The organism is Aquabacterium sp. OR-4 (assembly GCF_025290835.2).
GTDB lineage: Bacteria > Pseudomonadota > Gammaproteobacteria > Burkholderiales > Burkholderiaceae_C > Pseudaquabacterium.
The window spans coordinates 56,710-111,920 of the sequence record NZ_JAOCQD020000002.1 but is presented as its reverse complement, the minus strand read 5'-3'; the positions used below and the strand labels follow the sequence as shown (position 1 = coordinate 111,920).

The following is a 55,211-nucleotide window of genomic DNA, read 5'->3' as shown; positions in this document are numbered from 1 at the left end:
CGTCCTCTGTTCGCATCGAAGGTCTGGCAAGCATATGGACGCCGCATCCGACCGGGTCAGGGGCCCGGGTGCTATCTCACGCCGCTGACTGATGCTTCTGGCTCGGATTTGGATCGGCGCCGACAGCACAAAAGACCCCTCTGGCCAGATCCTGGCGTCATCAATGCCGCGTACCCGCCATGCGATCGGCAATCTGGGCGTTGTAGGTCACCATGGCGCCTAGTGCAGTGCGCCGCTCTGTTCTGTACTTATTCCGGTGCGGTGACCAGGGCGGCCTTGGCCCGGGTCACCTTGGCCAGGATGTCGGTCGCGCGGGCCGTCCAGATGAACGGCTTGGGATCGATGTTGTGATGGGCCACGTACAGGTCGATGGCCAGCTCCAGTTCGGCAACGCTGGCGAAGCTGTCACGCCGGATGCGCTTGTCGGTGATGTCGCGGAAGAAGCGTTCGACCATGTTCAGCCACGAAGCGCTGGTCGGCGTGAAGTGCATGACGAACCGCGGATGACGCGCCAGCCATTTCTGCACCTCGGGGTGGCTGTGGGTGGCGTAGTTGTCCACGATCAGGTGAAGGCCCAGGTGCTTGGGCGTGCGGCGGTCGATCAGCCGCAAGAACTTCAGCCACTCGGTATGCCGGTGGCGCGGCTGGCACATCGAGATCACCTTGCCGTCCACCGTGTTGAGCGCGGCAAACAGCGTGGTCGTGCCGTGGCGCTTGTAGTCGTGGGTCACGGTGCCGGCACGCCCGCGCTTCATCGGCAGACCCGGCTGTGTACGGTTGAGCGCCTGGATCTGGCTCTTCTCGTCGCAGCTGAGCACCAGGGCGTGCTCGGGCGGGTTCATGTACAGGCCGACGACGTCGAGCAACTTGTCCTCGAACCGTGGATCACGCGAGAGCTTGAACGTGCGGCTCAGGTGCGGCTTCAGGCCGTTGCTCTGCCAAACCCGACGCACGGTGGTGGCTCCCACACCCAGGTGCGCGGCCAAGGTGCGGGTGCTCCAGTGCGTGGCGTCGACCGGCTTGTCGTGCAGCGTGGCCTGCACGATGCGCGACTCCATCTCAGCGGTGATCGTGGCCGGACGGCCGCTGCGTGGGGCGTCCTTGCGCAGCGCGTCGATGCCACCGCTGAGGAAGCGCTCGCGCCACATGGCGACCTGGCGCCGATCCAGTCCTGCATCGACAGCGATGTCCTTGTTCTGCCGGCCCTCGGCGGCCAGCAGCACGACCAGCGCACGCTGCTGCAACCGGGCCTCCACCGTTCGGCGCTTGGCCAGCACACGGAGCTCGCGCTCGGTGTCTGCGTCCAGTTCAATCGTCTTGGCAACCCGCACTGTTCCAGCCTCCTGGAACGTCTGAGTATGCCGGCGCAAATAAGTTCTATAAATTCACGCGCACTACACTAGAAAGGCCTCAAACGTCGGGAACTGGTCCACTTCCTGGCCAGCAATCCACAGCACGGCGCCACCCAGAGTTGGCGCACCATCAAGCACGGCGACGAAGAGGTCAAGGTCGTGCTCGGAGCCGCCGATCACCACGACGTCCTTGGACGCCAGCCCATGCGCATCGAGGACCGACAAGGCGTCTGGCCGGTCGGTCAGCGACTGGGCGCGACCGGCGATCAGCTCAGCTGTGCCGAACAGGTCGGAATCCACGTGAAGGGCGGGCCAGCCATCCGCAAGACACAGGAAGTCTCGGACCTGCTTCGGCAGCGGGCGTCCCAGTGCGCGTTCGGCTTCATCCACCCGTCGCGATGAGGCCGCCACCCGCGGCAGCGACCATCGAAGCATGCGATCCGTGTCATGTGCGCTGGCCACCTGCTTCCAATGAGCGATTCGGGCGATGTCGGCAATCACGGTGGCGCTCATCATGGCTTCTCCAGGGTGAATTCTGTCGGCTTGTACCCGATCGGGTACCTGTTGGCCTGGCCGCCCAGGCTTGAGTTGACTTTAGGTGTCAAGTCTAGCCATTGGTAAGGCTGTGCGACGCCTGTCCACGTCGTGTCAGGCACATGTCCGGCATGGCCTTGGTAGCTCTGTCCTGCGGCGACCAAGCGCGCCCGTTCCTTTGCGGCGTCCAGCGATGCATCGGTGGGTCGGACTTCGACAGGTAGTCTGCCGCCAGCGCTTCGTTGCAGACCCGACAAAGAGTGGTGGTCGCACACTCAGATCGAAACGGCCATCTCCAGCGCAATCTTGGCCCGATTGATACTGCCGTCCTCCGCGGGTTGATCCTTCAATTCATCCAGTGCGTACATCAGTGCGACTCGTTTGCCGACGGTGTAAAGAGCTACATCGGCGGGATCGTTCACATAGATTCCAGCTGAAACCAGTGTTCCGTCATCAGTTGCAATATCGATCATGTCCGGTAACGTCGAGGCGTCAGCGCCGGCGGCATAGACATCCACGACTTGCCCTTTAACTTTCAAGGTGGCAATGGTTCCGTTCTTGACGTTGTTCCACCATTCGGTGCTTGCGAACAGACCATGCTTTCCTTTGAGACCGATCCGAGGACGGCTGCGATCCAAGGTCAGCTTATGTGCCTTCTCAATGGTTTGCGGCGTGAGTTCAAGTTCACGTGCCAGCGTGTAGGTGCGCTTCATGGTGAGTGGACTGTGTTCGGTGTCTATGAACATTAGTTGCCCCGGCGAACCGGCTTCGCGCTGACGATGTTGTCGTTGTAGATCTTAAGCGCGTCGCCGCGACCCAACTGGGTGGTCATCTGGCCGCTCTCGAACTTGAATCGTGCGTTCGTCTGGGTCCAGTTCGGTGCTTCGGGCGGCATTTCTGGAAATACGACTGCGGCCGGCTCGTTGGCTGCAACGCCGATTTGCTGCAACTGGGCCGAAGTGCCGGGCCGGGTAGCGATCCGGACAGTGATTCCCCGGTAGGCTTCAGCGTAGTCACGTACGGGCGACAACGAGGTTTCGCCCGTGCTGGGCAATTCCCCGGTGATTCTGAATTTCTCGAAGTCGCGTTCGCTCATCGATCGATAGTGGATCTCATTGCCCTTCCAGTCCAACTCACGCACGGGGCTGGTCGGATCAATCCTCGCCGCAGGATTGGTCTCGATTTCGGGCCGGGCGACCACACTCTGGCGGCCGGCCACTGGTGCCATGACTGACAGGACCACACCAGTCTGAGCCACGCCGATGTCATTGACGACCGTGTCAGGCGCCCCCGCCATGCGTGCCAGGCTTGCCAGTCCTGTCAGGACAGGGCCGCCCGCCGCCAGGCCGATGTCGGTCTGGAAGCTGAGCTGTTCAGGGCTTAGAGGAGGATTTGTCTTCCGCTCAAGCTGAGCCCTGGCGTCGTCGGATGCGGTGAACATGAAGTGTCGCGCCGCGCCTTGGTAGTCACCACTTTTGAGCGCGGTACCCATCTCCGTCCAGCGGTCGTAGGTTCCCACGGCTACCTTGCGATCGTTGACTGACTGAAAGTCGGACGCAACCGGGTTTGGACCCGCAGGGCCGGGCGCGAGCCCGGTGATTGACGCCTGCGGTTGCGTGAGGTCGTTGAAGCTGGTGCCATTCAGTGCCGATGAGGACACGCCAGGCACCCATTCCGGTCCCTGTGCGCGCGCTTTCGCCTGCGCAACCTTCTCCGCCGCCGCCTCACGCGCACGCTGCTCCAGCTCGGCCTTCACGGCCAGGCCGCTGCTGTTGCTGGCGATCAGGCGGCCGCCGGTGCGGGCGAGTGCGGCCAGGTCGGCGTCGGAGCGGTTGCCGAGGTCGGCCATCTGCAGCTCCTGGCCCACGCGCAGGATCGGGCTGCCCCACTGGTTGAGCTTCAGGCTGTTGTCGATGGCCATCTGCGCCAGGCCGGCGCGCCATTGGTCGCCGTAGTGGGCACGGGCGATGGCTTCCAGCGTCTGGCCGCGGCTGACCACGGTGGTGGCCGGGGCGCTGGGGGTGGCGGCCTCGGGCGGGGTGGCGGCCGGTGCATTGGCGGCGGCGTCTGCCTGCACCTGTGTGGCGGTGATGTCGCTGCCGCCGGCGTCGTCGGGCTGCGGCGCCTGGGGCTGTGCGGTGCGGGCCTGGGCTTGCGCTTGCTCCTGCGCGCGGCGCTGGGCCGTGATCTCGTCGGCCTCGCGGCTGGCGGCCTGGGCCGCGGCCATGCCGCTGGCCAGGCTTTGCGCCGCATCGAGCTGGCCGCGGCCAAGCGCCTGCACGGCGCGCAGCCCGGTCACCACCTCGCTGGCGGTGCTGATCTGGGCGGCCAAGCTGCTGTCCTTGCCCATGGCGCTGCCGGCCAGGCCCAACGTGCCGCTGAGCGCACCCAGCGCATCGCCGCCGCGCACTGCCGCACGCACCGCCACGGCCTGCTGCGCATAACCGCCCACGGTCTGCAGCGTGGCGATGGTGGACGAGGCCTGCGTGCCGCTGCCGAAGGCGCCGCCGGCCAGGCTGAGTGCCGCGCCGATGTCCTTGTTGGCGATGGCGTTGTAGGCCATGTTCAGCTTGCTGGCCGCGCTGGCCACGGCCTGGATGTTGGCCACCGTGCTGGCGCTGGCGCCCAAGCTGCCGGCAATGTTGGCCGCGCCGCCGGCCACGCTGGCCACCGCGCCCAGCACCGCACCCCAGCTCTTGTTCTTGATGCCCTGGTAGGCCATGTAGGCCGCGCGCACCACGTCGACGATGCGCACCGCCAGCTGCACCACCGGGATCGGGATGAAGCGGCAGATCATCAGCACCGCCGCAAACAGCTTGCTCTGCATCAGCTGCTTGAAGCCTTCCTTGACGGCCGAGATCACCGCCTTGGTGGTCTCCTTGACCGCCTGCACCACGGCCTTGACAGTGGTCTTGACGGCCTGCACACCTTGCTTGAAGCCTTCGCGCACGCGCTGGAAGTTCAGCGTCATCAGCCCGGTGGCCACCTTGAAGGTGGACTTCACGACGCTGACCGCACCCTTGACCACCGCCTTGACGATCTTCTTGAAGCCACCGGAGATGGCCTTGCGCAGCTTCTTGAACCAGCCGTATTCCACCTGCACGCTGCGGCCGTTGAGCATCACGGTGCCGTGGTCGTTGTCGGCCTTCATGTCGGCCAGCTGCTGGGCGCTCACGGCATCGCCATGCATCAGCTTGGCGAAGATCTCGCCTTCGTCGCCGGCCGAATCAACGGTGTTGATGCGGGCGTCGATGGCGTGGCCCAGCTCTTCCATCAGCAGGCGCTGGGCGGTGTCGGCATCGCCGTGCAGGGTTTCGCGGCTGATGTAGATGGTGTCTTCGGCCTGCACATAGGCGCCGCGGGCGGCGCCGTCGGCGGCCTGGGTGCCCGACAGGTCAGACAGCTGCTGGGCCGAGGCGATCTGGATCTTGGGCGCCCACGAGAAGTCACCGGCCAGGGCCTGCTGGCGCAGGGTTTCGGCCTTGGCGGCGTCGAACTTGTCACCGAAGGCCTGGCGCAGCGTGGTGTTGAACGCACCGGCATCGGACGCCGAGGCGGCAAAGCGCTGCTGCATGGCGCTGGAGACGCGGCTCAGGGCCAGGGCATCGGCCGCGGCAGCCTGCTGGGCCTGCAGCTTGGCTACCGTGCCTTGCAGGCGCTGGCGCAGGCGACCCAGACCACGCAGCCAGCCCATGCCGTGCACGCGGGTGGGGGTCAGGCTCAAGGCGGCCATTCGTGCGTCGCTGCCGGTCTGCGCGTGTTGCATGCGGCCTTGCATCAGCTGGCGCAGGCGGCCGGCCCAGCCCGATGACACCGCCGGTGCCGCGATGCTGACCGACATCGGCTTGCCTCTGTGCAGGGGATCGAAGCGCACCCAGGTGGGCACGCGGCGCAGCGTGGGCTCGGCCATCGGCCGCTCGGCCGGCAGGTCGGCGGTGGTCTGCGCCGTGGTGGCCGCTCGGGCCGCGTTGGCATTCGATTCGATCTGCATCGGGTTCTCCTGGGCAAGCGCCGTGTGCGGCGCGTTTCGGGTGTCGTGGATCAGTGCGTCGGCGCACCACTGCTCGGGGGCCGCGGCGGCGCAATGCGCAGCAGGGCTTGCAGCCTGTCCAGCGTTTGCGGCGCAGGGGTCGGGTCTTGCAGGGCCTGGCGCAGAAAGGTGTTGATCTCGTCGCGTGCAGCCAGCGCGCGATCGGCCACCGCATCGCTGCCGCTGCGGTACTCGCCGATCTGCACCAGGGTCTCGATGTCCTGCAGCTTCTGCAGCAGCTCGCGCAGCGTGCGCGCGGCCTGCGCATGTGCTTCGGGCACCACGCGCTGCATCACCCGGCTGCGGCTGGCCAGCACGTCGATGGCCGGGTAGTGGCCGCTGTCGGCCAGGCGCGGGCTGAGCAGGATGTGGCCGTCCAGCGTGGCGCGCGCTTCTTCAAAGATCGGGTCACCGGCGCTGTCGTCGTCGACCAGCACGGTGAAGAAGGCGGTGATCGCGCCACGGTCTGACCAGCCGGCGCGCTCGAACAGGCGCGGCAGGGCATTGAACACCGAGGGCGGGTAGCCCCGCCGCGTGGGCGGCTCGCCCGCGGCCAGGCCGATTTCGCGCAGCGCGCGGGCGTAGCGCGTGACCGAGTCCATCAGCAGCAGCACCGACTGGCCCTGGGCGCGAAAGTACTCGGCACAGGCCATGGCCACCTCGGGCGCCTTGGCGCGCTCGGCCGACGAGCGGTCTGAGGTGGCCACCACCACGATGCTGCGCGGGCCCAGGCCGAGGTGGCGAATCTCCTCGAGAAACTCGCCCACCTCGCGGCCGCGCTCGCCCACCAGGGCCAGCACCACCACATCGCAGGCGCTGCCCTGGGCAATCATCGACAGCAGGGTGCTCTTGCCGGTGCCGGCCGGCGCAAAGATGCCCAGACGCTGGCCCACGCCGCAGGTGAGCAGGGCGTCGATGGCGCGCACGCCGGTGGCCAGTGGCTGGGTCACTGCGCGCCGGCACAGCGCATCGGGCGGGCTGGCCTTGATCGGACAGGGCTGGGCATCGTCGAGCCTGGCGCCGGGGGTGAGCGGCCGGCCAAAGCCGTCGAGCACCTGGCCCAGCAGGCCGGGGCCCACCTGCACCTGCGCGCCATGGCCCAGCGGTGCCACCTGGGTTCGGTTGGAGACGCCATCAAGCTCGCCCAGCGGCAACACCAGCAGGTGCTCGCCTTCGAGCCCGATGACCTCGCCTTGCAGCTGCCAGGGCGCGGCGGTGCCGGCTTCGGCGCCGGGATGGCTGAACTGGCACATGTCGCCCACCCGGGCCTGCAGGCCGGTGACCTGGATCACGCTGCCCAGTGCCCGCACCACACGGCCGCGCCGCTCGGGCGCCGGCCATTGCGTGGCGGCGCGCTGCAGTGCCGCGGCCCAATCGGGTTGCGGTGCGTTCATGCCGCGCCGTCCGGCGTGGCGGCCTTCAATGCCGCGTCCAGGCTGGCCTGCAGCGTCGACAGGCGCAGGCTCAGGCGGCCGTCGATGGCGGTTTCGTCGGTCTCGAGCACGCAGTCGCCGGGCTGCAGGGTGTCGTCGATCAGCACATCACCGGCACGCGGGCTGGCGCCATCGGCTGCCCAGCGGGCCAGCAGCGCCTGGGCCGCCGGCCCGTCGGCCGCGGCCACCACCAGGCGCAGGCGCCGCGCATGCACGGCCTGCTCGATCAGCGCGGCAGCCAGCAGCTCGAAACGATCGGCCTGCGGCAACTGCCTGACCAGGTGCTGCAGGGCCTGCATCACCACGCCCACCAGCGTGGGCCGCAGGTCATCCAGCTGGGCATGGCGGCGGGCCTGGCGCTCGGCCAGCTGCCGCGCCCACTCGGCACGGCCGGCGGCCAGGCCGGCGGCGTGGCCAGCGGCGTGGCCAGCCTGCTCGGCGGCCAGCCGCACGGCCTGCAAGCGGGCCTGCACCTCTTGCTGGTGGGCGGCAAGGTCGGCCTGCAGGCGGTCGGCGGTGAGCAATTGCTCGAGCGCGGCACGCGGCACCACGCGGCCGCGGCTGCGGCTCAGCGTGGTGGGGTTCAGCCAGGGCAGGCCAGCCTGGCCGGCGGCGTTGGTGGGTGGGTTCATGACAGCGCGGTCGGCGGGCTGCCGGCGGCAGCGGTCGGGTAGGGCGGGGATGGCGGGGATGGCGGGGATGGCGGGGCGCCTGGCGGGGCGGCTGTGGCCGAGGTGGCTTCGGCATCGGAGGCCAGATCGGCCAGCATCACGCCGGCCACTTTCAGGCAGGTGTGCAGCCAGCGCAGGGCCTGCACATCCAGCGGCAGCGGTGGCGTGGCGCGCAGCGAATGCGGCCACACCAGGCGCATGCGCGCCGACACCGCCTCACCCAGATCGCCCAGGCCCGCCAGGGCCATGGCCAGGCAGAAGCCCTGCCAGCTGTCGGGCTGGCGCGCCGCGGCCTGTGCCATGTGGCGCACGCCGCGCGCATGTGGCGGCACCTCGACGCTCAGGTGCAGCTGGCACCAGCGCAGCGTGCTGCGCCGGATGTCGGTGCCGAGCACCCGGTCCCAGTGGCGAATGGCCTCACCATGCACCGCGGCGCGCAACTCGGGCAGCAGGTTCAGCGCCCCGGCCACCGAGAGCTGGCGCTGCAGTGCTGCGGCGTCCTGCAGGGCCCAGGCCGGCACCTGGTCGACCGGCACGCGCTGGCCGGCCGGGGCGCCGGCTTCGGCCAGCAGCGCGCGGGCCACGGCCAGCGCGGCGGGGCCGGCATCGGCGCCCCAGCCGGCGGTCACCGGCACGCCGCTGGCCTGGGTCAGGGCGTCCAGCCACGAGGCGTGAACGCGCGCCTGCGGCCAGGCTGCAAACTGAAAACGCTGGGCAATCTCGTCAGCCCAGCCTGCCGCGCCGGCGGCTTCGGCGGCCAGGCGCTCAGGCATGGGGCTGGCGCAGCTCGCGCGGCGTGGCGTGGGCGGTGCCGGCACCTGCGCCTGAAGCTGCACCTGCGCCGGTGTTGCGGAAGCCCGAGGGCGCGATGCTGTCGCGCGCCGCCGGTCGGCCCAGGCGGGCCTGGCGCTCGGGCAGGCTGCCTGCACCACGGCGGCTGAAGGCCCACACCGCGGCCAGTGCGGCCAGCAGCAGGCCGAAGCGCCACCACAGGCCGGCCACGCTGCCGGCCGGCACCGGCACACCGAGAAAGCGGCTGCCGTCGAGTGGCAGCGCGGCGCCGCCGGCGCCCACCGCGGCCGTGCTGCCGCGCGGGCCCTGCGTGGCAAACAGGGTCACGGCCACGCGGTCGATGCTGAGGCCTTCGACACCGCGCACCACCAGGTCCTTCACCGCCGGCACGGCCGAGGCCAGGTCATCGCCGGCGCGGTGCTTGATGAACACCGAGGCCGACGAGGGCTTCAGCTCGGTGGCCAGGGGATCGTTGGCCGGCAGCACGATGTGCACGCGCGCCACCAGTACGCCATCGATCTTGGACAGGGTTTGCGCCAGCGCCTGCTCGGTGCCGTAGACGAAGCGCACGCGCTCTTCGGCCGGCGTGCTGATCAGCTGGTTGCGGCCGAACAGCTCGCCCAGCGTGGGGTGCTTGGCCTCGGGCTGGGCATTGGCCTTGAGCAGGCCGATGGCGCGCGCCAGGTCGCTCTTGTCGGCCCACACGCTGTAGCCGGCATCGGGGTCGCTGCGCTTCTCGGCATCGAGCCCGCCTTGCAGCAGGGTGTAGAGCGCGTCGTTGGCCTCGGCTTCGCTGAGGCGGGTGTAGACCGAGGTCTTGCAGGCGCCCAGCGCCAGCAGCGCCAGCGCCGCCAGCGCCAGACGCAGGCCGCGCGTGGCGCGTGGTGCCAGCGCCGCGCTCATCCGCGTGCGGTGAGCGTCTGCACGCCCTGGGTCAGCGACTGGGTGGTCTTGGCCGCCAGCTCGATGCCCACCGCCGCCTGCGCCACCTTGAGCTGCGAGCGCAGCATGCCCAGCGCAAACTCGGCGGGCGAGCTGTCGGCCGACGGCAGCGTGGACAGCACCACGCGTTCGATGTCGAAATCCAGTGCGCTGAGCGGCTGGCCGGCCAGCTTGGCCATGTTGTCGGCCGCGGTGGCCGTGCTGGCCGCGGTGCCCCCGGTCGTGGCTGACGAACTGGCGGCCGCCGTGGCGGCTGGTGCAGCCGCCTGGCTTTCGGCCGGGCCCAGGCACAGCGCGCGGAACTGCTCGGCACAACCGGGTGCCAGCGCGCGTGGTGCGGCCAGCGGGGCCTCGGCACCGGTCGGCGTCACCTGGGGGATGGGCACGGCGCTCGGGCCCAGGCTGGCGATCTGGCTGATGCTCATGGCGGGAGTCTCGGGTTCGGTGGGGTCAGGGCTGGCCGAGCCGGGTGTAGCGATGACGGCGTTCGGCCATCGGTGCCGCGGCGGTCTCGGCCGGAGAATTCAGGATGTCGTCGCGCACCGAGCTGGCGATGGCCAGCGCATCGGCATCGGTGTGCGGGCCGGCGCTTTCGAGCACGGCCTGCAGCAGCACGCGGCCGCGCGGGTCGCCACGGCGGTGGCGGTGGATGGCCAGCATCACGCGCGCCATGTCGTGCACGGCATCGCGTTGCAGGGCCAGCTCGAGGGTCTGGATGGCGGCGGCCTCGTCGCCCGCGCGCGATTGCGCCACGGCCAGCGACACCAGCGCATTCGGGTCGCCCTCGCGCAGCAGCACCAGCTGCTCGAAGATCGACACCGCCTTGTCGTGCGCCGCCACATCGCTGCACAGGGCACCGATCTGGGCCATCAGCTTGAGCGGCTCGCGGGGCAGGTCGGGTTGCATGGGGAAATCGGGTGAACGGCGAGCCGGGTTCGCGCCGATCGGCGGAACCCGTCTCGCGGACCGGGTCGAATTACTTCGACGCGACCTGGCTGTGCGCCTGGAACGCCTTGTCGATGATCGACGAGGCCTTTTGCTCCACGCTGGTGGCGATGCTGACCTGCAGCTGGGCTTCCATCAGCGCCTTGGAGTAGGCGGCGGTGTCGCCGGTGTTGACGCTCTTCAGGGCGGTCAGGGCGGCTTCGGCGGCAGACCAGGCGGTGCCGCTGTTGGAAATCAGGGAGGTATAGGTGTCCATGTTGACTCCGGTAGGTTTGAGAACTGTTGACGAACGAGGGCGGGCGCAGCCGGCGGTGCCGCTGCGGCCTACCCTGGGGATCCCGCCGCTGCCGAGTTGCAGACGGCGTGGAACTCTCGAACCAGCGCCGCACAGGTGGTCGCGCATTGCACGGCCGCCAGGTGGCGCTGGTAGAGCGCGGGGGCCGACGACTCGCGCAATGCCTGCGTGGCAGTGCCCTGGTAGTCGGCCAGTTGTTGCAGCAGCTGGTCGCGCAGCTCGCCGCTGGGGTCGTCGGTGAGGGCCAGGCCGACGGGGTTGTTGCCGAGGTAGCGCATGGTGGTTTGGGCGGCTTGCACAGGGGCGGGCAGCGCCGCTCAGCGCACGGCAGGCTGGCCCGGGTGGGCCATGGCCGCCAGCGTGGCCGTGCCGGCCAGGGCCGCCGTGGTGCGCGTGCTGGTGGTCTGGGTGGTCTGGGTGGCCTGGGGGGAGCCGGGCGCGGTGCCGTTGCGCTGGCCCGCGCCGTGCGTGGCCACCGTGCTGCCTGGCAAGGCCGGCACGGCCTGGCGCACCGTGACCGCCAGCGACTGCACGCCGGGCACGCTGGCCACCAGCTGGTTCAGGCGCGTTGCAGCCGCGGCGTCGGGCACCGGCACGTCGCACGCAAAGCGGCCGTCACCCAGGTGGCGGGCGCCACAGGTGTAGCCACCCAGCCGCGCCAGCCGGGTGAGCGACTCGGCCATCTGCTGAACGTCATGCACCTGCAGGGCCAGGGCCGGTGTCACGCGCTGCAAGGCCTGCTCGAGGTCTTGGCGCATCGCGGCGTCGGCCACCAGGCCGCGCACGGCGGGGGGCTGGCCATCCGCTCGCACCAGCTGCAACTGGGCACCGCGGGCGTTGAAGCCGGCCAGCACCTGGGCCGGCAGGGTGGCCGGTGGCGCAGCCAGGGTGGCCGCCGGCTGGGCCAGGGCCCGCAGGCCAGGCAGGCTGGTGGTGCTCAAGGCGGTGCCGGCCACGGCCATCACGGCGGCGGCCGCCACACCCAACAGCGCCACCGATCTGGCCGCGCCGCGACGCTGTTGGGTCGCGGGCATCGAACCGCGGGCCAGATCGGCCGCCAGCAGTTCGGCGGGCAGGCGCCGGCTGCGGCGCAGCAGCTCCACCTGCAGCTCGGCGCAGCCCACGCGCAGCCGCAGCTGAGGTAGCTCGAAGCGGTGCGGCCCCAGCGGCAGCGGGCCATCCGGGTGCAGCAGGGTGCCGGTGCACAGGTGCACGCCCGCGGCCAGCGCTTCAACCACCAGCTGGCCGTCGCACTCGATCAGGCGCAGGCTGTGGTCGGGCACGCCGTCGTCCATCAGCACCAGGTCGCAGCTGCCATCGCTGCCCACCCGCACGTCTTCGCCTGGCTGGCCCACATAGGCCGCACCGCCATGCAGGCCGCGGCGTACCGAGACCAGCACCCGGTAGCTCACGGCGGCCGGTGCGAACAGCATGCTGTCGGCATGCGGCTCGGCGGGGGCGGTGGGGTGGGCGGCAGGGCGGGACATGGGGCGCATGGGGGTTCGACGTGGGCCGAGAGGGTCAAAAACTTCGATGGTCGTCAGCATGCATGCCGCTCGGCTGGGGCGTCAACGTGGCGTGTTTCACGCGCCTGGTGGCCTGGTCTTGCAGCTCGATACGAATGTTTGGCGCCGAGATCAGGCCCACCCGGATGGCCATGGCATACGCGCGTGCCGCGTGGGCATGCGATGTTTTCAGGCGCATCGATTCGGCCAGACCGCTTTGACCCTGCCGCGCCATTGGGGCGTTATCGATGGGGGCCTGTCGGCGGCGACGGCGGCGGCAATGGGTCACTGTTTTCAGGCCGTCCGCGCGGGGCCCGGGTCGGCCTGCCGGTGTTGGCGGCGCAGTGGCGCTCCCTCAAACCGGGGGGTTCGGCTTGTGACCATCCCGAGCCGTTTGCAACCGCCGCTAGCGACTGGATACAAAACTCAGGCCCGTTGACGCCGGCATGCCGAGGCCGCTCGACACAATGCATTGGCTCACCCGGCCCGGCTGCTGCGGCATTGGCTTCGGAGTCTGTTGCGGTATCTGTGGCGGTGTCGGCTGCGTGCCGCGCACCCAGCCTGGATCCGGTGGTGGGCAACACAAGAACAAGCAGGAAGGGCGCGTTGCATGAGGATCAAGAAGCCGGCGTCGGCAGAGCGCAACGGGTCGCAGCACCGCGCACTGAACCAGCTCGACCAGGTGTCGCAGCTGCGCCATGGGCGGCTGCAGCGCGCGTTGGCGGCCTTGGCCGAACGCGAGCGCGTCTGGGCCGCCGCCATGGCCCGCCAGCAGCAGGATGAGCAGCTGCTGGCCGAGCAGAAGGCCCAGTGGCGCCAGCGCTGGCAGGCTTGGCGCGAGCAGGGTGGGGCCCTGGCCGTGGCCGCGCGCCTGCGCGGCCAGCGCGACGATCTGCAGGCGGTGGCCGAGCTGCTGGCGCAGCGCCATGCGGCCCTGCTGCAGCGCCAGGCCCAGCTGGCCCGTGAACGCGCCGACTGGACCCACCGCTGGCTCGCCGCCCAGGCGCTGGACAGCGAGCTGACGCGCCGCGGCGCGCAACTGCAACGCCAGGCCGATGCCGCCACCGAGCGCCGCCAGGACGAAGACGCCTTGCAGGCGCGCAACACCAGCAGCACCAGCAGCAGCGGCATCAGCAGCACCAGGCGTTGCGCACCGGGCCTCAGATCAGGCATCGGCCTGGCCGCTGACCTGGCACTGGCGGCCACGGGTGGGTCGGGCGCCCTGGGTCAGGCCGCGGGCGAACAGGTGGGCACATGCAGCGCCTGAGCCTGGGCGAGGCGGCGCTGGCCCTGCCCGCGGTCGACGCCCAGCCGCAGCCGGGCGCAGCACTGGGCGCTGCCGGCCTGCGGCAGGCCGAGGCCGCGCGCGCCTCGGCCGGGGCCCCGGCGGCCTGGCCCGATCTGCGGCGCGAGGCCGAGGTGCCGCGGCTGGCGCGCTGGCGTGCCGCCTGGGAGGCCGTGCCGGCCAACGCGCCACTGGTGGCCCAGCCGCGCAGCACGGCGCCCACGCCAGCGGGTGCCTGGCCGCTGCCGGCTGCGCTGCAGGCGCCCCAGCAGGCCCATCTCCAGGCCAATCTCCAAGTCGATCGCCAGGCCAATCACCAGGTCGATCACGAGGTCGACCGACAGGGCAACGAGCCGAGCCACCAGCACGACATTCAGCAGCTCAAGCAACAGGCCGCTCAGCCAGCCCTCGCAGCCGGCGCCATGCAGGCCACCGCCCTGCAGCCGCAGCCGCAGCCGCACAGCGTGCCGGCCGCGGCCGGCCAGGCGCCGGCGGCGCTTGAGGCCCGCCCGCTGGCCACGCTGCGCGGCGAGCATGCCAGCCGTCGTGCGCTGGCCGATGCCCATGGCCTGCCGGCCTGGGATGGCGCCGGGCCTCGGCACATGGCGCCTGAACTGGCCGGCCAGCCCGACCTGGCCACCGCCCAGGCCCAGGCCCAGGCCCAGGCCCAGGCCATGGCTCTTGCGGCCGGGCGTGCCCTGGCCGGCGAGCCGGCAGCCGGCAGCGCAGCCGCCGATGGCGCACCAGGCAGTGCGCAGACCGCAGCCAGCGTGCGCAGCGACGAGCTGCGCGAGCTGGTGCAAAGCTGCTGCGCGCGCCTGTGGGTGCAGGCCCCGGCGGCCGGTGCAGCGCAGGGCGTGATGCTGCAGCTGGACGGCTGGATGCGCGGCTGCAGCATCGAGCTGGTGCGTGGCCCGGGCGGCGTGTCGCTCACCTTGCGCGGCATGCCGGGCGAGCGCCGTGCCCGGCTGGCCGAGGGCCTGGCCGAGGTGGGCGAGGCCTTGGCGCAGTCGATGGGTTGCGCGGTGGTGCTGGCCGTGGACGATGCCGCCGGCGAGGGCGCGTGATGAGCCCGCTGGCACCTGCCCAAGACGCCGGCGCCGACGGCGCCACCTCCGACTGGCATTTCGAGTGGCTGGCGCCGCAGGCGGTGTTGCCGCATGCCGCGCTCACCGGCCGCATCGGCTGGCGCGGCATGAGTCTGGCCTTCGGGCTTGACGGCCTGGCCGGGCTGGACGGCCGCCTGTCGCCACCGGCCCTGGCCACCTTGCCCAAGCACCTGCAGGGCGTGGTGCTGGGGCACTTTGCCGAGCAGGTCTTGCGCGCCGTGCGGCGCCGGCTGGCTGCGGGCGTGGTGCTGCAGTCGATGCAGTGGTATCCCAAGGCCCAGCCCATGCCGGCCGGCTGGGCCTTTGGCGTGGGCGCGCCGGGGCTGGCGGCGCGCAGCATCGGTTGCCTGCAGGCGGTGGATGCGGCCGGTGAGCCCGACCCGCTGGCCCAGGCGCAATGGCTGGACGCCCTGGCGGCGGCCGGCGCCACCTTGCCACCCGAATACGCCACGTTGCTGGGCTGGCTGCAGCTGGGCTGGCTGCGCCTGTCGCCGCAGGAGTGGGACACCCTGGCCGAGGGCGACTGGGTCTGGCTGGACGAGGTGCCGATCACGCGCCACGGTGTGCGCGCGCAGTTCGTGCCTGAAGACTCGCGGCGTGCGCCCACGCCGCTGTGGCTGCGCCGCGATGCGATGGTGCCCGACGGCCCCGGCGAGGCACCCGCCGCACTGTGGGCGCCTGCGGCCTGTGCCGGGCGCGGCGGCGAAGCGGCGCATGCCCTGCCCGATGCCCAGGGCCTGTGCGCGCTGCCGCTGCGCAGCGCCGCGCTGGTGCTCGAGCGCCGCTGGCTGGGCCAGGCCGGCACCTCCGGCGCCCGGCCCGCGGCACTGCCGGCACCGCTGCCCGGCTCGCGCTGGGAGGTCTGGCGCGACGGCCGTCCCTGGTGCGAGGGCCGCCTGCAACTGCACGGCCGGCGCCTGGGCCTGCACATGACATGGGTGCCGCAAACGGCGGCGCCCCGGAAGACGGGTGATTCGAATGTTGGGCCAAGACCCCTTGCTGCTGATCCTGAGCCTGGGCCTGATCGGCATTGCGCCCTTTCTGGCGGTGATGGTGACCTCGTACGCCAAGCTGGTGGTGGTGTTCAGCCTGGTGCGCAATGCGCTGGGCCTGCAGCAGGTGCCGCCGAACATGGTGGTCAACGGCCTGGCGCTGGTGCTGTCGTTCTACGTGATGGCGCCGGTGGCCCACCAGATCAGCACGGGTCTGCCCACGCAGGCCGGGGCGCCGATCCGCAGCGAGCAGCTGATGCTTGCGGTGTCGCAGGCGCGTGAGCCGCTGCGCGGCTTTCTGGCCAAGCATGCCGACAAGCGCGAGAAGGAGTTCTTCACCCGCACCACGCGCAGCCTGTGGCCGCCCGAGCAGGCGGCGGCGGTCAAGCCCGACGACCTGCTGATCCTGGTGCCGGCCTTCACCGCCAGCGAGCTGACCGAGGCCTTCAAGATCGGCTTCCTGCTGTACCTGGGCTTCGTCATCGTCGACCTGGTGGTGGCCAATGTGCTCACCGCGCTGGGCATGATGATGTTCTCGCCCACGGTGATCTCCACGCCGCTGAAGCTGATGCTGTTCGTGATGGTGGACGGCTGGGCCAAGCTGATCCACGGCCTCGTGCTCACCTACCGCTGAACCGGGGCGCGCTGCATGGACACCGCCAGCCTCACCGCGTTTCTCAAGCAGGGCCTGATGCTGAGCCTGGTGCTGTCGCTGCCGGTGGTGATCGTCATCGCCGTGGTCGGCGTGGCGGTGGCCCTGGTGCAGGCCGTCACCCAGGTGCAGGAGCAGTCGGTGGGCTTTGGCATCAAGCTGATCGTGGGCGTGGGCCTGATCGCCAGCACCGCCTCCTGGGCCGGCGGCGAGCTGTACAACTTTGTCGACGCGATCTTCGCGGCGATTGCGCGCGGCTGAGCATGGCGCGGGCCGTGCCGGGGCGCTTGCAGCGATGAACCACGAGATCGCGGCCTCGGTGCTGCTGGCCGTGGCGGTGCTGGTGGCGCGGGTGGGCGTGGCGCTGTCGATGTTTCCGATGTTCGGCGGCAGCGCCTTGCCGGGCTCGGTGCGGGCCACCGTGGTGGCCGGCTTGTCGCTGTGCCTGCTGCCGGTGCTGGGCACCGAGGGCCTGCAGACCCTCGGCCGGCTCGATGGCATCGCGCTGGCGCTGCTGCTGGCCAAGGAGGTGGCGCTGGGCGTGGTGCTGGGCCTGGCCGGCAGCATGGTGTTCTGGGCCGTGCACGCGGCCGGCGCGGTGATCGAGAACCAGGCCGGGCTGAGCATGGCCGCCACCATCGACCCGCTGGCCGGCGAAGAAGACTCGATGCTGGGCGGCCTGCTGGTGCAGGTGCTCAGCGTGTTGTTCCTGGCCGCCGGCGGCCTGCTGTCGCTGCTGGCCGTGCTGTACGAGAGCTTTCGCGTGTGGCCGATCGCCACGCTGGGGCCCACGCTCGATCCGGCACTGTGGCTCAACGCCGCGCAGCAGATGATGCGCGCGCTGGGCGAGCTGGCGCTGCGCGTGGCCGCGCCCTTCGTGCTGCTGATGCTGATGGTGGAGTTCGGCCTCGGCCTGCTGGGGCGCTATGCGCCGCAGCTGCAGGTGTTCTTTCTGGCGCTGCCGGTCAAGGTGGCGCTGCTGGTGGTGCTGCTGATGCTTTATCTGGGCCTGATGGCCGACGGTGCCGCCAGCCTGCTGCTGCCCGACGTGGTGGGCGCGATGCGCCGCCTGTTCGTGCCGGAGCGCTGAGCCATGGCCGGTGATGCCCAGGGCGGTGCGCAGGAAAAGACCGAGCAGCCCACCCACAAGAAGCTGCGCGATGCGCGCCAGCGCGGTGATGTGTGGCAGAGCCGCGACCTCAGCGCCAGCGTGGCGGTGCTGGTGTTCACCGTGGTGGCGGTGGCCGGCGCGCGCCCGGCCGTGGCCTGGCTGCTGCAGCTGGTGGACACCGTGCTCACCGCCGCCACCGCGGCCGACACCGATGTGGGCGCACTGGCGCGCGGCCTGTTCGGTCTGCTGGCCTGGGTGACGGTGGCGGCCGCCGGCGCCGGCGCCCTGGTGGGGGCGCTGGCCAGCGGCCTGCAGGTGGGCGGCGTGGTGGCCTTCGACAAGGTCAAGCCCGATCTCAACCACCTCAACCCGATGGCCGGGCTCAAGCGCATCTTTGCCTGGCGCACGCTGATCGAGCTGCTGCGCCTGCTGATCAAGCTGGTGGCGGTGGCCGTGATGCTGTGGCTGCTGGCGCGTGCGCTGCTGCCGCTGCTGGCGCGCTCGCAGCACATGCCGCTGGCTGGCTGGCTGGCGCTGGGCGGGGCGCAGTTTCAGGCCCTGCTGGTGCTGTGCTGCGTGGTGTTCGGCATCGTCGCGCTGGCCGACGTGGCCTGGCAGCGCCACGACTACCTCAAGCGCCTGCGCATGAGCAAGGACGAGGTGATCCGCGAGTTCAAGGAGCGCGAGGGCGATCCCATCCTGCGTGGCCGGCGCAAGCAGCTGCACCACGAGATCGCCTTCAGCGACATGCTGCAGCGCGTGCGCAGCGCCTCGGTGGTGGTGGTCAACCCCACCCATGTGGCCGTGGCCCTGCACTACGACCGCGACGAGACCCCGCTGCCCATGGTGGTGGCCAAGGGCGAGGGCGAGGTGGCGCGCGCCATCCGCCGCGCCGCCGAGGAGGCCGGCGTGCCGATCTACCGCGACATCCCGCTGGCGCGCGCGCTGCAGGCCGACACGCCACTGGGCGATTACATCCCCGACGAGCTGATGCAGGCCGTGGCCGAAGTGCTGCGCTGGGTGCAGCGCATGAAGAACCAGGACGAGGGCCAGGGCCAGGAGCCGTACCGACCATGAACACCAAGCACAAGACCGAAGGCCCGTCTGCCGCCCTGCTGGGCAGCGGGCGCGACATGCTGCAGCTGGCCTCGGGCGGGCTGGGCCGCCACAGCGACCTGCTGCTGATCGGCCTGTTCGTGGCCATCATTGCGCTGATGGTGCTGCCGCTGCCGGCCTGGCTGCTGGACACGCTGATCGCCGCCAACCTGACGGCTGCGGTGGTGGTGCTGATCGTGGCCATGTACATCGGCTCGCCGCTGGGGCTGTCCACCTTTCCGGCGCTGCTGCTGTTCACCACGCTGTTCCGGCTGGCACTGAACATCGCCTCGACCCGGCAGATCCTGCTCACCGGCCATGCCGGCGACATCATCAAGACCTTCGGCCAGATGGTGGTGGGGGGCGACGTGATCGTTGGACTGGTGGTCTTTCTGATCATCGCGCTGGTGCAGTTCATCGTCATTGCCAAGGGCTCCGAGCGCATTGCCGAGGTCTCGGCCCGCTTCAGCCTGGACGCCATGCCCGGCAAGCAGATGAGCATCGATGCCGACCTGCGCGCCGGCCTGATCGCCAAGGACGAGGCCCGCGCCCGCCGCCATGCGCTGGAAAGCGAAAGCCAGCTCTACGGTGCGATGGACGGCGCGATGAAGTTCGTCAAGGGCGACGCGGTGGCGGCCATCATCATCGCCGCGGTCAACATCATTGGCGGCATCGCGGTGGGCATGCTGCGCAAGGACATGTCGCTCGACGCCGCCACGCGCCTGTACTCGGTGCTGGCGGTGGGCGATGCGATGGTGTCGCAGATCCCTTCGCTGCTGATGTCGGTGGCCGCCGGCGTGGTGGTCACCCGCGTGGCCGGCAAGGACGGCAAGAGCGGCAACCTGGCGCAAGACATCCTGGGCCAGGTGGCCGCCCACCCGCGCGGGCTGATGATCGCCGGCAGCGTGGTGGCGCTGATGGGCCTGGTGCCGGGCTTTCCGATGGCCCAGTTCGTGCTGCTGGGGGCGGCTGCCGGGGCGGGGGGCTGGTGGGCATCGCCGGCGCAGCAGCGCCGCCGCCAGGGCACGCAGGGCCAGCCGATGGCGGCCCTGGTGCGCGAAGGCAGCGACCAGGTGCAGCAGTGGGGCGAGGCGCCGGCGCAGGCCTGGGCCGCCGGCGTGGCGCTGCGCCTGGATGCCACCGTTTTCGAGCGCCTGGATGCGCGCCTGCTCGACGAGGCCGTGGGCACCGAGCGCCTGCGCCTGCAGCAGCAGCTGGGCCTGCCGTTTCCGGGCCTGATGCTGGTGCCGGCAACGCACGAGGCGCCGGCCGGCCAGCTGGTGTTCGAGGTGCACGGCGTGCCGGTGCTGAGCCTGGCCTTTGACAGCCTGGAGGCCGCCAACGACGGCCCCGAGGCCGCACTGGCCCAGGCCTTGCGCCAGGTGATCGAGGCGCGGGCATCGCGCTTCATGGGCGTGCAGGAGGCGCTGGTGCTGACCCAAATGCTCGAGGCCCAGATGCCCGAGCTGGAGCGCGAGCTGCGCCAGTGCACGCCGCTGCCGCGCCTGGCCGAGGTGGCCCGGCGCCTGCTGGACGAGGGCGTCTCGCTGCGCGACCTGCCGGGCCTGGCCCAGGCCCTGGTGGACCATGCGGCGCGCGAGAAGGACACCACCGCGCTGGTCGAGAAGGTGCGCCAGGCGCTGGGCGATCAGATCACCCACCAGCATGCCAATGCCAAGGGCGAGCTGGCGGCGCTGGTGCTGGCGCCCGAGCTGGAAGACCAGCTGGCCGCCGCGCTGCGCGCCAGCGTGCAGGGCAGCCACCTGGCCTTGCCGCATGCCGCGCGCGAGGGCCTGCTGCTGGCCATGGCCCAGGCCATGGCGCGGCGCCAGGTGCCGGGCCTGCGCACGGTGCTGCTGGTGCACACCGCCACGCTGCGGCCGGCGCTGCGGGTGCTGCTGCGCGACTCCAGCCTGGCCGACCGCGCCGTGCTGTGCGCCGGCGAGCTGCGCGCCAACCTCAACGTGCTGGTTGTCGACGAGATCGGGCCCGACAGCCTGGCCGCAGCCGCCGCCTGAGCGCCGGCCGGCCGCCCATCGCTGGATATAAAAGTAGGGCTATTGCAGCGGCATCGTGGGTGTTTCCCTGATTGAGGCGGCGATGGTCGGCAATTTAGTATGACTAATTGCCGAACCCCATCGAACGGAGACACACCATGAACATGCAACGCCGCGACCTGATCGCCGCCCTGGCTGCCGCCGGCCTGCCGCTGGGCGCGCTGGCCCAGGGCAAGCTCGTGCTGGGCTTTTCGCAGATCGGTGCCGAGTCGGAATGGCGCACCGCCAACACCGAATCGATCAAGTCGGCCGCCAAGGATGCCGGCATCGAGCTGAAGTTTGCCGATGCGCAGCAAAAGCAGGAGAACCAGATCAAGGCCATCCGCGCCTTCATTGCGCAGAAGGTCGACGTGATCGCCTTCTCGCCGGTGGTCGAGTCGGGTTTCGGGCCGGTGCTGCGCGAAGCCAAGGCGGCCAAGATCCCGGTGATCCTGACCGACCGTGCGGTCAACGAGAAGGACACCAGCCTGTGGGTCAGCTTCATGGGCTCCGACTTCGTCGAAGAAGGCCGCAAGGCCGGCCGCTGGCTGCTCGAGAACCACAAGGGCCAGGGCGACGTGGTCATCGTCGAGCTGCAGGGCACGGTGGGCTCGGCGCCGGCCATCGACCGCAAGAAGGGCTTTGAAGAGGTTCTCAAGGCCCAGCCGCGCTTCAAGGTCATCCGCTCGCAGACCGGCGACTTCACCCGTGCCAAGGGCAAGGAGGTGATGGAAGCCTTCTTGAAGGCCGAGGGCAAGAAGATCCAGGTGCTCTACGCGCACAACGACGACATGGCCATCGGCGCCATCCAGGCCATCGAGGAAGCCGGCATGAAGCCCGGCAAGGACATCACCATCATCTCGATCGACGCGGTCAAGGGCGCCTTCGAGGCCATGATCGCCGGCAAGCTGAATGTCAGCGTCGAGTGCAGCCCGCTGCTGGGCCCGCAGTTGATGGCCGCGGTGAAGGACCTGAAGGCCGGCAAGACCCTGCCCAAGCGCATCGTCACCGAGGAAGGCATCTTCCCGATGGAGGTGGCGGCCAAGGAGTTTCCCAAGCGCAAGTATTGATCCCGGCGCAGGCTGACCCCGGCACTGGCTGATCCCGGCACTTGAACTCCGACCTGGTTCTCGAGGCGCGCGGCCTCTCGCGTGCCTTCACCGGCGTGCAGGCGCTGCAGGGGGTCGACCTGTGCCTGCGGGCCGGCGAGGTGCATGCGCTGATGGGGCAGAACGGCGCGGGCAAGTCCACGCTGATCAAGCTGCTCACCGGCGTGCTGGTGCCCGATGCCGGCGTGCTGCGGCTGGCCGGCCAGGCGGTCTCGCCGCGCCATCCGGCCGATGCGCAGCGCCTGGGCATCAGCACCGTGTACCAGGAGGTCAACCTCTGCCCGAACCTCTCGGTGGCCGAGAACATCTTTGCCGGGCGCGCGCCGCGGCATGGCGCGGCCGGGCTGTGGTGCATCCGCCGCCGGCGCATGCGCGCCGATGCCCGCGCGCTGCTGGCCCGGCTGAACCTGGCCGACATCGATGTGGACCAGCCGCTCGACAGCTTTCCGGTGGCGGTGCAGCAGATGGTGGCCATCGCCCGCGCTTTGGCGGTGCAGGCGCGGGTGCTGATCCTCGACGAACCCACCTCCAGCCTCGACGAGGGCGAGGTGGCACGGCTGTTTGCGCTGCTGCGCCGGCTGCGCAGCGAAGGCCTGGCGATCCTGTTCGTGACCCATTTTCTCGATCAGGTGTATGCGCTGTGTGACCGCATCACCGTGCTGCGCAATGGCCGCTGGGTGGGCGAGTACACGCCGGCCGCGCTGCCGGCGGCGGCCCTGATCCGCGCCATGGTCGGCCGCGACCTGGCCACGCAGGCGCAGCGTGCCGCTGTGGCCGGGGCCGGCGGCCCGGCCGGGCCCGAGCCCGCGCCCGCGCCGCTGCTGGCCGCCCACGGCCTGGGCCGGCGCGGCACGCTGCAGCCGGTGTCGCTGCAGCTGCGCGCGGGCGAGGTGCTGGGCGTGGCCGGGCTGCTGGGCTCGGGCCGCACCGAGCTGGCACGCCTGCTGTTCGGGCTGGACCGGGCCGACAGCGGCACGCTGGCGGTGCGCGGCCAGCCGCTGCGGCTGGAGCAGCCGCTGCAGGCCATTCGCGCCGGCCTGGCGCTGTGCCCCGAGGAGCGCAAGCTCGAAGGCATCGTCGGCGAGCTGTCGGTGCGCGAGAACATCATCCTGGCGCTGCAGGCCCGCCAGGGCCTGGCCCGGCATGTGCCGCTGGCCCGGCAGGCCGAGCTGGCGCAGCAGTTCGTGGCGGCGCTGGGCATCAAGACCGCCGACATCGAAACCCCGGTGGCGCTGCTGTCGGGCGGCAACCAGCAGAAGGTGGTGCTGGCGCGCTGGCTGCTCACCGAACCGGCCCTGCTGATGCTGGATGAACCCACCCGCGGCATCGACGTGGCCGCCAAGCAGGATGTGATGAACGAGGTGCTCCGGCTGGCCCAGGCCGGCATGGCCGTGCTGTTCATCTCGTCCGAGCTGGACGAGGTGCTGCGCCTGGCCGATCGCACCCTGGTGCTGCGCAACCGCGCGCTGGTGGGCGAGCTGCCCGCCGGCAGCAGCGAGCAGGCGGTGGTCGACGTGATCGCAGCCGCATGAGCGCCGACCTGGGCGCTGACAAGGCCCCGGGCACGCGTGCCAGCGCGAAACCCGCCCGCCATCCGCTGCTGTGGCCGCTGCTCACGCTGGCGCTGCTGCTGGCGGTGAACGCGGCCTTCAACCCCGGCTTTCTGCAGCTGCAGTGGCGCGATGGCCACCTGTACGGCAGCCTGATCGACATCCTCAACCGCGCCGCACCGCTGGCCGTGGTGGCGCTGGGCATGACGCTGGTGATCGCCACCCGCGGCATCGACATCTCGGTGGGCGCGGTGGTGGCCATGTCGGCGGCCGTGGCGGCGCTGATGGTGGGCGGTGAGCTGGTCATCCGCGACGGCGTGCAAAGCCATGTCAGCCGCTTTCCGATGCCGCTGGCGCTGGCCGCGGCGCTGGCCGTGGCCACGCTGTGCGGGCTGTGGAACGGGCTGCTGGTGGCGCGTGTGGGCATGCAGCCGATCATTGCCACGCTGATCCTGATGGTGGCCGGGCGCGGCATCGCGCAGCTGCTCACCGGGGGCCAGATCATCACCATCTACTACGCGCCGTACTTCTACCTGGGCAGCGGCCACCTGCTGGGCCTGCCGTTTGCGGTGTTCGTGGCCGGCGCGGTGTGGCTGCTGCTGCACCTGGCCATGACACGCAGTGCGCTGGGCCTGTTTGTGCAGGCCATCGGCATCAACCCGGCGGCGGCGCGCGTGGCCGGCCTGCCGCAGCGCGCCATCACGCTGTGGGCCTATGTGTTCTGCGGCTTTGCCGCCGGCGTGGCCGGCCTGCTGATCAGCGCCAACGTCAAGAGCGCCGACGGCAACAACGCCGGCCTGCTGATGGAGCTGGATGCCATCCTGGCCGTCACGCTGGGCGGCAGCCTGCTCAGCGGCGGGCGCTTCAGCCTGGCCGGCAGCGTGCTTGGCGCGCTGATCATCCAGACCCTCACCGCCACCATCTACGCCATCGGCGTGCCGCCCGAGGTCAACATGGTGGTCAAGGCGGCGGTGGTGTTCGTGGTGATGCTGCTGCAGTCGGCCGAGTTTCGCGCCTGGCTGGGCCGCGTAGCGGTGCGCCGGGGTGGGCCATGAAGGCCACCTTGCCTGAGCCGGCGCACACCGGGTCGCAAACCGGGCCGCACACCGCGCCGCACGCCGCGGCCAAGGCCTGGAGGCCGGCCGCGCGCCACCTGCCGGTGCTGGGCGCCATGCTGGTGTTTGCGCTGGCCTCGGGGGGCGGCAGCCTGGCCTACGACGGCTTCTTGTCGCCGCAGGTGTTTCTGAACCTGCTGATCGACAACGCCTTTCTGCTGATCGTGGCGGTGGGCATGAGCTTCGTGATCCTGACCGGCGGCATCGACCTGTCGGTGGGCTCGGTATTGGCCTTCAGCACCATGCTGCTGGCCGCGCTGGTGGAGCGGGCGCAGTGGCCACCGGCGCTGGCCATCGCCGTGGTGCTGGTGGCCGGCAGTGCCTTTGGTGCGCTGATGGGCTGGCTGATCGCGCGCTTTCGGCTGCAGCCCTTCATCGTCACGCTGGCCGGCATGTTTCTGGCACGGGGGGCCTGCTACCTGATCAGCATCGATTCGATCAGCATCACCCACGAAGCCTATGGCGAGCTGGCGCAGTGGCGGCTGCCGCTGGGCGAGTCGGCCTCGCTGAGTCTGGGCGCGCTGCTGGCGCTGCTGGTGCTGGCCTGGGGCCTGTGGCTGGCCCATGGACGGCCGTTCGGGCGCACGGTGTTCGCCATCGGCGGCAGCGAAACCTCGGCCCTGCTGATGGGCCTGCCGGTGGCACGCACCACGGTGGCGGTGTATGCGCTCAGCGGCCTGTGCGCGGCGCTGGCGGGCGTGGTGTTCAGCCTGTACATGCTGTCGGGCTACGGCCTGCACGGGCTGGGGCTCGAGCTCGATGCGATTGCCGCGGTGGTGATCGGCGGCACCTTGCTCAGCGGCGGCCGCGGCCACTTGCTGGGCACGCTGTTCGGGGTGCTGGTGCTGGGCGTGATCCAGACCCTGATCAGCTTCGACGGCAGCCTCAGCTCGTGGTGGACGCGCATTGCCATTGGCGCCTTGCTGCTGGCCGCCTGCCTGCTGCAGCGGCTGTTCGAGCTGCGCCGGCGCTGACGGCTCTAGCGGCGCTAACGGCGCGCGGCTGCGGCATTGCGCGGCCCGCCGTGCTGCCGGCCGGGTGGCCTGGTGGCCGATTGGCGGGTTGGCCGATTGGCCGATTGGCCGCTTGGCCGGTTCGCCGTCCGTGAATTGTTTCTGTCGGCGAATGACTGCTCGCCCTGTTGCACCCGGGCCGGTGGCGCCGCTGGGGCTGCGTAGCATCTTCTGTGGCCAGTGTGGCCAAGCACAAGCAACAGGGAGTCCACTCAATGAACATCGTTCGCCGTCACGTCTCCATCCTCTTGCTGGCCGCCGCCGCGCTGGCCTCGGGCTGCGCCTCGCTGCCGTCACCCGAGGTGATGAAAAAGGAGATCGCCAGCTTCCAGCTGCCCAAGCTGCCCGAGGAAGGGCAGGCCATCGTCTACGTGGTGCGCCCATCGCCCCTGGGCACGCTGGTGCGCTTCAACGTCTTTCTCGACGACCAGGAAGCCAGCTCGGAGATGGGCTACACCCGCGGCAGCCAGTACATCTACTTCAACCTGAAGCCGGGTGACCACAAGATCTATTCCAAGGCCGAGAACTGGGCCGAGAGCCTGGTGTCGGTGAAGGCCGGCGAGGTGATCTTCATCCAGCAGGACACCACCATGGGCGTGGTGATGGCGCGCAACGCGCTGCAGCAGCTGGAAGAGGTGACCGGCAAGTACCAGGTCAAGATGGCCACCGTGGGCACCATCCTGAAGACCGACAAGTAGCCGCTCGCCAGCCGGCCGCCTGTCAGCCCGGCACGATGCCGGTGGCGGTGAGCCGCACCACGCGGTCGGCGCGCGCCGCGGCACTGGCCGAGTGCGTGACCAGCAGGCAGGCCGTGCCGCTGGCGCGCACCTGGGCCTGCAGCAGGTCGATCATCTTCTCGGCGGTGGCCGGGTCGAGGTTGCCGGTGGGTTCGTCGGCCAGGATCAGGCGCGGCGCGTGCACCAGCGCGCGCGCCAGGGCCACGCGCTGCAACTGCCCGCCCGACAGCTGCGCCGGGCTGCGCGCGCCCAGCGCGGCCAGGCCCACCGCGGCCAGCATGGCCTGCACCGTGGCTGCATCGGCCGCGCCGTGGCGGCCCAGCAGGCGCAGCGGCAGGCCCACGTTCTCGGCCACGCTCAGGTGCGGCAGCAGGTGGAAGGCCTGGAACACGAAGCCCAGGTGCTCGCGGCGCAGCCGCGCGCGCTCGGGCTCGGCCAGGCGGCGCACGGCCTGGCCGGCCAGCAGGATCTCGCCGCCATCCACCTCGTCGAGCCCGGCAATACAGTTGAGCAGCGTGCTCTTGCCCACGCCCGATTCGCCCAGCATGGCCACGAACTCGCCCGGCGCCAGCGCCAGCGACACCTGCTCGAACACCGCCGTATCGGCGTACGCCTTGCGCAGGCCGCTCAGTTGCAGCACCGGGTCGCGCGGGTTCATGCGGCGGTGGCGCCAGCCGGGTTGCCGGGCAGGGCGCTGCGCGCCAGCCAGTCGCGCCGTAGCAGGCCGTAGAGCGCCGAGTCGCTTACTTCACCAGCCACGCACCAGCGCTCGCGCAGCAGGCCCTCGCGCTGGAAACCCAGCGCCTCGAGCGTGCGGGCCGAGGGCGTGTTGCGCGGGTCGATGTCGGCCTCGATGCGGCGCAGGCCGAAGTCGTCGAAACCGTGGCCGATCAGCAGTGCCAGGGCCTCGCGCATCAGGCCGCGGCCCCAGGCGGCAGGGGCCAGCGCGTAGCCGATCTCGGCGCGGCCCTGGTCGGCGTCCAGATCGAACAGCGTGCAGGCGCCCAGCAGCGTGTCGGGTCGCTCGCGCCGCGCGATGGCCAGGCGCAGGTGCAGGCCCAGCGCATGGGCCTGCGTGTCGGCGTGCAGGCGGTCGAGCGCCTGCTGCGGATCGGTCCAGGGCGGCGTGCTCCAGTAGCGCATCACCTGCGCATCGGCATGCAGCGCAAACAGCGCGGGCGCGTCGGCCGGCGTCATCGGCCGCAGCAGCACACGCGGGCCAGCCAGTGTGGGCAGCTGCATCGGCAGGGGGATGGGCATGCGTGTTGGGCGGTGGGTGGAGCGGCGCTGTTGTCCGCGGTGTTGTTCGCGTTCAAGGCGGGCGGTGAAGCCGGCAGCGGCAGTATCCGCTGCGGGCTCAGCCGCGCTCGATCATGCCGGCCAGCGCCGCCAGGCCGCGGGCCGTGGCATCGGGGGCGTCGCAGGGCACGCTGCTGTGCGGCATGCCGCGCAGCCAGGTGAGCTGGCGCTTGGCCAGCTGGCGCGTGGCCGCCACGCCGGTGTCGCGCAGCGCCTGCCAGCCGGCGCTGCCGGGTTGCAGCGTCTCGCCAAACTGGTCCAAGGCGGTCCAGGCCTGGCGGTAACCCACGCAGCGCATCGCGGGCAGGGCCGGGTGCAGATCGCCGCGCGCGCGCAGCTGGCGCAGCTCGGCCAGCAGGCCGCCGGCCAGCATGGCGTCAAAGCGCTCGGCAATGCGCTGGTGCAGCCAGGCGCGTTGCTGCGGCTCGAGGGCCAGCAGCGGCAGCGCCAGGCCCTGCACCGACTGCCGGCCATGGAAGGCCGAGATCGGCTCGCCGCTGATCTGCCAGACCTCCAGCGCGCGCTGGATGCGCTGTGCATCGTTGGGCGTCAGGCGCGCCGCGGTGGCCGGGTCGACCTGCGCCAGCTCGGCATGCAGGGCCGGCCAGCCGAGGCTGGCGGCGCGGGCGTCGATGGCGGCGCGCACGGCCGGATCGGCCGCCGGCATGGCGTCAATGCCGTTAATCACCGCCTTGAAGTACAGCATGGTGCCGCCCACCAACAGGGCCAGCCGGCCGCGGGCGTTGATCTCGGCAATCAGCCGCCGCGCATCGGCCACGAACTGCGCCGCCGAGTAGGCCTCGGTGGGTTCGCGGATGTCGATCAGGTGGTGCGGCACGGCGGCCAGCTCGGCCGCGCTGGGCTTGGCCGTGCCGATGTCCATGCCGCGGTAGACCAGGGCCGAATCGACACTGACGATCTCCAGCGGCCAGCGCGCGGCGGCCGCCAGCGCCAGCGCGCTCTTGCCGCTGGCCGTGGGGCCAGCCAGGCCGATGGCCTTGAGCATGTCACTGCTCCCCATGCAAAGCAGCACGCCGATGGCATGCCATCGGCGCAAGCCAGTGGCCGCCGTGGAGCCGGCTTTGCCGGGCCACTGGCGTCGCCCCCCTGGGGGGGAGGCGCCGAAGGCGCTTCGGGGGGGGGCTAAAACCTTTCATGCGGGCCGAGATAGCGCCAGGCGCCCGGCGGCAGCTTGCCCAGCACCACGCTGCCGATGCGCACGCGCTTCAAGCCCAGCACCTCCAGACCCACCAGATCGCACATGCGGCGGATCTGGCGCTTGCGGCCCTCGCGCAGCACGAAGCGCAGCTGGTCTTCGTTGGCCCAGCTCACCTTGGCCGGCTTGAGCTGGCGGCCGTCGAGCTCGAGGCCGTGCTGCAGCAGCGCCAGCTGCTCGGGCGGCAGCGGCCCCGGCTGGCGGTGGCGCACGCGCACCAGGTATTCCTTCTCGATGCGGCTGTCCTCACCGATCAGGGCCTTGGCGATGCGGCCGTCCTGCGTGAGCACCAGCAGGCCGGTCGAATCGATGTCCAGCCGGCCGGCCGGCGCCAGGTGGCGCTGGTGGTGCGGCTGCCAGCGGATGGGCGCGCGGTCTTCCTTCCAGCGGTTGCCGCCGGTGACCAGCACGCTGGCGGGCTCGTAGCCGTCTTCGGCCTGGCCCGACACATAGCCCATGGGCTTGTGCAGCAGCACCGTGACGCGCAGCGCCTGCTGCTGGCGCGCGGCCGGATCGATGTCGATCTGCGCATCGGGCATCACCCGCAGGCCCAGCTGCGCCACCTGGCCGTTGACGCGCACCCAGCCGGCGTCGATCCATTCGTCGGCCTCGCGCCGCGAGGCCATGCCGCGCTCGGCCATCAGTTTGGAGACACGCACCCCTTCCGGGGCGTTGGCCGGGTGGGCGGGATCGGGGGCGCGGGCAGAGTCGGGGGGCGTGGCCATGCGCCGATTGGATCACGGCCGCCGGCCACCGCGCGCAGGGGCCGGCCTGGCGCCTGCCGCGCCCGGCGCTCAGCGCCCGCGCAGGAACAGGTTGTCGAGCTCGCGCAGCGTCACCTGGCGCCAGGTGGGGCGGCCGTGGTTGCACTGGTCGGCACGCTCGGTGCGTTCCATGTCGCGCAGCAGGGCGTTCATCTCGGGCAGCGTGAGGCTGCGGTTGGCGCGCACGGCGCCATGGCAGGCCATGGTGGCCAGCAGCTCGTCGCGCGCGCGCTGCACCAGGCGCGAGGCATCGCCGTGGCCCAGCTCGGCCAGTTCGGCCAGCACGGCGCGGGCCAGGGCCACCGGGTCGGCGTCGGGCAGGGCGGCCGGGCGCTCGCGCACCGCCAGCACGCCGGGCGCCAGCGGCGCCACCGCCAGGCCCAGCTGCTGCAAAGCGTCGGCATGCGTCTCGGCGGTGGCCACCTCGGTGGGCGTGGCGGCAAAGGTGGCCGGGATCAGCAGCGGCTGCGCGGCCAGCGTGTCGCCGCCACGGGCGAGCTTGAGCCGCTCGTAGACGATGCGCTCGTGCGCGGCGTGCATGTCCACCACCACCAGGCCCTGCGCGTTTTCGGCCAGGATGTAGGCGCCGGCCAGCTGGGCCAGCGCGCGGCCCAGCGGCCAGGCCGCCGCGTCGGGTGGGTTGTGCAGCGCGGCGGCAGCGGGGCCCGCTGCCGCGGCATCCGGCGCCGCCCACACCGGCGCCCGCCCGTCGGGGCGGGCCACCGGCGCCAGGGTGGCGCTGCCGGCCGGGGTCGCCAGGGTGGCGCTGCCGGCCGCGGTCGCCAGGGTGGCGCCGCTGGCGGATGCCGCGGCGGCCTGGCCGCCCGCGCCTGGCCCGCCCGGGCCGGCCCAGCGGGGCGTGGGCTCCTGCGCATAGAGTACCGCCAGATCCTGCAGGCCCAGCGACACCTGGCCACCGGCTCCCACCGGGCGCCAGGGCTCGGCGGCGGGCCCGGTGCCGGCACGCGACGCCGGGCCGCGGGCATTGAAGTCGTTGGCCGGCCAGGTGCCAGGGCTGGGGGCGCCGGCCGCAACGCCCGCCACGCCCGGCACGCCGGGTGTCAGGCTGCCCAGGGCCGGCGCGCGCGATTCGGCCAGCGCGGCCTCGACCGCGTGGCGCACCGCCTGGTGCACCTCGCGGCCATCGCGAAAGCGCACCTCGATCTTGGTCGGGTGCACGTTCACATCCACCCGCAGCGGATCGATCTCGATCATCAGCACATAGCTGGGCTGGCGGTTGCCGTGCAGCACGTCCTCGTAGGCACTGCGGGCGCCGTGGGCCACCTGGCGGTCACGCACGTAACGGCCGTTGACATACACATACTGCTGGTCGGCGCGCGCCCGCGCGGCATCGGGCAGGCCCACGCGGCCGCTCAGCCGCACCGTGTGGCCCAGGGCGGCGGCCGCGGGCAGGGTGCGGCTTTGCGCCAGAAAGTCATCGCCCAGCACATCGGCGATGCGCTGCTCGAGCGCCTGCTGCGGCGTGCGGCCGGCCTCGGTGGCGCGGCGCCACTGCTCGACCAGCTTGCCTTCGTGCCACACGGCAAAGCCCACGTCGGGCCGTGCCAGGGCGTGGCGGCGCACGGCTTCAAGGCAGTGCGCCAGCTCGGTGGCGTCGGTTTTCAGGAACTTGCGGCGCGCCGGCGTGGCGAAGAACAGCTCGCGCACCTCCACGCTGGTGCCCTGCGCGCGTGCCGCCGCCGCCAGCTCGCCCGAGCGGGCGTCCAGGCGCCAGGCGTGCGGGGCGTCGGCGGTGCGGCTGGCGATCGACAGATCGGCCACCGAGGCGGTGGCGGCCAGCGCCTCGCCGCGAAAACCCATGGTGTGCACCGATTCCAGATCGTGCAGGCTGCCGATCTTGCTGGTGGCATGGCGGCGCAGCGCCAGCGGCAGTTCGGCGGCCGGAATGCCCGCGCCATCGTCCTCGACCAGGATGCTGCGCACCCCGCCGGCCATCAGGCGCACGGTGATCTGGCTGGCGCCGGCGTCCAGCGCGTTGTCGACCAGCTCGCGCACCACCGAGGCCGGGCGTTCGATCACCTCGCCAGCGGCAATCTGGCTGATCAGTTCGTCGGGCAGTTCGCGGATCGGGCGGCGGGCGGTATCGGGCATGGGTCGATTATCCCGGCCTGGCCAGGCCGGCCGCGCCGGCCATGACAGCGGGCTGTCAGGCCAGCGGCATAACGCGGCGGATGGCAGGGCGGGCAATCGGGGTTGCGTCTTGTGACGAAGTGCTCAGCCCAAGTGCGGGGTTGCGGGCCATAACCGACTGGGCCGACACCATCCGGTTCATAGACTCTGGCCCTCGTTGTGGGATTGCGCCTGGCGTCGATCCTGTTGTGGTGGTTGTGCTCGGAGTTGTTGTTGTCCCGCAGGCTCGTGGTGTCAGTGCGTGATCTCAGGTCCTCGGATCTGTCCGCCCTGAAGGTGTTTCTCCGCTTCGTGGGCCAGACCGAGGACTTTGCCTGGGCGCTGAGCGAACACGAGCACGAGGATGGCGACCTGCGCATCGTGGCGCTCGACGACCAGACCTGGCCGGCGCCGCTGGACGAGCTGGACGGCCCGCCGCTGGTGCCGCTGGTGGATGCCGACTGGCTGTCGCCGTTTCCCGACAGCCGCTGCCTGCGCCGCCCTCTGCAGCTGGAGGCCTTTGCCGAGCTGCTGCGCGCCCGTGAGCAGCAGCTCGTGCCGACCGGCACCGGTGCTGCAGCCGACGCGCCGGCGGCGGGCGTGCCGGCTCGGCCTGCTGCCGCGCCAGTGGCGCAGCGCGCCGAGCCGGCACCGCCCGCCGCTGCGCCGGCAACGCCGCCAGCCCGCCAGCGGGGCGGCAATGCGCCGGTGGCCACGCCGGCCGCGGCGGCCGTGCGTGCGGTGGCGGCCGCGGCCGCCGTGGCCGGGCAGGGCGCGCTGAGTCGCCTGGTCAGGCTGCCGGACGCCCCGGCCACGCCGGCGCCGGCGGCCACCACCGGTGCCGCCAAGCCAGTGCCGGCCAAGGGCCGCGCCACGCGCGGCCGGCCGGCCGCCGATGCAGCGCGCACCGGCGTGCCGCGCTCCGACCCCGGGCCGCAAACCCTGCCGCCCGAGCCGCTGGTGATCCCGCCCGAGCTGGTGGGGGTGAGTTTTCGCCTGCTGCGCTGGCCCAATGCCTTGCAGATGCGCGGCCAGCCGCGGCTGACCCGCGTGCTGGGCTTTCTGGCCCACCGTCCGATGGAGCTGGAGCAGCTGGTGGTGCACAGCGGGCTGGGTGTGTCGAACTGCATGGACCTGCTGCACTTTCTGGAAACCCAGCACCTGGTGCTGCGCAGCGCCGCCGCGCGGTTGCCGGCAACCGCGGCCCCCGCGGCGGCCTCGGCCGGCGCCCAGGCCGCCGCCACGCCACCGGCCCGGCTGGCCGCCGGCGCGGGCACGGCCGGTGCACCGCCTTCACCCGCCGCCGCGACCCAGCCAGGCACGCCGCGCCAGGGCAGCGGAGCGCGCATCGTCGGCGTGCTTTCCCGTTTGAGACTTCGCCTGGGCCTGTGATGCTGGAAGCCAAGATCGTATTCACCGGCCCGCCCAATGCCGGCAAGACCACCGCCATCGGCATCCTCAGCGACACGCCGCCGCTGGTGACCGATGTCACCAACCACGATGCCGCGCTGGGCAAGGACCGCACCACGGTGGGCCTGGACTATGGCGAGGTCAAGCTGGGCGAAGGCGAGTCGGTGCGGCTGTTCGGCACGCCGGGGCAGAAGCGCTTCGACTTCATGTGGCGCATCCTGGTGCGCAATGCGATCGGGCTGGTGATCCTGATGGACAACTCGCAGCCCGGGCCGCTGTCGCAGCTGACCGAGATCCTGGATGCGCTGCGCGAGTCGCTGGCCGTCACCGCCTGCGTGGTGGGCGTGGGCCGCACCGAGCAGCATCCCGAGCCGGCCCTGGAGCGCTACACCGAGCTGCTGGCCGAGCGCGGCCTGCTGGTGCCGGTGGTGGCCGTGGATGTGCGCGAACGCGAGGACGTGATGATGCTGATCGAGTTGATCCTGTCGCAGGCCGAGGCCCGACAGGCACTGGAGTCCGACGAATGAACCTGCCGTCCGAGTTGCTGGCCGCAGCCTCGCGCAGCGCCGATGCGCTGTTTGCCGATCTGGCCCACGCGCGGGCGGTGGTCATCGCCACCGAAGACGGCATGGAGGTCGTCAGCGTGATCCGCAACGAGCTCGATGCCGCGCGCTTCTCGGCCATCACCAGCTCGATGTCGGCCATCGGCGAGGTGGTGAGCAGCGAGACCGGGCTCGGCTCGGTGCGCTGCGTGATGGTCGAGGCCGACGGGGGCTACCTGGTGATGCGCGGCTGCCGCAGCGGCGGCATTGGCCTGGTGGTGGCGGCACTGGTGGGGCGCGATGCCCTGCTCGGGCTGGCCATCCACCGGGTCGGGCAGGCGGCGCGGGAGTTCTCGGCATGAACCAGGCCCTGCTCGAATCGGCACTCGAGTCGATGCTGGACCGCTTTCCGGGGGTGATGGGCTGCGCGCTGGTGGATGCCGGCTCGGGCCTGGTCTGGCACCGCCAGCCGCAGGCCAGCTTTGATGGCCTGTGGGAGGCCTCGGTCGACCACTGGCGGCTGCACCAGCGCCTGGGCCGCTACTTTGATTCGGCCGGCGAGCTGGGCGCCATCGTCACCTATCACCACGACGCGAGCCTGGTGCTGGTGCCCTGCCTGAAGGCGCCCGACATCCTGCTGGTGTGCCTGGCGCGGCGCGGCAGCGCCATCGACTGGGTGCTGTGGCAGCGCGACGCCCAGCAGCTGGGCCGGCGCATCAAGGCCGCGATGTGAGCGGCCGGCCGGGCCGCAGCGCAGATTCACCCGCCAGGCGACCCCGGGTCACGCCTTGCAGGACCGTTCAACTGACCCTTGCACCACAAACCTAGGAAGTACCAACATGGCAACGATTCGCCAAACTTTGGATGAGCTGATGACCTGCGACGGCGCCATGTGCGCGGCGGTGGTCGATTCGGAGAGCGGCATGATGCTGGGCTCCACCGGCTCCGGCGTGGACCTCGAGGTGGCCGCCGCCGGCAACACCGAGGTGGTGCGCGCCAAGATGAAGACCATGCGCGGTCTGGGCCTCAACGACGTGATCGACGACATCCTGATCACGCTGGGCAAGCAGTACCACCTGATCCGCCCTTGCTCGCGCAAGGAAGGCACCTTCGTGTACTTTGTGCTCGACAAGTCGAAGTCGAACCTGGCGCTGGCCCGCCGCAAGCTGCAGGACGTGGACAAGCAGCTCACGTTCTGATGCCTGTGCTGCGGGCCGGCCTGCACCGGCCCGCAGCCCGCTCAACGGATGTAGCGCCCCTGCTGGGTGACGTGCACCAGCTCGACGAAGCGCGAGCCGGTGTGCTGGCGGCCGTTGAAGTCGATGTCGATGCCGGCGATGCGGCTGCGCAGGCTGCGCATCTGCTCGTGCAGCGCACTGCGCGACAGCGCGCGGCCGCAGCGCCGCAGGCCTTCCAGCAGAACCAGCGCGTTCAGATAGCCTTCATAGGTGTGGTACGCCACCGGCACCTGGGCCTTGGCGCAGGCCGCACGGTACTGCCGCGCGGTGGCGTCGAGCTCGCTCCAGGGATAGGGCATCACCTGGGCAATGGCCAGGCCGCGCAGCTTGTCGCCCAGGGTCTTGGCCACCGCATCGCCCGCCACCACCGACATGCCGTAGCAGGCCGGTGAGGCGCCGGCTTCGTCGAGCGCGCGCATCAGCTGCGCCACGGGCGGCCCCGACAGGAACATCAGCAGTGCCTGGGCCTTGGCCGCACCGAGCTGCTGCGCCGCCTGCACCAGGTTGCTGCCGTCGTTGCGCACCGCGGCCGCGGCCACCACGCTGATGCCGGTGCCCGCCTGCTGGGCGGCGGCACGCACCAGGCCCAGCACCTCAACGCCGCCCGGGTTGTCCAGATGGGCCAGCGCCAGGCGCTGGATGCCGATGGTGGCCAGGTGCTGCATCAGGCGCGCGGCCTCGCGGCCATAGGTGGCGCGCACAAAGTAGGCCTGGCCCGCGGCCTGCTCGCGCACCGCGTCAGACAGCGCGAAGTTGCCGATCAGCGGCGCATTGCTCTCGCGCAGCAGCGGCACGGCGGCGGCGGTGGTGCCCGAGCCCACGGCGCCGAAAAAGCCGAACACGCCGCGCTCGGCCAGCAGGCTCTTGTAGTTGGCGGCCGCCCGGTCGGCGGCCAGGCCGTCGTCCAGCGTCAGCAGGCTGATGCGCCGGCCGGCCACGCCGCCGCTGGCGTTGGCTTCGTCAAAGGCCAGCTGCGCTCCGGCGTTGTAGCCCTGCACCGACACGCCCAGCGGGCCGCTGAGCACCGCGCTCTGGCCAAACAGCACCTCGCGCGGGCTCACGCCGGCATCGTTGGCAAAGGCCTTGGGCGCAAGAAAACCGAGCGCGGCACCGAGTGCCGCGCGCCTGCTTGTGTACTTCGTCATGTTGTCTCCTGCAGCGCATTGTCGTCACAGGCTGGTGCCGTGTCGGCACCCATAATCGAGGGATGGATGTACTGCTGACCCTGATCGATTTCATACTCCATGTCGACCGCCACCTGCGCGAGTTCGTCGAGGCCTACGGGGGCTGGGTGTATGCGCTGCTGTTCCTGATCGTTTTTGTCGAGACCGGTCTGGTGGTGATGCCCTTTCTGCCCGGCGATTCACTGCTGTTCGTGGTGGGCGCGCTGTGCGGTGTGGGCCTGATGAACTACCCGCTGGCCATGGCCCTGCTGGTGGCGGCTGCGGTGCTGGGTGACCAGGTCAACTACAGCATCGGCCGGCGGGTGGGGCCCAAGGTGTTCCAGTGGGACAACAGCCGCTGGTTCAACCGCCGGGCCTTCGACGAGGCCCATGCGTTCTACGAGAAGTACGGCGGCATCACGCTGGTGCTGGCGCGCTTCATGCCGTTCGTGCGCACCTTCGTGCCCTTTGTGGCCGGCGTGGCCGAGATGAGCCGCGGCAAGTTCACGCTCTACAACGTGGGTGGTGGCCTGCTGTGGGTGGTGGGCCTGGTGACGGCCGGCTACCTGTTCGGCAACGTGCCGTGGGTGAAGACCAATCTGTCGAAGATCATCTGGGCCATGATCATCATCCCGGGCCTGATCGCGATGTTCGGCGCCTGGAAGGCACGGCGGGCCTCGGCCGCTGCCTGACAAGCCGTGATTGAACCTGCTGCGCGGGCACATGGCGGCCCTGCGCGACTCGCCGTACGGCAGTACGGCTGCGTTGCTCGTACCACCCTGAGCCCGCTCGCGACGGTTCATTCACACCTTGTGACGCTTCGGGCTCGGCGCGCCGGCGGGTCCGGTGCCCTGGCCTTGAGGCTCGGTGGCCCGTGCCCGTGCCCAAGCACCTGCGGCAGGCCGCGATGCCGGCTTTGTTGGGCCGGCTCTACAGCACCCGCTGTCGCGCCAGCGGCGGGTTACGGGCGAAGTAGCGGCGGATGCCGTTGAACAAGGCCTCCACCAGCTTGTGCTGGTAGTCGGCGTCGCGCAGCTTGGCTTCTTCGTCGGGGTTGGAGATGAAGGCCGTCTCGACCAGGATGCTCGGCACGTCGGGGGCCTTCAGCACCGCAAACCCCGCCTGCTCGACGCTGCGCTTGTGCAGCGCGCCCACGCTGCCGATGCGCTCGAGCACCTCGCGGCCGATCTTCAGTGAATCCTTGATCTGCGCGGCGGTGCTCATGTCGAGCATGGCGCGCAGCACCTGGCTGTCTTTCACCGCGCCGGTGTTCACGCCGCCCACCAGGTCGGCGGCGTTCTCCTTGTCGGCCATCCAGCGCGCCGCGCTGCTGCTGGCGCCACCCTGCGACAGCGCAAACACCGAGGCGCCGCGCGCCGTGGGCGTGATGAAGGCGTCGGCATGGATCGAGACAAACAGGTCGGCCTGCACCCGCCGCGCCTTGCGCACGCGCTCGTGCAGCGGCACGAAAAAATCGGCGTCGCGGGTCAGCATCGCGCGCATGCCGGGCACGCTGTTCAGGCGCTCGCGCAGCTTCAGCGCAATGGCCAGCACCACGTCTTTTTCCTTCAGGCCGCTGGGGCCGATGGCACCGGGGTCTTCGCCGCCGTGGCCGGGGTCGAGGGCCACCACCACCAGGCGGTCGATGCGGCGCAGCTCGTCGCTGTTGAGTGGCGGCGGCGGGGCCGGCGTGGCGCGGGCGGGTGCACTGGCGGTTGCACTTGCGGTTGCACTGGCGGTTGCACTGGCGCCCACCGCCGCGCCCGATGCCGTGGGGCCCGGGCGCGGCGCCATGGCGGGCGGTGCGGCCGGCGCGGGCAGCGCCGCGGTGCCGGCAGCCGAGGCGGGCAGCGCCGGCACGGCAGGCAGGCCGGGCCCCGCCGCGGCAGGGCGCTGGATGTCGCGGATGAAGTCGCCCAGCGCATCGCTGACACTTTGCGAGGCCTGGGCCTCGGCGCGCTCTTTCTCGCGCACCAGGTCGAGCAGCGGGTCACGCGCCTCGGTCGGGTAGAGATCGAACACCAGGCGGTGCTGGTAGGCGGCCACCGGGGTCAGCGTGAACTGCTGCGGCGCCACGGCCTGTTTCAGGTCGACCACCAGGCGCACCACGCGCGGCTGGTTCTGGCCCACCCGCACACCGGCGATGTAGGGGTCGTCGGCGCGCACCTTGCCAACCAGCTCGCGCAGCGCCGGGCTCAGCTCGAGCTGGTCGATGTCGATCACCAGGCGCGGCGGGTTCTCGGCCATCTGCATGCGGGCGGCCAGCGCGCTGTCGCTCTCGATGGTGACGCGGCTGTACTCCTGTGCCGGCCACACCCGCACCGCCACAATGGCCGCGCCCCAGGCCAGATCGGCGCCACCCAGCAGCAGCACGGTGCTGCCCATGTGCGCCAGTGCCGCGCGGCGGCTGGTGCCGCCACGGCGGCCACCGCGCCGGGCGGCCTGGGCCGGGCCGGCGCTCATGGCGCGCCGGCTCCGGCTCCGGCTGAGGCGCTGCCGGCGGCGGAGGCATCGGCAGCGGCAGGCCCGGGGGCTGACATCAGGGCCGCAGCCAGGGCCGCCAGCAGCGTGCGGCCGTGCGGCGTGCCGGCCTGCACCTGCACGCTGCGCGCCGAATCGTCCAGCGGCTCGATCTGCAGGCGCAGGTCGGGCGGCGGCAGCAACGCGCCGGCCTTGTCGGGCCACTCGGCGATCTTCAGGCCCGGGCGGGCGAACACATCGCGAAAGCCGGCATCCAGCCATTCGCGCGGGTCACCGAAACGGTAGAAGTCGAAGTGCGCGGCCTCGCCGCCGCCGGGCAGGGTGTAGGGCTCCATCACCGCGTAAGTGGGGCTCTTGATGCGGCCCGACACGCCCAGCGCGCGCAGCAGGTGGCGCACAAAGGTGGTCTTGCCGGCGCCCAGCGGGCCGTGCAGCTCGATCACGCAGTCGGCCAGGCCCGGCAGGGCGGCCAGCCGGGCGGCCCAGGCGGCGCAGGCCGCCTCGTCAGGCCAGTGACAATCCAGGGTTTCGGGATGGGATGGATGCGCAGCAGTCACGGGCAGGCGGGCAATCGGCAAGGGCGGCGGGCATGACGGCAGAGGCTGCCGCGGCCGACGGCCTGGACCTGCCTGCGCTGTGGACGCAACTGCAGGCCTGGGCCACCGCGCTGGGATTCTCCCAGATCGGGGTGGCCGACGTGGACCTGCACAGCGCCGAGCCTGGCCTGGCGGCCTGGCTGCAGGCCGGCTTTCATGGCGGCATGGGCTACATGGCCGCGCACGGGCTCAAGCGTGCCCGGCCGGCCGAGCTGCTGCCCGGCACGGTGCGGGTGATCACCGCGCGCATGGACTATCTGCCGCAAACCAGCCCCGAGGCCTGGCAGGCCGTGGCCTTTGAGCGCCTGGCGCAGCCGCGGCAGGCCAGCGTTTCGCTGTATGCCCATGGCCGCGATTACCACAAGGTGCTGCGCCAGCGCCTGCAGCGCCTGGCCGATCGGCTGCAGCAGGCCGTGGGCCCGCGCGGCCACCGCGTGTTCACCGATTCGGCACCGGTGCTCGAGGTGGAGCTGGCCAGCCGCAGCGGCCTGGGCTGGCGCGGCAAGCACACGCTGGCCCTGGCGCGCGAGGGTGGCTCGATGGCTTTTCTGGGCGAGATCTTCATCGATCTGCCGCTGCCGCTGACACCACCGGCCAGCGCGCACTGCGGGCAGTGCACGGCCTGCCTGGACGCCTGCCCCACCCAGGCCATCGTGGCGCCGTACCGGCTGGATGCGCGGCGCTGCATCAGCTACCTGAGCATCGAGCACGACGGGCCGATCCCGCCCGAATTTCGCACCGCGATGGGCAACCGCATCTACGGCTGCGACGACTGCCAGCTGGTGTGCCCATGGAACAAGTACGCCCGCCGCAGCCCGCTGGCCGACTTTGACCCGCGCCCCGCCGTGGCGGCCGCCGACCTGCTGAGCCTGTGGGCCTGGGACGAGGCGGCCTTTCTGCACCACACCGAAGGCAGCGCCATCCGCCGCATCGGCATCGGCCGCTGGCGGCGCAACCTGGCGGTGGCCCTGGGCAATGCCTGGCGCGAGACCGGTGACGCCGCCATCGCCCAGGCCCTGCAGGCCGCACTGCCGGCCGCCGACGGGCTGCTGGCCGAGCACATTGGCTGGGCGCTGGCGCAGCGGTCTGCGGCGCCCGATGGGGCTTGACTGGCGCCTGTCCAGCGCCTGCTCGACCGCTGGCCTACGCGCGACACACGCGGTCGGCCGCACACCATGCCGCCCGCGCGGCCTGAACGTGGTCTGAACGTGGCCTGTGGCACGAGCCCGCTCAGCGCGCCGGGTTTGCCGCGGGTGGGGTTTCGGCGCGCGTGGCCACCAGAGGGCGCAGCGAGCTCAAGGTCTTGAGCAGGTTGAACCAGAACGGCGCCCCCAGCGACAGCAGCACCCAGGCCAGCAGACCGCCGAACAGCCGATGGTCGTTGCGGGTTGCTGCTGCCGTCGCCGCCGGCCCGCTGGCGGCTTGCGGGGGGGGCAACGGGCTGCCCAGCAGCAGCGGCTGGGTGGTCTGCATCGCCTTCAACTGGGTTTTCACCTCGGCCAGTGCGTTGTTGACGCACTTCTGGGCGCTCGCGACCTCGGCCTCGGCCAGCGCCTGGGCATGGGCCGAGGCGCCGGCCCTGTCCAGCAAGGCCTGGGCGGCAGCCATGTCGGGCAGCGGCGGGTTCAGGTCGATCTGCTTCTGGATGGCCGCATCGGTGTCAGCAGGGGTGGCTGGGTTGTCGATCAGGCGGCGCAGTGCCTGCAGCGGCAATTGGCTGCACGAGGTCTGGCCGAGCAGTTTGTCGGCCTGCGTCACCAGCGGGCCGGCGGCCGCCACCCAGGTGCTGCGCAAGTTGTTGTCACTGCGCAGCGTGGTGTAGATGTGCACCGCGTCGACACCCAGGCACAGCACCACCGCGCCCGACAGGGCCACCGTGACATAGCGCGTGAACAGCGCGAAGCGATCGGCCGTGCGCGACATCGCGGCGTCAAACCACAGGCCCACCTGGGTGGACAACGCCGTGCTGGTGACCAGCGCGCGGTTGACGGCCTCGCTGGCGGCCTGAGCCTGCGCCGGGAACAGCTTGGTCAGCTCGGCCTGGACGGCCGACAGGTCGGGTGCTGGCGCTGCGTTGGGCGCCACCAGCGCCTGCACCCACTGCAGCACCTGCGGCGCCAGGCCCTGCACATGGCGGCCGGCGGCCAGGTCGTTGAGCGCGTGGATCAACTCGTCGCGGCTGATGGCTTCGGCGCCGGCCGCCAGGCCGATGCTGGCCCGCGAGGCCAGCGCGGGCGACTGGGTGGTCACCTGGCGCGCGAGCTGGCGCGCCAGCACCTCGTCAAGCCCCAGCTGGCTGAACAGCTGGCCCAGGCCCCATACCAGGCTGCCGTGGCGCAGTCTGAGCAAGGCGCTGACCAGTTGCACCACCGCGGTGACGAACAGGCTCAGCATCAGCATCACGGCGGCAAAGCCCAGCACCGTGTCGAAGGTGTCAAGTGACATCGCAAGCTCCCTTGGGCCGCACATCGGCCGCGCTGGAGCTTGGCGCAGGCGGGCGCCTGACGCATCGTTCAATTGACGGTGGGCACGCATGCAGCGGTGGTTGCCGCCGCCGGGGCCCACGGCTCAGGTGTAGGTCATCCAGCCGCGGTGTGCCGCGCTGTCGAGGTGGGGCAGGGCGTTGTAGGCCACCAGCACATGGCGTTTCGGGTTGAACGAGAACTCGCAGAGGGCGCTGTTGCGCAGCTGCATGTTCAGCTCGATGCTGGTGCTGGACGGGGCGCCCAGCACCCTGGCCACCGCGGTGCTGATCGGCCCGCCGCTCGAGACCAGCAGCACATTGCCCGCGTGGTTATGCCGCACATGGTCGAGCGCGGCCTGCACGCCGGCGGCAAAGTCGGCATAGCTGGGCATGCCGGCGGGTTGCACCTCGCCGTCCATCCAGCGCTGGAGGCCCTGGCGCAGCAGGCGGAAGTGCTGCTTGTAGCCCTCGGGCGAGGTGGGTTTGTCCAGGCTGGACAGCGGGCCGTCGTGCACCGCGGCCAGCACGGCATGGCTGTCGTACTCGTTCAGGCCCGGCCAGCGCAGCGCCTCGTGCGTGGCCTGCAGGCCGCGCGCCAGCGCCTCGTGCGATTGCAGGTGGCGCTGCAGCGTGCCGGTGAGCACCGCCTCGAAGCGCAGGCCGCGCTCGCGCAGGTACTCGCCCAGGCGCTCGCACTGCTGGTAGCCCAGCGGGCTGAGCTGGTCGTAGTTGTCGGCGCCGAACGAGGCCTGGCCGTGGCGCACGAGGTAGAGGGTTCCCATCGGCGGGATTGTCATGGCCGGCCGGTGCGCGGCCTTGTCACGGCCGTGACCGCCGGCAGACGCTGCGGCCGAGACATGCCGCGTGCACTGCAGCGGTGCGCCGCATGCTGTGTGGCGGTGCGGGTGGCGGCAAGGGGGGGCGGGTGGCGCAGATGCCAGTCAGGCGCCCAGAAAAAAACCCCCCGGTGATGCACCGAGGGGTTGGACGAAAGGGCCTGACTGCCCTGCTGAGGAGATAGACAGACACCGTTGCCGGCATCGATGAACATTCAGCAAGCGGCATGCCAGGCGCAGCCTGGCCAGGGCCAGCGGGTCAGGCGGCCTTGGCCTCGACGTGGCCGTGGCGGGTGTACAAAAAGTCCAACACCTCCTTGCGGCAGTGCATGTAGGCCGGGTCTTCGGCCAGCTCCACGCGGTTGCGCGGGCGCGGCAGATCCACGCTGAGGATCTGGCCGATGGTGGCCGCCGGGCCATTGGTCATCATCACGATGCGGTCGCTCAGCAGCACGGCTTCGTCAACATCGTGGGTCACCATCACCACGGTGCTCTGGGTGCGGGCCACGATCTTGAGCAGCTCGTCCTGCAGCTTGGCACGGGTGAGGGCGTCGAGCGCGCCGAAGGGCTCGTCCATCAGCAGCACCTTGGGCTCCATGGCCAGCGCACGGGCAATGCCCACCCGCTGCTTCATGCCGCCCGACACCTCGTGCGGGCGCTTGCTGGCGGCGTGGCCCATGTTCACGAGGTCGAGCGCGGCCTGGGTGCGGGCCTTCAGCTGCGCCTTGCCCTCCTTGGCGCCGAACACCCGCTCCACGGCCAGCATCACGTTGTCGAAGCAGGTCAGCCAGGGCAGCAGGCTGTGGTTCTGGAACACCACCGCGCGCTCGGGGCCCGGGGCGGTGATCTCGCGGTTGTCGCACAGCAGCACGCCCTCGGTGGGCACGGTCAGGCCGGCGATCAGGTTCAGCAGCGTGCTCTTGCCGCAGCCCGAGTGGCCGATCAGCGCGATGAACTCGCCCTTCTGCACCTGCAGGTTGATCTCGCGCAGCGCATGGAAGCGGCCCTTCTTGGTGGTGAACACCATTTCGGCGTTCTGCACTTCGATGAATCCAGGCATGGTCGTTTCCTTCGGTCAGATCAGTCGTCGAACGAGAAGCGCTTGGCAATGGACACCAGGGCCTGCTCGAGCAGCAAGCCCACGATGCCGATCACGAAGATGGCGATGATGATGTGGGCCACGTTGAGGTTGTTCCACTCGTCCCACACCCAGAAGCCGATGCCCACGCCGCCGGTCAGCATCTCGGCGGCCACGATCACCAGCCAGGCGGTGCCCACCGACAGGCGCACGCCGGTCAGCATGTAGGGCAGCACGCTGGGCAGCAGGATCTTGGTGATGACCTTCCACTCGCTGAGGTTCAGCACGCGGGCGACGTTCAGGTAGTCCTGCGGCACGCGCTGCACGCCCACGGCGGTGTTGATCACCATCGGCCAGATCGAGCAGATGAAGATCGTCCAGATGGCCGCCGGGTTGGCGCTCTTGAACACCAGCAGGCCGATCGGCAGCCAGGCCAGCGGCGACACCGGGCGCAGCAGGCTGATCAGCGGATTGACCATGCGGCTGAGGAACTCGAAGCGCCCCAGCATGAAGCCCAGCGGAATGCCCACCAGCGCCGCCAGGCCGAAGCCCAGCGCCACGCGCTGCAGCGAGAACAGGATGTTCCAGCCGATGCCCTGGTCATTGGGACCCTTGCTGTAGAACGGATCGCTGAACAGCTTGACCGCAGCCTCCCAGGTGGCGGCGGGCGTGGGGAACGCGCTGGAGTTCTGCGTGGCCAGCGCCCAGATGCCCACCAGCAATGCCAGGCCGGCAATGGGTGGCAGCACGCTCAGCGTGATGCCGCGCCAGTCGGTGGGCATGCGCGCCGGCTTGGCGGCCTTGGGCGGTGCGGCGGCAGCGGCGGGCTTGGCCGCCACCGCTGGCGCTGGCGTCTCGCTGGCAGGCGCCAGGCTCGAGGTTGAATGGAACACGGCACTGACCATGGCAGTTCTCCAGAAAAGAAACGAATACCGGCCGCTCGGTGAGGTCCAGCGGCCTTCGTCGCGAGCGGGCTCAGGGTGGTTCGAGCAACGCAGCCGTACACCCGTACGGCGAGTCGCGCAGGGCCGCCATGGGCCCGCGCAGCAGAAGGACGCTGGACCTCAGACCTTGACCTTGAAGCCGTCGGCGTACTTGGCGGGGTCCTTGCCCTCCCAGACCACACCGTCCACCAGCTTGCTGCTGCGCATGTCGCTCTTGGGCAGGTTGACCTTCAGCGCCGAGGCGGCCTGCTTGTAGAGCTCGGTCTGGTTGACCTGCTTGGCCACCGCCAGGTAGTCGGGGTGATCCTTCAGCAGGCCCCAGCGCTTGTGCTGGGTGAGGAACCACATGCCGTCGCTGAGGTAGGGGAAGTTCACCACGCCGTCGTTGAAGAACTTCATGTGGTTGGGGTCGTCCCAGGTCTTGCCCAGGCCGTTCTGGTAGCGGCCCAGGATGCGCTGGTTGATCGCATCGACGCTGGTGTTGACATAGGCCTTGTCGGCCACCGTCTCGGCCATCTTCATCTTGTTCTGCAGGCCGGCGTCGATCCAGCGGCTGGCCTCCAGGATGGCCATGATCACTGCGCGGCAGGTGTTGGGGTACTTCTTGGCAAAGTCGCCCGTGGTGCCCAGCGCCTTCTCGGGATGGTCCTTCCAGATGTCTTGCGTGGTGGTGGCGGTGATGCCGATGCCGTCGATGATGGCGCGGTGGCCCCAGGGCTCGCCCACGCAGTAACCGTCCATGTTGCCCACGCGCATGTTGGCCACCATCTGCGGCGGCGGCACGGTGATCACCTTGGCGTCCTTCATCGGGTTCACGCCCACGCTGGCCAGCCAGTAGTACAGCCACATCGCGTGGGTGCCGGTGGGGAAGGTCTGCGCAAAGGTGTATTCGCGCTTCTCGGCGGCCATCAGCTTGGCCAGGCTGGCGCCGTCGACCGCGCCCTTGTCCGCCAGCTTCTTGCTCAGCGTGATGGCCTGGCCGTTGTGGTTCAGGTTCATCAGGATGGCCATGTCCTTCTTCGGACCCGACACGCCCATCTGCACGCCGTAGATCAGGCCCCACAGCACGTGGGCCATGTCGAGCTCGCCGTTGACCAGCTTGTCGCGCACGCCGGCCCAGCTGGCTTCCTTGGTGGGGATGATCTTGATGCCGTACTTCTTGTCGAAGCCCAGCACGCTGGCCATCACCACGCTGGCGCAGTCGGTCAGCGGAATGAAGCCGATGCGCACTTCTTCCTTCTCGGGCTTGTCCGAGCCGGCGGCGTACACGGCGCTTTGCAGTCCGGGGATCATGCCGGCCGCGCCAGCGGCGGCGGCCTGGATGACGGAGCGGCGGGTCATGGTGCTGGATTCCTTGGGCGGGGTGGTCATGTGGGCAGGCTTGTTGCGATGAATTTCGGGCAAAAAAAAGCGTCCTCACCGAGCGCTGGTGGCCTTGCGGCCTGCGCGGGTGGGGACGCCATCGTCCTTGGCGGCAGGCGCGCTCGGCATTGAGCGCAACCTGGGCCTGTCGAAAGTCGCCATTGACCTTCTCGAACAATGCAACGCAAGCCGCGTGCCTGGCCTGGCAGGGCCATCCTGCGCCCCTGGCGCCTCGTGCCGGGGCATGGGGGCGCGCAGGTCGTGCTGCGGTGCACCATGCTTGGGCAAAGAGCCCGGGCAGACGGGCGGGCGCGCGGGCGCGGCGTGCATCGCGGCGGTGCCGTCGGGCGGTGGCCCGGGCGTGGCCAAGCAGGGGCCGGGCAGGGGGCCCGGTTTTCGTGGCCGGGCCGCGGCCTGACGGGCGAGGGGGCGGGAGGGGGGGAGGGGAGGGCGTGAGCCGCCGCGGCGGCGGGTGCGCCGGCGCTCGCCGGCGCGGCGCTTCAGCCGAGCAGGTCGGCGGCGTCGAGCATGCGCTGCGCGAGTTCTGCGATGCGCAGCTTCTTGTCCATGGCGGCACGGCGCAGGCGTGCGTAGGCTTCTTCTTCGCCCAGGCCCTGGCGGCTCATCAGCAGGCCCTTGGCCCGTTCGATCACCTTGCGCTCCTGCAGCTGGGCCTTGGCACTGGCCAGCTCGCGGCGCAGGGATTCCTCGACCTGGAAGCGCGCCATCGCCACATCCAGCACCGGCTTGATGCGCGCCGTGGCCAGGCCGGCCACCACGTAGGCGGTGACACCGGCGGCGATGGCATCGCGCACATGGCTGGTGTCCTCGTCGTCGGTGAACAGCACGATCGGCCGCCGGTCGTCGCGGGTGGCCAGCACCACATGCTCGAGCGTGTCGCGGGCCTGGCTCTGCGCATCGACGATCACCAGATCGGGCTGGATCTGCGCGAGCTGGTCGGGCAGAAACATGTCGGCCGGCAGCACCGCCACGATGTTGTAGCCGGCCTGCAGCAGCCCGATGCGCAGGCTGCGCGAACGCTCGGCCTCCAGCCACGCCGAGGTGTCTGAAGGATCGGGCACCAGATTGTCGGGTGCGACCACCACGATGCGCAGTGCCTGCTGGACGTCAGCCATGAGGTTCAAGGTGCAAGAAGCACGCCAATCGTGCAGGCCGTGCGCGCGCGGGCGCCGGGTCGTCGTCGAGCAGGGACAATGTCAGCATGGCATTTGAACTGGAAATCGGGCAGGCCAGCAGCACCGGGCCGCGCACGCACAACGAAGACCGTGCCGGGGCACACATCGCTGCCGAATCCGGGCGCGGCGTGCTGGCGGCCGTGGCCGATGGCGTGTCCACCGGCGGGCTGGGCGGCGAGGCGGCGCAGGCCACCGTGGCCGTGCTGCTGAACGACTTTTTCGCCACGCCCGCCACCTGGGAGACGACGGTCAGCCTCGACCGCCTGATCTCGGCGCAGAACGCCTGGCTGGTGGACCACAACCGCCGCCGCGCGCGCCACCGCGACGGCAGCGCGCTGACCACGCTGACCGCGCTGGCCTTGCGCGGCCAGACCTTCACCGTGGCCCATGTGGGCGATACGCGGGCCTGGCTGTGCCGGCCCGCTGCCAAGGCCGCTGAGGACGGCGCGCCGCCCGAACTCACGCTGCTGACGCAGGACCATGCCTTTGACGCCGCCGGCATGCACAGCCGCCTGACCCGCGCGCTGGGCCTGGACGACGCAGTGCGGGTGGACTACGTGGAAGGCGATGTCCGCCTGGGCGACTGCTTCGTGCTCAGCAGCGACGGCGTGCACGGCGTGCTCGATGCGCCCGAGATCGCACGGCTGGCGGTGTGGGGCTCGGCGCAGCAGGCCGCGCTGGCCCTGGTGGAGGCGGCGCTGGCCAAGGGCGGGCGCGACAACGCCACGGCCCTGGTGCTGCGGGTCACCGGCGTGGATGCCCGCGACCTGATGGACGAGCTGGGCGATGCACGCCGGCTGCCGCTGCCCGACAGCCTGCGCGTCGGCCAACTGCTGGACGGTCTGCAGATCACCGCCCGGGTGGCCGACAACGGCGTGCACCGCATCTACCAGGCACGCGACACGGCCGACGGCCGGCTGGTGGCCATCAAGCTGCTGCACCCGGGCCGGGCGGCCGATGCCGAAGAGCGCACGATGTTGGCGCACGAGGCCTGGCTGGGCCAGCGCCTGACCGAGGGCGGGGCGCCGGGCCTGGTGCACGTGCATCCGCGCCGGCCGGGTGCCGCCAGCTTCTACGTCGTGTTCGACTGGCATGCCGGGCGCACCATGGAGCAGCTGGCCGCGGCCCAGCCGGTGCCGGCCGTGGCCGATGTGGTGGCGGCCGCCATCGCGCTGACGCAGGCCCTGGCCAGCCTGCACCGCGCGGGTGTGGTGCACCGCGACATCAAGCCGGGCAATCTGCACCTGGCCGAAGACGGGCGCTGGCGTCTGCTCGACCTGGGCGCGGCGCTCAGCGGCCGCGAGCCGGCCAGCCAGCGCGAGCTGCGTGCCGGCACGCCCTCGTACATGAACCCCGAGCAATGGGAGGGGGCGCCGGCCGACGCGCGCAGCGACCTGTATGCGCTGGGCGTCTCGCTGTACCAGTGGCTCACCGGCAGCCTGCCGTACGGCGAGATCGAGCCCTACCAGCTGGCCCGTTATCGCCGCGACCCGGTGGCACCCACCCGCCTGCGCCCCGATCTGCCGGTGTGGCTGGAGCGGGTGGTCATGCGCGCCATCGCACGCGAGCCGCGCGAGCGCTTTGAAACCTCTGAAGAGCTGCTGCTGGCCCTCGAGCGCGGCGCGGCGAGGCCCTTGCCGGCGCTGCGCGCCACTCCGCTGGCGCGCCGCAACCGCGACGCGCTGTGGAAGGCCGGGCTGGTGGTCTCGCTGCTGTTCAACCTGCTGCTGGTGTTCTGGTTGCTGTTCCTGCCGCGCTGAGCCGGGCGCCAACGCGGCAGCCGGGCTCAACGCCGGGCGCCAGCGGTGCGGCTGACCGGCGCGCGCACGGCGTCTTGCTGCGCAGAGGCTGGGCGGGCACGGCCGCCTTTTTCGGCCCAGGTGCGTGTCCAGCGGATCTGTACCACGCGCAGCATCGCCAGCATGACCAGCGCCAGCACCGTGAACGACAGGAAGCCGCCCAGGTAGCTGCCGGTGTGCTGCTTGGCCAGGCCCATCGCGTTGGGCAGGAAGCCGCCACCGAGAGCGCCGATCTCGCCGATCATCGAGCCGGCCACCGCGGTGGTCAGCGGCCAGCGCAGGGGCACCAACTGGAACAGCGCACCGTTGCCGGCCCCCAGGGCGGCAAAGCACAGCATGAACAGCAAGGTGGTGACCACCAGCGACTGCCCGGCAAAGCCGCAGGCCGCCAGCGCAGCCGCCACCACCACCAGCACGCCGCTGAGGGTGTGGATGCCACCCACGCGGTCGGCGATCCAGCCGCCCACCACGCGCACGGCCGAGCCCATCAGCGTGGCCAGCATCGTCAGCTGCCCCGCCTCGATCTTGGTGACCTTGAACTGGTCGTAGAAATAGGTCGGCAGAAAGCTGGCCAGCCCGATGAAGCCGCCGAAGGTGACCACATAGATCAGGCTGAAGGCCCAGCCGTCCTTCTCGAACAGGCAGCCGACATGCTCGCGAAAGCTCTGGTGCTCGACATCGGGCGGCTCCTTGGCCACCAGCCACATCACCGCCATCGGCAACACCATGGTCATGGCGGCCAGGCCGTACACCGTCTGCCAGCCGTAGGCCTGGGCCAGCGGGGGCGCAAACAGCACGGCCAGCACCGTGCCCGAGTTGCCGGCCCCGGCGATGCCCATCGCCAAGCCCTTGTACTGCGGCGGATACCAGCCCGAACCCAGGCTCAACGCCACGCCGAAGCTGGCGCCGGCAATGCCCAGCAGCACGCCCATGGCCAGCACGTTGTCGTAGCTGTTGACGAACAGGTAGCCGAAGACCAGCGCCGCCACGATCAGGCCCATCTCCACCATCGCCGCGTTCTTGCGGCCGATGTACTGCGCCAGCACGCCCAGCGGAAAGCGCATCAAGGCCCCGGCCAGGATGGGCACCGAGATCATGAAGCCCTTTTGCGCCGGCGACAGGCCGAAGCTGTCGCTGATGAACGGCGCCATGGCGCCGTTGAGCACCCAGATGGCGAAGCAGAAGTCGAAGTACAGGAACGAGGCAGCCAGCGTAGGCCAGTGCCCGGCGCGCACGAAGGTCTTGAAGTTGGACATGGGTGTGGAGCCTGGCCCCGGGGTCAGCTCGGGCGCCGATGCTTCGAAGCGAAGGAGTTGGAACGCGCCCCAGGCGGCATGACAACCGACCGGCCCCCACAAGCGGGCCCGGCGGGCGCGTCGCGCGGCGTGCTGCCCTCGTTGGCAGAGCGCCGAAGCGGTGCATCAAAGCAGCCGCTGTGGCAGTGTTAGCAATATTCGCGCCTGAAATTTTGGCGCTGGCGCGGTGGTGCGGGCGCCAGCAAGGTGCAAGCCGTGCACGCTGGCGCAGCGCGGGGTGGTGCGCCAGCGGCAGCCCCTACACTCGCGCCCCATGAATGTGCTGGGCATCGAATCCTCCTGCGACGAGACCGGCGTGGCCCTGGTCAGCGCGGGTGCCCAGCCGGACGGCAGCGCGGCACGGCTGCCGGTGCTGCGCGCGCATGCGCTGCACAGCCAGGTGCAGATGCACGAGGCCTACGGCGGCGTGGTGCCCGAGCTGGCCTCGCGCGACCACATCCGCCGCGTGCTGCCGCTGGCCCGCCAGGTGCTGGCCGAGGCCGGTGCCACGCTGGCCGAGGTGGACGTGGTGGCCTTCACCCGCGGTCCGGGCCTGGCCGGCGCCCTGCTGGTGGGGGCTGGCGTGGCCTGCGCACTGGCCGCGGCGCTGGGCAAGCCGACGCTGGGCGTGCACCACCTCGAGGGGCATCTGCTGTCGCCGTTTCTGTCGGCCGATGCGCCCGAGTTTCCGTTCGTCGCGCTGCTGGTCTCGGGCGGTCACACCCAGCTGATGCGGGTGGAAGGCGTGGGCCGCTACGAACTGCTGGGCGAGACCATCGACGACGCCGCCGGCGAGGCCTTCGACAAGAGCGCCAAGCTGCTGGGCCTGGGGTATCCGGGCGGGCCGGCGCTGTCGCGGCTGGCGCTCAGCGGCAATCCGGCGGCCTACGCCCTGCCGCGGCCGCTGCTGCACAGCGGCAACCTCGATTTTTCGTTTGCCGGCCTGAAGACCGCCGTGCTCACCCAGCACCGCAGGCTGCAGGCCGGTGGCGAGCCCCTGGGTGAGACGCTGCGGGCCGATCTGGCCGCATCCACCCAGGCGGCCATCGTCGAGGTGCTGGTCAAGAAATCGCTGGCGGCGCTCAAGCACACCGGCCTGAAGCGCCTGGTGGTGTCGGGCGGCGTGGGCGCCAACAGTGCCTTGCGCGAGCAGTTGAACGCGGCAGCGCCGCGCCGCGGCCTGCGCGTGCACTACCCCGAGCTGTCACTGTGCACCGACAACGGCGCCATGATCGCGCTGGCCGCCGCCATGCGACTGCAGGCCGGTTGCGCCCAGGCCAGCTGCGACTACGCCTTTGACGTCAAGCCGCGCTGGCCGCTCGATCAGGCTGGTTGAGGCGGCGCTGCAGCGCGCGGGCCGCATGCGCTGTGCGTCGGCGCCCCGGCAGCGGAGCCATCCCCTTTTTTTGTGACCCTGAGTGTTGTTGAGATGAATGCATGTTTTCGTGGCGCCCGTCGGCGCATGGCCCTGGGTGTGATGGCGGCCTGGGCTGCGTGGGTCCTGCCCGTGGCGGCGCAGACCGCCGGTGCATCGGCGCCGCCCCCGTCCGAGCCGCTGCGGCTGGCCTTGATCGAGGCCCTGTCGGGCCCCTTCGCCAATGCCGGCGAGGCGGTGTTCCGCAACCTGCTGTGGGCCACCGAACGCGTCAATGCCCGCGGCGGCGTCAAGCTGCCGGCCGCCGCCGGGGGCGCGCGCAAGCTCGAGCTGGTGCGCATGGACAGCAAGGGCCAGGCCGACGAGGCGCTGTCGCTGCTGAAAAACGCCACCGACCGCCAGATCGGCTTCGTGCTGCAGGGCAACAGCTCCGGTGTGGCCAGCGCGCTGGTCGAGGCGCTGAACAAGCACAACGAGCGCGAGCCGCAACGCCGCGCCGTGCTGCTGAACTACTCGGCCGTGGAGCCCTCGCTCACCAACGACCGCTGCAGCTTCTGGCACTTCCGCTTCGACGCCCATGCCGACATGCGCCTGGCCGCGCTGATGAGCGTGCTGCAGGACGACAAGGCGCTGAAGAAGGTCTACCTGATCGGGCAGGACTACAGCTTCGGCCAGCAGCTGGGCCGGCAGGCGAGGGCGGCCATCACCGCGCGCCGGCCCGACATCGAGATCGTCGGCGACGAGCTGCACCCGATGGGGCGGGTGAAGGACTTCATGCCCTACGCCACCAAGATCCGCGCCAGTGGTGCGCAGGCGGTGATCACCGGCAACTGGGGCAACGACCTCACGCTGCTGGTCAAGGCCACGCGCGAGCTGGGCGTGCCGCTCAAGTACTACACCTTCTATGCCAATGCGCTGGGCGCGCCGGCGGCGCTGGGCGATGCCGGCGTGGGCGCCGTGCTGGCGGTGGCCGAATGGCACCCGAACCTGGGCGACGCGCCCAGCGAGGCCCTGGTGTCGGCCTTCCACAAGCGCTTTCCCGATCCGCGCGACGACTACCTGCATGCCCGCATGCAGACCCTGGTGGAGCTGCTGGTGCAGGCCATCGAGAAGGCCCGCAGCGCCGACCCCACGGCCGTGGCCCGCGCGCTGGAAGGCCTGGCCTACGACGGCGCCACGCTGGGCGGCGTGCACAGCGGCAGCATGCGTGCGGCCGATCACCAGTTCCAGCAGCCGCTGGTGGTGAGCATGATGGACAAGGCCGGCGCGCCGGGTGTGAAGCACGATGTCGAAGGCTCGGGCTACGGCTTTCGCACCGTGCGCCGCTTCGATGCCCGCGCCATGGAACTGCCCCACACTTGCCGCATGACCCGGCCGGAGTAAGCCCCGCATGATCGACCTGCGCCCCACCATCGCCGGCCTGCCGGGCAGCCGCATCCGCGAAGTGGCCAATGCCGGGCTGCACCGCAGCGATGTGCTGGCCTTCTGGTTCGGCGAATCCGACGAGGTCACGCCGCCCGAGATCCGCCAGGCGGCCAGCGAGTCGATCGCCCGCGGCGAAACCTTCTACAGCCACAACCTGGGCCTGGCCGAGCTGCGCGAGGCCCTGCGGGTCTATGTGGCCGGCCTGCATGGCGACCCGGGGCCTGAGCGCATCGCCGTCACCTCGTCGGGTGTCAATGCGCTGATGCTGGCGATGCAGCTGCTGGTGGGCGATGGCGACGAGGTGGTGGTGGTCACGCCGGTGTGGCCCAATCTGCCGGCCCAGCCCGCCATCCTGGGAGCGCGGGTGACGCGCGTGCCGCTGGCGCCCGATGCGCAGGGCGCCTGGCAGCTCGACCTGCAGCGCCTGCTGGCGGCGGTGACGCCGGCCACCCGGGTGCTGCTGCTCAACGCGCCCAACAACCCCACCGGCTGGACCTTGACCCGCGCCGAGCAGCAGACCCTGCTCGAGCATTGCCGCCGCACCGGCACCTGGATCGTGGCCGACGAGGTCTACGACCGCATCTGGTTCGGGCCGGGCCAGGCGGCGCCCAGCTTTCTGGACCTGGCCACGCCCGATGACCGCCTGGTGGTGGTGGGCAGTTTCTCGAAGGCCTTCCTGATGACCGGCTGGCGTCTGGGCTGGCTGGTGCTGCCGCGCGGCGGGCTCGAGGCGATGGGCAAGCTGCTCGAGTTCAACAGCTCCTGCGCGCCGGTGTTCGTGCAGCGCGCCGGGCTGGCGGCCATGGCCATCGCCGGGCAGTTCGTGCCGCCGCTGGTGGCGCGGCTGAAGGCCGGGCGCGACCGCCTGTGCCCGGCGCTGGCCGCCTTGCCGGGCGTGAGCTCGGCGCTGCCGCTGGGCGGCATGTACGCCTGGTTCAGGCCGCCCGGCGCCGGCGACTCGCTGGCCTTTGCCAAGCACCTGGTGGCCGAGCACGGCCTGGGCCTGGCGCCCGGCAGCGCCTTCGGCCCCGAGGGCGAGGGCTGGCTGCGCTGGTGCTTCGCGTCGCGTGACCTGGCCCGCATCGACGACGGCGTGGCGCGCCTGCGTGCTGCGCTATACTCTGCGGGTTTCGCCTAGCCTCGGTTGGGTGGAGCAAAGGCACGGCACGGGTCGGTTTCACCTGTGACCGCAAGTTAAAACGCCTGCGAAGCACGCCACGGATCACGCAAGAGCCGGGCGCTTCAAGGGCACTCGGAAACCGCCTGGCGCAATACGGGGCTTGCCGTCCCGCAGCGCCGGCCCGGCGGTTTCCATGACAACGAAGGAAACGCACATGACCGTGGCCAAACTCGACCGCGCAGAAATCGTCCAGGCCAATGCCCGTGGCACCGCCGACACCGGCAGCCCCGAGGTGCAGGTGGCCCTGCTGACCGCCCGCATCAACGACCTGACGCCCCACTTCAAGACCCATCTGAAGGATCACCACGGCCGCCGTGGTCTGCTGAAGATGGTGAGCCGCCGCCGCAAGCTGCTCGACTACCTGAAGGGCAAGGCCCCCGAGCGCTACACCGCGCTGATCCAGAAGCTCGGCCTGCGCAAGTAAGCGCACAATGAACACGAGAGCCTGTCTGGTGCACTGTCGCCCAGCACAGGCTCTTCGTCATTTGGAGTCCGAGACCCCGCCGCCACGTGCCGTATCGGCAGTGCTGTGTCATTCCAACGGCGTCCTCCGCAGCGATTCGCGATCGGGGCATCACTGGAATGGCATCCCGCCAGACGCGTGAACGGCAGCACGAACTCCCGGTTCCCATCGGCGCCACCGCAAGCGCGCCAGTTCTCACCGGAGACGCACACATGAGCATGTTCAACAAAGTCACCAAGACCTTCCAATGGGGCCCGCATCAGGTCACGATGGAAACCGGCGAAGTGGCGCGCCAGTCGGGCGGCGCCGTCATCGTCGACATCGACGGCACCGTGGTGCTGGCCACCGTGGTGGCACGCAAGGAAGCCAAGCCGGGCCAGGACTTCTTTCCGCTGACCGTCGACTACATCGAGAAGACCTACGCCGCGGGCCGCATCCCCGGCAGCTTCTTCAAGCGTGAAGGCCGCCCGAGCGAGCTCGAGACCCTGACCAGCCGCCTGATCGACCGCCCGATCCGTCCGCTGTTCCCCGAAGGTTTCTTCAATGAAGTGCAGGTCGTGGTGCACGTGCTGAGCCTGAACCCCGAGGTGCAGGCCGACATCGCCGCCCTGATCGCCAGCAGCGCCGCACTGTCGGTGTCGGGCATCCCGTT

Annotated in this window: 53 protein-coding genes (1 of these 53 running past the window's edge); 25 read left to right on the top strand and 28 right to left on the bottom strand. The window is 70.9% G+C overall.

Features of this window, described 5'->3' with window-relative positions; translation table 11 throughout:
- Positions 1-248 precede the first annotated feature (248 nt).
- The 13 genes from N4G63_RS12725 to N4G63_RS12665 all read right to left on the bottom strand — a co-directional run bounded on the left by N4G63_RS12725 (position 249) and on the right by N4G63_RS12665 (position 12,481).
- Positions 249-1,331 (bottom strand): IS630 family transposase, encoded by a 1,083-nt coding sequence (locus tag N4G63_RS12725; protein WP_260785852.1) that lies wholly within the window; start codon positions 1,329-1,331, stop codon positions 249-251.
- A gap of 63 nt (positions 1,332-1,394) precedes the next feature.
- Positions 1,395-1,865 (bottom strand): SMI1/KNR4 family protein, encoded by a 471-nt coding sequence (locus tag N4G63_RS12720; protein WP_260785851.1) that lies wholly within the window; start codon positions 1,863-1,865, stop codon positions 1,395-1,397.
- A gap of 296 nt (positions 1,866-2,161) precedes the next feature.
- On the bottom strand, positions 2,162-2,599 hold the full coding sequence (locus N4G63_RS12715) for an immunity protein RhsI2 family protein (protein WP_260785850.1): 438 nt from the start codon (positions 2,597-2,599) through the stop codon (positions 2,162-2,164).
- A gap of 32 nt (positions 2,600-2,631) precedes the next feature.
- On the bottom strand, positions 2,632-5,877 hold the full coding sequence (locus N4G63_RS12710; protein WP_314599763.1) for a hypothetical protein: 3,246 nt from the start codon (positions 5,875-5,877) through the stop codon (positions 2,632-2,634).
- Between the two features lie 50 nt (positions 5,878-5,927).
- Positions 5,928-7,310, bottom strand: a complete 1,383-nt coding sequence (locus N4G63_RS12705; protein WP_260785847.1) for a FliI/YscN family ATPase — start codon at positions 7,308-7,310, stop codon at positions 5,928-5,930.
- Positions 7,307-7,981 (bottom strand): FliH/SctL family protein, encoded by a 675-nt coding sequence (locus N4G63_RS12700; protein WP_314599762.1) that lies wholly within the window; start codon positions 7,979-7,981, stop codon positions 7,307-7,309. The genes N4G63_RS12705 and N4G63_RS12700 overlap by 4 nt, the downstream gene beginning before the upstream one ends.
- Positions 7,978-8,793, bottom strand: coding sequence for a SctK family type III secretion system sorting platform protein (locus tag N4G63_RS12695; protein ID WP_260785844.1), 816 nt, complete (start codon positions 8,791-8,793; stop codon positions 7,978-7,980). Before N4G63_RS12695 ends, N4G63_RS12700 begins: the two co-directional genes overlap by 4 nt.
- The gene (sctJ, locus tag N4G63_RS12690; RefSeq protein WP_260785843.1) at positions 8,786-9,715 is read right to left on the bottom strand and encodes a type III secretion system inner membrane ring lipoprotein SctJ; all 930 of its coding nucleotides are present in this window, start codon (positions 9,713-9,715) and stop codon (positions 8,786-8,788) included. The genes N4G63_RS12695 and sctJ overlap by 8 nt, the downstream gene beginning before the upstream one ends.
- Entirely contained in the window at positions 9,712-10,179 is a 468-nt protein-coding gene (locus N4G63_RS12685) for a hypothetical protein (RefSeq protein ID WP_260785842.1), read from the bottom strand. Before N4G63_RS12685 ends, sctJ begins: the two co-directional genes overlap by 4 nt.
- 25 nt (positions 10,180-10,204) lie before the next feature.
- Positions 10,205-10,660, bottom strand: a complete 456-nt coding sequence (locus N4G63_RS12680; protein WP_260785841.1) for a tetratricopeptide repeat protein — start codon at positions 10,658-10,660, stop codon at positions 10,205-10,207.
- Positions 10,661-10,730: 70 nt separating this feature from the next.
- On the bottom strand, positions 10,731-10,955 hold the full coding sequence (locus N4G63_RS12675; RefSeq protein ID WP_260785840.1) for a hypothetical protein: 225 nt from the start codon (positions 10,953-10,955) through the stop codon (positions 10,731-10,733).
- Between the two features lie 68 nt (positions 10,956-11,023).
- Positions 11,024-11,293, bottom strand: coding sequence for a hypothetical protein (locus N4G63_RS12670; RefSeq protein WP_260785839.1), 270 nt, complete (start codon positions 11,291-11,293; stop codon positions 11,024-11,026).
- An 18-nt stretch (positions 11,294-11,311) separates the two neighbouring features.
- Positions 11,312-12,481, bottom strand: coding sequence for an FHA domain-containing protein (locus N4G63_RS12665; RefSeq protein WP_260785838.1), 1,170 nt, complete (start codon positions 12,479-12,481; stop codon positions 11,312-11,314).
- 628 nt (positions 12,482-13,109) lie between these two features.
- Between N4G63_RS12665 and N4G63_RS12660 the strand changes: the two genes are divergently transcribed.
- The 12 genes from N4G63_RS12660 (at position 13,110) to N4G63_RS12605 (ending at position 26,264) form a co-directional block, all read left to right on the top strand.
- Complete coding sequence (locus N4G63_RS12660; RefSeq protein WP_260785837.1) at positions 13,110-13,766, top strand: hypothetical protein; 657 nt, start codon at positions 13,110-13,112, stop codon at positions 13,764-13,766.
- Positions 13,754-14,851: a hypothetical protein gene (locus N4G63_RS12655; RefSeq protein ID WP_260785836.1), complete on the top strand. Its 1,098-nt coding sequence runs from the start codon at positions 13,754-13,756 to the stop codon at positions 14,849-14,851. The genes N4G63_RS12660 and N4G63_RS12655 overlap by 13 nt, the downstream gene beginning before the upstream one ends.
- 1,020 nt (positions 14,852-15,871) lie before the next feature.
- Positions 15,872-16,519, top strand: a complete 648-nt coding sequence (gene sctR, locus N4G63_RS12650; protein WP_314599761.1) for a type III secretion system export apparatus subunit SctR — start codon at positions 15,872-15,874, stop codon at positions 16,517-16,519.
- Positions 16,520-16,534: 15 nt separating this feature from the next.
- Complete coding sequence (gene sctS, locus N4G63_RS12645; RefSeq protein WP_260785834.1) at positions 16,535-16,798, top strand: type III secretion system export apparatus subunit SctS; 264 nt, start codon at positions 16,535-16,537, stop codon at positions 16,796-16,798.
- Positions 16,799-16,832: 34 nt separating this feature from the next.
- Positions 16,833-17,627 carry a type III secretion system export apparatus subunit SctT gene (sctT, locus tag N4G63_RS12640; protein WP_260785833.1) on the top strand — a complete coding sequence of 265 codons (795 nt, stop codon included), beginning with the start codon at positions 16,833-16,835 and terminating at the stop codon, positions 17,625-17,627.
- A 3-nt stretch (positions 17,628-17,630) separates the two neighbouring features.
- A complete protein-coding gene (gene sctU, locus N4G63_RS12635; RefSeq protein ID WP_260785832.1) occupies positions 17,631-18,725 on the top strand; it encodes a type III secretion system export apparatus subunit SctU in 1,095 nt (364 codons plus the stop codon).
- Positions 18,722-20,761 carry an FHIPEP family type III secretion protein gene (locus N4G63_RS12630; protein ID WP_314599760.1) on the top strand — a complete coding sequence of 680 codons (2,040 nt, stop codon included), beginning with the start codon at positions 18,722-18,724 and terminating at the stop codon, positions 20,759-20,761. Before sctU ends, N4G63_RS12630 begins: the two co-directional genes overlap by 4 nt.
- A gap of 137 nt (positions 20,762-20,898) precedes the next feature.
- Complete coding sequence (locus N4G63_RS12625; RefSeq protein WP_260785831.1) at positions 20,899-21,849, top strand: ABC transporter substrate-binding protein; 951 nt, start codon at positions 20,899-20,901, stop codon at positions 21,847-21,849.
- Positions 21,850-21,890: 41 nt separating this feature from the next.
- On the top strand, positions 21,891-23,420 hold the full coding sequence (locus N4G63_RS12620) for a sugar ABC transporter ATP-binding protein (protein ID WP_260785830.1): 1,530 nt from the start codon (positions 21,891-21,893) through the stop codon (positions 23,418-23,420).
- On the top strand, positions 23,417-24,493 hold the full coding sequence (locus N4G63_RS12615) for an ABC transporter permease (RefSeq protein WP_260785829.1): 1,077 nt from the start codon (positions 23,417-23,419) through the stop codon (positions 24,491-24,493). The genes N4G63_RS12620 and N4G63_RS12615 overlap by 4 nt, the downstream gene beginning before the upstream one ends.
- Positions 24,490-25,527, top strand: coding sequence for a galactofuranose ABC transporter, permease protein YjfF (yjfF, locus tag N4G63_RS12610; RefSeq protein WP_260785828.1), 1,038 nt, complete (start codon positions 24,490-24,492; stop codon positions 25,525-25,527). Before N4G63_RS12615 ends, yjfF begins: the two co-directional genes overlap by 4 nt.
- A gap of 254 nt (positions 25,528-25,781) precedes the next feature.
- Positions 25,782-26,264, top strand: a complete 483-nt coding sequence (locus tag N4G63_RS12605; RefSeq protein WP_260785827.1) for a DUF2846 domain-containing protein — start codon at positions 25,782-25,784, stop codon at positions 26,262-26,264.
- Between the two features lie 22 nt (positions 26,265-26,286).
- On the opposite strand, the gene N4G63_RS12600 is transcribed toward N4G63_RS12605, so the two are convergent.
- The 5 genes from N4G63_RS12600 to mutL form a co-directional block, all read right to left on the bottom strand.
- On the bottom strand, positions 26,287-26,961 hold the full coding sequence (locus N4G63_RS12600) for an ABC transporter ATP-binding protein (protein ID WP_260785826.1): 675 nt from the start codon (positions 26,959-26,961) through the stop codon (positions 26,287-26,289).
- Positions 26,958-27,563 carry a GNAT family N-acetyltransferase gene (locus N4G63_RS12595; RefSeq protein ID WP_260785825.1) on the bottom strand — a complete coding sequence of 202 codons (606 nt, stop codon included), beginning with the start codon at positions 27,561-27,563 and terminating at the stop codon, positions 26,958-26,960. Before N4G63_RS12595 ends, N4G63_RS12600 begins: the two co-directional genes overlap by 4 nt.
- A 97-nt stretch (positions 27,564-27,660) precedes the next feature.
- Positions 27,661-28,608 carry a tRNA (adenosine(37)-N6)-dimethylallyltransferase MiaA gene (miaA, locus tag N4G63_RS12590; RefSeq protein WP_314599759.1) on the bottom strand — a complete coding sequence of 316 codons (948 nt, stop codon included), beginning with the start codon at positions 28,606-28,608 and terminating at the stop codon, positions 27,661-27,663.
- 137 nt (positions 28,609-28,745) lie between these two features.
- On the bottom strand, positions 28,746-29,543 hold the full coding sequence (locus tag N4G63_RS12585) for a pseudouridine synthase (RefSeq protein ID WP_260785824.1): 798 nt from the start codon (positions 29,541-29,543) through the stop codon (positions 28,746-28,748).
- 69 nt (positions 29,544-29,612) lie between these two features.
- Complete coding sequence (mutL, locus tag N4G63_RS12580; protein ID WP_260785823.1) at positions 29,613-31,694, bottom strand: DNA mismatch repair endonuclease MutL; 2,082 nt, start codon at positions 31,692-31,694, stop codon at positions 29,613-29,615.
- 315 nt (positions 31,695-32,009) lie between these two features.
- Here mutL and N4G63_RS12575 point away from each other — a divergent pair, with 315 nt between their 5' ends.
- The 5 genes from N4G63_RS12575 (at position 32,010) to N4G63_RS12555 (ending at position 34,863) form a co-directional block, all read left to right on the top strand.
- Positions 32,010-33,104, top strand: a complete 1,095-nt coding sequence (locus N4G63_RS12575; protein WP_314599758.1) for a hypothetical protein — start codon at positions 32,010-32,012, stop codon at positions 33,102-33,104.
- Positions 33,104-33,649, top strand: a complete 546-nt coding sequence (locus N4G63_RS12570) for a GTP-binding protein (protein ID WP_260785821.1) — start codon at positions 33,104-33,106, stop codon at positions 33,647-33,649. Before N4G63_RS12575 ends, N4G63_RS12570 begins: the two co-directional genes overlap by 1 nt.
- Complete coding sequence (locus tag N4G63_RS12565; RefSeq protein WP_260785820.1) at positions 33,646-34,026, top strand: roadblock/LC7 domain-containing protein; 381 nt, start codon at positions 33,646-33,648, stop codon at positions 34,024-34,026. Before N4G63_RS12570 ends, N4G63_RS12565 begins: the two co-directional genes overlap by 4 nt.
- The gene (locus N4G63_RS12560; protein ID WP_260785819.1) at positions 34,023-34,397 is read left to right on the top strand and encodes a hypothetical protein; all 375 of its coding nucleotides are present in this window, start codon (positions 34,023-34,025) and stop codon (positions 34,395-34,397) included. Before N4G63_RS12565 ends, N4G63_RS12560 begins: the two co-directional genes overlap by 4 nt.
- 106 nt (positions 34,398-34,503) lie before the next feature.
- Positions 34,504-34,863: an ATP-binding protein gene (locus tag N4G63_RS12555; protein WP_314599757.1), complete on the top strand. Its 360-nt coding sequence runs from the start codon at positions 34,504-34,506 to the stop codon at positions 34,861-34,863.
- Positions 34,864-34,904: 41 nt separating this feature from the next.
- Here the strand turns inward: N4G63_RS12555 and N4G63_RS12550 are convergent, their stop codons facing one another.
- Complete coding sequence (locus N4G63_RS12550) at positions 34,905-36,047, bottom strand: ABC transporter substrate-binding protein (protein WP_260785818.1); 1,143 nt, start codon at positions 36,045-36,047, stop codon at positions 34,905-34,907.
- 62 nt (positions 36,048-36,109) lie between these two features.
- Here N4G63_RS12550 and N4G63_RS12545 point away from each other — a divergent pair, with 62 nt between their 5' ends.
- Positions 36,110-36,757 (top strand): DedA family protein, encoded by a 648-nt coding sequence (locus N4G63_RS12545; RefSeq protein WP_260785817.1) that lies wholly within the window; start codon positions 36,110-36,112, stop codon positions 36,755-36,757.
- Between the two features lie 238 nt (positions 36,758-36,995).
- Here N4G63_RS12545 and N4G63_RS12540 read toward each other — a convergent pair whose 3' ends face one another.
- Positions 36,996-38,528, bottom strand: a complete 1,533-nt coding sequence (locus N4G63_RS12540) for an N-acetylmuramoyl-L-alanine amidase (protein WP_443112054.1) — start codon at positions 38,526-38,528, stop codon at positions 36,996-36,998.
- Complete coding sequence (gene tsaE / locus N4G63_RS12535) at positions 38,525-39,103, bottom strand: tRNA (adenosine(37)-N6)-threonylcarbamoyltransferase complex ATPase subunit type 1 TsaE (protein ID WP_443112053.1); 579 nt, start codon at positions 39,101-39,103, stop codon at positions 38,525-38,527. Before tsaE ends, N4G63_RS12540 begins: the two co-directional genes overlap by 4 nt.
- Before the next feature lie 32 nt (positions 39,104-39,135).
- Between tsaE and queG the strand changes: the two genes are divergently transcribed.
- Positions 39,136-40,251: a tRNA epoxyqueuosine(34) reductase QueG gene (queG, locus tag N4G63_RS12530; RefSeq protein ID WP_260785816.1), complete on the top strand. Its 1,116-nt coding sequence runs from the start codon at positions 39,136-39,138 to the stop codon at positions 40,249-40,251.
- 121 nt (positions 40,252-40,372) lie between these two features.
- Here queG and N4G63_RS12525 read toward each other — a convergent pair whose 3' ends face one another.
- The 6 genes from N4G63_RS12525 to N4G63_RS12500 form a co-directional block, all read right to left on the bottom strand.
- Positions 40,373-41,587: a hypothetical protein gene (locus N4G63_RS12525; protein WP_314599756.1), complete on the bottom strand. Its 1,215-nt coding sequence runs from the start codon at positions 41,585-41,587 to the stop codon at positions 40,373-40,375.
- A 123-nt stretch (positions 41,588-41,710) separates the two neighbouring features.
- Complete coding sequence (locus N4G63_RS12520) at positions 41,711-42,388, bottom strand: histidine phosphatase family protein (protein ID WP_260785814.1); 678 nt, start codon at positions 42,386-42,388, stop codon at positions 41,711-41,713.
- Between the two features lie 313 nt (positions 42,389-42,701).
- A complete protein-coding gene (locus N4G63_RS12515; protein ID WP_260785813.1) occupies positions 42,702-43,502 on the bottom strand; it encodes an ABC transporter ATP-binding protein in 801 nt (266 codons plus the stop codon).
- A gap of 20 nt (positions 43,503-43,522) precedes the next feature.
- Positions 43,523-44,425 (bottom strand): nitrate ABC transporter permease, encoded by a 903-nt coding sequence (gene ntrB, locus N4G63_RS12510; RefSeq protein WP_314599755.1) that lies wholly within the window; start codon positions 44,423-44,425, stop codon positions 43,523-43,525.
- Positions 44,426-44,584: 159 nt separating this feature from the next.
- A complete protein-coding gene (locus tag N4G63_RS12505; protein ID WP_443112052.1) occupies positions 44,585-45,805 on the bottom strand; it encodes a CmpA/NrtA family ABC transporter substrate-binding protein in 1,221 nt (406 codons plus the stop codon).
- A 521-nt stretch (positions 45,806-46,326) separates the two neighbouring features.
- A complete protein-coding gene (locus tag N4G63_RS12500; RefSeq protein WP_260785812.1) occupies positions 46,327-46,962 on the bottom strand; it encodes an ANTAR domain-containing response regulator in 636 nt (211 codons plus the stop codon).
- Positions 46,963-47,048: 86 nt separating this feature from the next.
- On the opposite strand from N4G63_RS12500, the gene N4G63_RS12495 reads away from it, so the two are divergent.
- On the top strand, positions 47,049-48,782 hold the full coding sequence (locus tag N4G63_RS12495; protein WP_314599753.1) for a bifunctional protein-serine/threonine kinase/phosphatase: 1,734 nt from the start codon (positions 47,049-47,051) through the stop codon (positions 48,780-48,782).
- Between the two features lie 26 nt (positions 48,783-48,808).
- Here the strand turns inward: N4G63_RS12495 and N4G63_RS12490 are convergent, their stop codons facing one another.
- On the bottom strand, positions 48,809-50,077 hold the full coding sequence (locus N4G63_RS12490; protein WP_260785810.1) for an MFS transporter: 1,269 nt from the start codon (positions 50,075-50,077) through the stop codon (positions 48,809-48,811).
- Between the two features lie 313 nt (positions 50,078-50,390).
- Here N4G63_RS12490 and tsaD point away from each other — a divergent pair, with 313 nt between their 5' ends.
- The 5 genes from tsaD to pnp all read left to right on the top strand — a co-directional run.
- The gene (tsaD, locus tag N4G63_RS12485; protein WP_260785809.1) at positions 50,391-51,452 is read left to right on the top strand and encodes a tRNA (adenosine(37)-N6)-threonylcarbamoyltransferase complex transferase subunit TsaD; all 1,062 of its coding nucleotides are present in this window, start codon (positions 50,391-50,393) and stop codon (positions 51,450-51,452) included.
- A 93-nt stretch (positions 51,453-51,545) separates the two neighbouring features.
- Positions 51,546-52,874, top strand: a complete 1,329-nt coding sequence (locus N4G63_RS12480; RefSeq protein WP_443112051.1) for a branched-chain amino acid ABC transporter substrate-binding protein — start codon at positions 51,546-51,548, stop codon at positions 52,872-52,874.
- A gap of 16 nt (positions 52,875-52,890) precedes the next feature.
- A complete protein-coding gene (locus N4G63_RS12475) occupies positions 52,891-54,054 on the top strand; it encodes a pyridoxal phosphate-dependent aminotransferase (RefSeq protein ID WP_443112079.1) in 1,164 nt (387 codons plus the stop codon).
- Positions 54,055-54,250: 196 nt separating this feature from the next.
- Entirely contained in the window at positions 54,251-54,520 is a 270-nt protein-coding gene (rpsO, locus tag N4G63_RS12470) for a 30S ribosomal protein S15 (protein WP_260785807.1), read from the top strand.
- A 251-nt stretch (positions 54,521-54,771) separates the two neighbouring features.
- A protein-coding gene (pnp, locus tag N4G63_RS12465; protein ID WP_260785806.1) for a polyribonucleotide nucleotidyltransferase crosses the window boundary here: on the top strand, positions 54,772-55,211 show its beginning. The gene runs 1,888 nt beyond the window's last position; only the first 440 of its 2,328 coding nucleotides appear in the window; it begins with the start codon at positions 54,772-54,774; its stop codon lies beyond the right edge, outside the window.

Coding starts and splice junctions, on each gene's coding strand:
- N4G63_RS12720 (WP_260785851.1), bottom strand. CDS start 1,865: ATGAGCGCCACCGTGATTGCCGACATCGCCCGAATCGCTCATTGGAAG.
- N4G63_RS12715 (WP_260785850.1), bottom strand. CDS start 2,599: ATGAAGCGCACCTACACGCTGGCACGTGAACTTGAACTCACGCCGCAA.
- N4G63_RS12710 (WP_314599763.1), bottom strand. CDS start 5,877: ATGCAGATCGAATCGAATGCCAACGCGGCCCGAGCGGCCACCACGGCG.
- N4G63_RS12705 (WP_260785847.1), bottom strand. CDS start 7,310: ATGAACGCACCGCAACCCGATTGGGCCGCGGCACTGCAGCGCGCCGCC.
- N4G63_RS12700 (WP_314599762.1), bottom strand. CDS start 7,981: ATGAACCCACCCACCAACGCCGCCGGCCAGGCTGGCCTGCCCTGGCTG.
- N4G63_RS12695 (WP_260785844.1), bottom strand. CDS start 8,793: ATGCCTGAGCGCCTGGCCGCCGAAGCCGCCGGCGCGGCAGGCTGGGCT.
- sctJ (WP_260785843.1), bottom strand. CDS start 9,715: ATGAGCGCGGCGCTGGCACCACGCGCCACGCGCGGCCTGCGTCTGGCG.
- N4G63_RS12685 (WP_260785842.1), bottom strand. CDS start 10,179: ATGAGCATCAGCCAGATCGCCAGCCTGGGCCCGAGCGCCGTGCCCATC.
- N4G63_RS12680 (WP_260785841.1), bottom strand. CDS start 10,660: ATGCAACCCGACCTGCCCCGCGAGCCGCTCAAGCTGATGGCCCAGATC.
- N4G63_RS12675 (WP_260785840.1), bottom strand. CDS start 10,955: ATGGACACCTATACCTCCCTGATTTCCAACAGCGGCACCGCCTGGTCT.
- N4G63_RS12665 (WP_260785838.1), bottom strand. CDS start 12,481: ATGTCCCGCCCTGCCGCCCACCCCACCGCCCCCGCCGAGCCGCATGCC.
- N4G63_RS12660 (WP_260785837.1), top strand. CDS start 13,110: ATGAGGATCAAGAAGCCGGCGTCGGCAGAGCGCAACGGGTCGCAGCAC.
- N4G63_RS12655 (WP_260785836.1), top strand. CDS start 13,754: ATGCAGCGCCTGAGCCTGGGCGAGGCGGCGCTGGCCCTGCCCGCGGTC.
- sctR (WP_314599761.1), top strand. CDS start 15,872: ATGTTGGGCCAAGACCCCTTGCTGCTGATCCTGAGCCTGGGCCTGATC.
- sctS (WP_260785834.1), top strand. CDS start 16,535: ATGGACACCGCCAGCCTCACCGCGTTTCTCAAGCAGGGCCTGATGCTG.
- sctT (WP_260785833.1), top strand. CDS start 16,833: ATGAACCACGAGATCGCGGCCTCGGTGCTGCTGGCCGTGGCGGTGCTG.
- sctU (WP_260785832.1), top strand. CDS start 17,631: ATGGCCGGTGATGCCCAGGGCGGTGCGCAGGAAAAGACCGAGCAGCCC.
- N4G63_RS12630 (WP_314599760.1), top strand. CDS start 18,722: ATGAACACCAAGCACAAGACCGAAGGCCCGTCTGCCGCCCTGCTGGGC.
- N4G63_RS12625 (WP_260785831.1), top strand. CDS start 20,899: ATGAACATGCAACGCCGCGACCTGATCGCCGCCCTGGCTGCCGCCGGC.
- N4G63_RS12615 (WP_260785829.1), top strand. CDS start 23,417: ATGAGCGCCGACCTGGGCGCTGACAAGGCCCCGGGCACGCGTGCCAGC.
- yjfF (WP_260785828.1), top strand. CDS start 24,490: ATGAAGGCCACCTTGCCTGAGCCGGCGCACACCGGGTCGCAAACCGGG.
- N4G63_RS12605 (WP_260785827.1), top strand. CDS start 25,782: ATGAACATCGTTCGCCGTCACGTCTCCATCCTCTTGCTGGCCGCCGCC.
- N4G63_RS12600 (WP_260785826.1), bottom strand. CDS start 26,961: ATGAACCCGCGCGACCCGGTGCTGCAACTGAGCGGCCTGCGCAAGGCG.
- N4G63_RS12595 (WP_260785825.1), bottom strand. CDS start 27,563: ATGCCCATCCCCCTGCCGATGCAGCTGCCCACACTGGCTGGCCCGCGT.
- miaA (WP_314599759.1), bottom strand. CDS start 28,608: ATGCTCAAGGCCATCGGCCTGGCTGGCCCCACGGCCAGCGGCAAGAGC.
- N4G63_RS12585 (WP_260785824.1), bottom strand. CDS start 29,543: ATGGCCACGCCCCCCGACTCTGCCCGCGCCCCCGATCCCGCCCACCCG.
- mutL (WP_260785823.1), bottom strand. CDS start 31,694: ATGCCCGATACCGCCCGCCGCCCGATCCGCGAACTGCCCGACGAACTG.
- N4G63_RS12570 (WP_260785821.1), top strand. CDS start 33,104: ATGCTGGAAGCCAAGATCGTATTCACCGGCCCGCCCAATGCCGGCAAG.
- N4G63_RS12565 (WP_260785820.1), top strand. CDS start 33,646: ATGAACCTGCCGTCCGAGTTGCTGGCCGCAGCCTCGCGCAGCGCCGAT.
- N4G63_RS12560 (WP_260785819.1), top strand. CDS start 34,023: ATGAACCAGGCCCTGCTCGAATCGGCACTCGAGTCGATGCTGGACCGC.
- N4G63_RS12555 (WP_314599757.1), top strand. CDS start 34,504: ATGGCAACGATTCGCCAAACTTTGGATGAGCTGATGACCTGCGACGGC.
- N4G63_RS12550 (WP_260785818.1), bottom strand. CDS start 36,047: ATGACGAAGTACACAAGCAGGCGCGCGGCACTCGGTGCCGCGCTCGGT.
- N4G63_RS12545 (WP_260785817.1), top strand. CDS start 36,110: ATGGATGTACTGCTGACCCTGATCGATTTCATACTCCATGTCGACCGC.
- N4G63_RS12540 (WP_443112054.1), bottom strand. CDS start 38,528: ATGAGCGCCGGCCCGGCCCAGGCCGCCCGGCGCGGTGGCCGCCGTGGC.
- queG (WP_260785816.1), top strand. CDS start 39,136: ATGACGGCAGAGGCTGCCGCGGCCGACGGCCTGGACCTGCCTGCGCTG.
- N4G63_RS12525 (WP_314599756.1), bottom strand. CDS start 41,587: ATGTCACTTGACACCTTCGACACGGTGCTGGGCTTTGCCGCCGTGATG.
- N4G63_RS12520 (WP_260785814.1), bottom strand. CDS start 42,388: ATGGGAACCCTCTACCTCGTGCGCCACGGCCAGGCCTCGTTCGGCGCC.
- N4G63_RS12515 (WP_260785813.1), bottom strand. CDS start 43,502: ATGCCTGGATTCATCGAAGTGCAGAACGCCGAAATGGTGTTCACCACC.
- ntrB (WP_314599755.1), bottom strand. CDS start 44,425: ATGGTCAGTGCCGTGTTCCATTCAACCTCGAGCCTGGCGCCTGCCAGC.
- N4G63_RS12505 (WP_443112052.1), bottom strand. CDS start 45,805: ATGACCCGCCGCTCCGTCATCCAGGCCGCCGCCGCTGGCGCGGCCGGC.
- N4G63_RS12500 (WP_260785812.1), bottom strand. CDS start 46,962: ATGGCTGACGTCCAGCAGGCACTGCGCATCGTGGTGGTCGCACCCGAC.
- N4G63_RS12495 (WP_314599753.1), top strand. CDS start 47,049: ATGGCATTTGAACTGGAAATCGGGCAGGCCAGCAGCACCGGGCCGCGC.
- N4G63_RS12490 (WP_260785810.1), bottom strand. CDS start 50,077: ATGTCCAACTTCAAGACCTTCGTGCGCGCCGGGCACTGGCCTACGCTG.
- tsaD (WP_260785809.1), top strand. CDS start 50,391: ATGAATGTGCTGGGCATCGAATCCTCCTGCGACGAGACCGGCGTGGCC.
- N4G63_RS12480 (WP_443112051.1), top strand. CDS start 51,546: ATGAATGCATGTTTTCGTGGCGCCCGTCGGCGCATGGCCCTGGGTGTG.
- rpsO (WP_260785807.1), top strand. CDS start 54,251: ATGACCGTGGCCAAACTCGACCGCGCAGAAATCGTCCAGGCCAATGCC.